The organism is Acidimicrobiales bacterium (assembly GCA_041394265.1).
GTDB lineage: Bacteria > Actinomycetota > Acidimicrobiia > Acidimicrobiales > SZUA-35 > JBBQUN01.
This window is the reverse complement of the sequence record JAWKIO010000005.1, coordinates 2,753,572-2,811,242: the sequence shown is the minus strand read 5'-3', so window position 1 is coordinate 2,811,242 and position 57,671 is coordinate 2,753,572. Positions and strand designations below refer to the sequence as shown.

General features: G+C 67.1%; 54 protein-coding genes and 1 pseudogene (2 of these 55 only partly in view). 28 read left to right on the top strand and 27 right to left on the bottom strand.

The genetic code is table 11. The features are described 5' to 3' along the window. On the bottom strand, positions 1-528 hold the start of the coding sequence (locus R2733_13740; GenBank protein ID MEZ5377563.1) for a hypothetical protein. It extends 627 nt beyond the left edge of the window; the window shows 528 of its 1,155 coding nt (coding positions 1-528); it begins with the start codon at positions 526-528; its stop codon lies off the left edge, out of view. Positions 529-649: 121 nt separating this feature from the next. Here R2733_13740 and R2733_13735 point away from each other — a divergent pair, with 121 nt between their 5' ends. Beyond that, on the top strand, positions 650-2,104 hold the full coding sequence (locus R2733_13735) for a PspC domain-containing protein (GenBank protein MEZ5377562.1): 1,455 nt from the start codon (positions 650-652) through the stop codon (positions 2,102-2,104). Then, positions 2,097-2,321: a hypothetical protein gene (locus R2733_13730; GenBank protein MEZ5377561.1), complete on the top strand. Its 225-nt coding sequence runs from the start codon at positions 2,097-2,099 to the stop codon at positions 2,319-2,321. Before R2733_13735 ends, R2733_13730 begins: the two co-directional genes overlap by 8 nt. A gap of 9 nt (positions 2,322-2,330) precedes the next feature. Here the strand turns inward: R2733_13730 and R2733_13725 are convergent, their stop codons facing one another. Together R2733_13725 and R2733_13720 are read right to left on the bottom strand one after the other, a co-directional pair. Next, positions 2,331-3,113 (bottom strand): enoyl-CoA hydratase/isomerase family protein, encoded by a 783-nt coding sequence (locus tag R2733_13725; GenBank protein MEZ5377560.1) that lies wholly within the window; start codon positions 3,111-3,113, stop codon positions 2,331-2,333. A gap of 13 nt (positions 3,114-3,126) precedes the next feature. Beyond that, the gene (locus tag R2733_13720; GenBank protein MEZ5377559.1) at positions 3,127-3,588 is read right to left on the bottom strand and encodes a hypothetical protein; all 462 of its coding nucleotides are present in this window, start codon (positions 3,586-3,588) and stop codon (positions 3,127-3,129) included. A gap of 23 nt (positions 3,589-3,611) precedes the next feature. Here R2733_13720 and R2733_13715 point away from each other — a divergent pair, with 23 nt between their 5' ends. After that, on the top strand, positions 3,612-4,370 hold the full coding sequence (locus R2733_13715) for an IspD/TarI family cytidylyltransferase (GenBank protein ID MEZ5377558.1): 759 nt from the start codon (positions 3,612-3,614) through the stop codon (positions 4,368-4,370). Between the two features lie 34 nt (positions 4,371-4,404). On the opposite strand, the gene R2733_13710 is transcribed toward R2733_13715, so the two are convergent. Beyond that, positions 4,405-4,983 (bottom strand): hypothetical protein, encoded by a 579-nt coding sequence (locus tag R2733_13710; GenBank protein ID MEZ5377557.1) that lies wholly within the window; start codon positions 4,981-4,983, stop codon positions 4,405-4,407. Positions 4,984-5,056: 73 nt separating this feature from the next. Next, positions 5,057-5,686 carry an HAD family phosphatase gene (locus R2733_13705; protein MEZ5377556.1) on the bottom strand — a complete coding sequence of 210 codons (630 nt, stop codon included), beginning with the start codon at positions 5,684-5,686 and terminating at the stop codon, positions 5,057-5,059. Positions 5,687-5,764: 78 nt separating this feature from the next. Between R2733_13705 and R2733_13700 the strand changes: the two genes are divergently transcribed. After that, on the top strand, positions 5,765-6,604 hold the full coding sequence (locus tag R2733_13700) for a DUF4214 domain-containing protein (protein MEZ5377555.1): 840 nt from the start codon (positions 5,765-5,767) through the stop codon (positions 6,602-6,604). 117 nt (positions 6,605-6,721) lie between these two features. On the opposite strand, the gene ilvC is transcribed toward R2733_13700, so the two are convergent. The 3 genes from ilvC to ilvB form a co-directional block, all read right to left on the bottom strand. Beyond that, the gene (gene ilvC, locus R2733_13695; GenBank protein MEZ5377554.1) at positions 6,722-7,753 is read right to left on the bottom strand and encodes a ketol-acid reductoisomerase; all 1,032 of its coding nucleotides are present in this window, start codon (positions 7,751-7,753) and stop codon (positions 6,722-6,724) included. Between the two features lie 78 nt (positions 7,754-7,831). Continuing rightward, complete coding sequence (ilvN, locus tag R2733_13690; GenBank protein ID MEZ5377553.1) at positions 7,832-8,371, bottom strand: acetolactate synthase small subunit; 540 nt, start codon at positions 8,369-8,371, stop codon at positions 7,832-7,834. Continuing rightward, entirely contained in the window at positions 8,368-10,161 is a 1,794-nt protein-coding gene (ilvB, locus tag R2733_13685) for a biosynthetic-type acetolactate synthase large subunit (protein ID MEZ5377552.1), read from the bottom strand. The genes ilvN and ilvB overlap by 4 nt, the downstream gene beginning before the upstream one ends. Before the next feature lie 454 nt (positions 10,162-10,615). Here ilvB and R2733_13680 point away from each other — a divergent pair, with 454 nt between their 5' ends. The 4 genes from R2733_13680 (at position 10,616) to R2733_13665 (ending at position 14,251) form a co-directional block, all read left to right on the top strand. Continuing rightward, a complete protein-coding gene (locus R2733_13680) occupies positions 10,616-11,554 on the top strand; it encodes a cyclase family protein (GenBank protein MEZ5377551.1) in 939 nt (312 codons plus the stop codon). Between the two features lie 144 nt (positions 11,555-11,698). Next, positions 11,699-12,283 carry a MarR family transcriptional regulator gene (locus R2733_13675; protein ID MEZ5377550.1) on the top strand — a complete coding sequence of 195 codons (585 nt, stop codon included), beginning with the start codon at positions 11,699-11,701 and terminating at the stop codon, positions 12,281-12,283. Positions 12,284-12,299: 16 nt separating this feature from the next. After that, entirely contained in the window at positions 12,300-13,472 is a 1,173-nt protein-coding gene (locus R2733_13670) for a thiolase family protein (GenBank protein ID MEZ5377549.1), read from the top strand. After that, entirely contained in the window at positions 13,472-14,251 is a 780-nt protein-coding gene (locus R2733_13665) for an SDR family NAD(P)-dependent oxidoreductase (GenBank protein MEZ5377548.1), read from the top strand. Before R2733_13670 ends, R2733_13665 begins: the two co-directional genes overlap by 1 nt. Positions 14,252-14,482: 231 nt before the next feature. Here R2733_13665 and R2733_13660 read toward each other — a convergent pair whose 3' ends face one another. Then, the gene (locus tag R2733_13660; protein ID MEZ5377547.1) at positions 14,483-15,271 is read right to left on the bottom strand and encodes an alpha/beta hydrolase; all 789 of its coding nucleotides are present in this window, start codon (positions 15,269-15,271) and stop codon (positions 14,483-14,485) included. Between the two features lie 28 nt (positions 15,272-15,299). Between R2733_13660 and R2733_13655 the strand changes: the two genes are divergently transcribed. Then, positions 15,300-16,019: an HAD-IA family hydrolase gene (locus R2733_13655; protein ID MEZ5377546.1), complete on the top strand. Its 720-nt coding sequence runs from the start codon at positions 15,300-15,302 to the stop codon at positions 16,017-16,019. 8 nt (positions 16,020-16,027) lie between these two features. On the opposite strand, the gene R2733_13650 is transcribed toward R2733_13655, so the two are convergent. Next, a complete protein-coding gene (locus R2733_13650) occupies positions 16,028-17,524 on the bottom strand; it encodes a fused MFS/spermidine synthase (GenBank protein MEZ5377545.1) in 1,497 nt (498 codons plus the stop codon). Positions 17,525-17,616: 92 nt separating this feature from the next. On the opposite strand from R2733_13650, the gene R2733_13645 reads away from it, so the two are divergent. From R2733_13645 to R2733_13630, 4 genes are all read left to right on the top strand, one after another. After that, on the top strand, positions 17,617-18,702 hold the full coding sequence (locus R2733_13645) for an S-(hydroxymethyl)mycothiol dehydrogenase (protein MEZ5377544.1): 1,086 nt from the start codon (positions 17,617-17,619) through the stop codon (positions 18,700-18,702). 187 nt (positions 18,703-18,889) lie between these two features. Then, positions 18,890-20,572 carry an amidohydrolase family protein gene (locus tag R2733_13640; GenBank protein MEZ5377543.1) on the top strand — a complete coding sequence of 561 codons (1,683 nt, stop codon included), beginning with the start codon at positions 18,890-18,892 and terminating at the stop codon, positions 20,570-20,572. Positions 20,573-20,806: 234 nt separating this feature from the next. Beyond that, positions 20,807-22,024, top strand: coding sequence for an IS110 family transposase (locus R2733_13635; protein ID MEZ5377542.1), 1,218 nt, complete (start codon positions 20,807-20,809; stop codon positions 22,022-22,024). A gap of 34 nt (positions 22,025-22,058) precedes the next feature. After that, the gene (locus R2733_13630) at positions 22,059-22,685 is read left to right on the top strand and encodes an MBL fold metallo-hydrolase (GenBank protein ID MEZ5377541.1); all 627 of its coding nucleotides are present in this window, start codon (positions 22,059-22,061) and stop codon (positions 22,683-22,685) included. Between the two features lie 22 nt (positions 22,686-22,707). Here R2733_13630 and R2733_13625 read toward each other — a convergent pair whose 3' ends face one another. Beyond that, the gene (locus R2733_13625) at positions 22,708-23,589 is read right to left on the bottom strand and encodes a sulfotransferase (protein MEZ5377540.1); all 882 of its coding nucleotides are present in this window, start codon (positions 23,587-23,589) and stop codon (positions 22,708-22,710) included. Positions 23,590-23,710: 121 nt separating this feature from the next. Here R2733_13625 and R2733_13620 point away from each other — a divergent pair, with 121 nt between their 5' ends. Continuing rightward, on the top strand, positions 23,711-24,541 hold the full coding sequence (locus R2733_13620) for an SH3 domain-containing protein (GenBank protein MEZ5377539.1): 831 nt from the start codon (positions 23,711-23,713) through the stop codon (positions 24,539-24,541). Between the two features lie 26 nt (positions 24,542-24,567). On the opposite strand, the gene R2733_13615 is transcribed toward R2733_13620, so the two are convergent. Both R2733_13615 and ilvD read right to left on the bottom strand, forming a co-directional pair. Further along, the gene (locus R2733_13615) at positions 24,568-25,185 is read right to left on the bottom strand and encodes a hypothetical protein (protein MEZ5377538.1); all 618 of its coding nucleotides are present in this window, start codon (positions 25,183-25,185) and stop codon (positions 24,568-24,570) included. A gap of 110 nt (positions 25,186-25,295) precedes the next feature. Then, complete coding sequence (gene ilvD, locus R2733_13610; GenBank protein ID MEZ5377537.1) at positions 25,296-27,146, bottom strand: dihydroxy-acid dehydratase; 1,851 nt, start codon at positions 27,144-27,146, stop codon at positions 25,296-25,298. 73 nt (positions 27,147-27,219) lie between these two features. On the opposite strand from ilvD, the gene R2733_13605 reads away from it, so the two are divergent. Continuing rightward, positions 27,220-27,783, top strand: coding sequence for a hypothetical protein (locus R2733_13605; protein MEZ5377536.1), 564 nt, complete (start codon positions 27,220-27,222; stop codon positions 27,781-27,783). Then, on the top strand, positions 27,780-29,492 hold the full coding sequence (locus R2733_13600) for a DUF885 domain-containing protein (protein MEZ5377535.1): 1,713 nt from the start codon (positions 27,780-27,782) through the stop codon (positions 29,490-29,492). Before R2733_13605 ends, R2733_13600 begins: the two co-directional genes overlap by 4 nt. 7 nt (positions 29,493-29,499) lie before the next feature. On the opposite strand, the gene R2733_13595 is transcribed toward R2733_13600, so the two are convergent. Continuing rightward, entirely contained in the window at positions 29,500-29,925 is a 426-nt protein-coding gene (locus tag R2733_13595) for a PaaI family thioesterase (GenBank protein MEZ5377534.1), read from the bottom strand. A gap of 78 nt (positions 29,926-30,003) precedes the next feature. Between R2733_13595 and R2733_13590 the strand changes: the two genes are divergently transcribed. The 3 genes from R2733_13590 to R2733_13580 are packed head-to-tail and all read left to right on the top strand — an operon-like array spanning position 30,004 to position 33,338. Continuing rightward, a complete protein-coding gene (locus R2733_13590; GenBank protein ID MEZ5377533.1) occupies positions 30,004-31,194 on the top strand; it encodes an MFS transporter in 1,191 nt (396 codons plus the stop codon). Positions 31,195-31,198: 4 nt separating this feature from the next. Next, positions 31,199-32,740 carry a M1 family metallopeptidase gene (locus R2733_13585; GenBank protein ID MEZ5377532.1) on the top strand — a complete coding sequence of 514 codons (1,542 nt, stop codon included), beginning with the start codon at positions 31,199-31,201 and terminating at the stop codon, positions 32,738-32,740. 28 nt (positions 32,741-32,768) lie between these two features. Then, the gene (locus tag R2733_13580; GenBank protein MEZ5377531.1) at positions 32,769-33,338 is read left to right on the top strand and encodes a hypothetical protein; all 570 of its coding nucleotides are present in this window, start codon (positions 32,769-32,771) and stop codon (positions 33,336-33,338) included. Positions 33,339-33,452: 114 nt separating this feature from the next. On the opposite strand, the gene R2733_13575 is transcribed toward R2733_13580, so the two are convergent. The 3 genes from R2733_13575 to R2733_13565 form a co-directional block, all read right to left on the bottom strand. Beyond that, complete coding sequence (locus tag R2733_13575; GenBank protein ID MEZ5377530.1) at positions 33,453-34,058, bottom strand: TIGR03086 family metal-binding protein; 606 nt, start codon at positions 34,056-34,058, stop codon at positions 33,453-33,455. Beyond that, positions 34,055-34,741 carry a hypothetical protein gene (locus R2733_13570; GenBank protein ID MEZ5377529.1) on the bottom strand — a complete coding sequence of 229 codons (687 nt, stop codon included), beginning with the start codon at positions 34,739-34,741 and terminating at the stop codon, positions 34,055-34,057. Before R2733_13570 ends, R2733_13575 begins: the two co-directional genes overlap by 4 nt. Before the next feature lie 166 nt (positions 34,742-34,907). Next, a complete protein-coding gene (locus R2733_13565; protein ID MEZ5377528.1) occupies positions 34,908-35,429 on the bottom strand; it encodes a hypothetical protein in 522 nt (173 codons plus the stop codon). Positions 35,430-35,636: 207 nt separating this feature from the next. Between R2733_13565 and lon the strand changes: the two genes are divergently transcribed. After that, positions 35,637-38,153, top strand: a complete 2,517-nt coding sequence (gene lon, locus R2733_13560; protein ID MEZ5377527.1) for an endopeptidase La — start codon at positions 35,637-35,639, stop codon at positions 38,151-38,153. A 191-nt stretch (positions 38,154-38,344) separates the two neighbouring features. Here the strand turns inward: lon and R2733_13555 are convergent. After that, positions 38,345-39,360: pseudogene (locus R2733_13555) on the bottom strand (YihY/virulence factor BrkB family protein). Positions 39,361-39,533: 173 nt separating this feature from the next. Between R2733_13555 and R2733_13550 the strand changes: the two are divergent. Continuing rightward, on the top strand, positions 39,534-39,944 hold the full coding sequence (locus tag R2733_13550) for a dienelactone hydrolase family protein (GenBank protein ID MEZ5377526.1): 411 nt from the start codon (positions 39,534-39,536) through the stop codon (positions 39,942-39,944). Here R2733_13550 and R2733_13545 read toward each other — a convergent pair. After that, positions 39,917-40,831, bottom strand: coding sequence for an MBL fold metallo-hydrolase (locus R2733_13545; GenBank protein ID MEZ5377525.1), 915 nt, complete (start codon positions 40,829-40,831; stop codon positions 39,917-39,919). The genes R2733_13550 and R2733_13545 overlap by 28 nt on opposite strands. A gap of 161 nt (positions 40,832-40,992) precedes the next feature. Beyond that, positions 40,993-41,883, bottom strand: coding sequence for an alpha/beta hydrolase (locus R2733_13540; protein ID MEZ5377524.1), 891 nt, complete (start codon positions 41,881-41,883; stop codon positions 40,993-40,995). Between the two features lie 98 nt (positions 41,884-41,981). Here R2733_13540 and R2733_13535 point away from each other — a divergent pair, with 98 nt between their 5' ends. Continuing rightward, positions 41,982-42,647 (top strand): class I SAM-dependent methyltransferase, encoded by a 666-nt coding sequence (locus R2733_13535; GenBank protein ID MEZ5377523.1) that lies wholly within the window; start codon positions 41,982-41,984, stop codon positions 42,645-42,647. 10 nt (positions 42,648-42,657) lie between these two features. Here the strand turns inward: R2733_13535 and R2733_13530 are convergent, their stop codons facing one another. Beyond that, the gene (locus R2733_13530) at positions 42,658-43,350 is read right to left on the bottom strand and encodes an HTH domain-containing protein (GenBank protein MEZ5377522.1); all 693 of its coding nucleotides are present in this window, start codon (positions 43,348-43,350) and stop codon (positions 42,658-42,660) included. 118 nt (positions 43,351-43,468) lie between these two features. Between R2733_13530 and R2733_13525 the strand changes: the two genes are divergently transcribed. Continuing rightward, entirely contained in the window at positions 43,469-43,879 is a 411-nt protein-coding gene (locus tag R2733_13525) for a VOC family protein (GenBank protein ID MEZ5377521.1), read from the top strand. Positions 43,880-44,011: 132 nt separating this feature from the next. On the opposite strand, the gene R2733_13520 is transcribed toward R2733_13525, so the two are convergent. Together R2733_13520 and R2733_13515 are read right to left on the bottom strand one after the other, a co-directional pair. After that, on the bottom strand, positions 44,012-44,299 hold the full coding sequence (locus R2733_13520) for a DUF1905 domain-containing protein (GenBank protein MEZ5377520.1): 288 nt from the start codon (positions 44,297-44,299) through the stop codon (positions 44,012-44,014). A gap of 36 nt (positions 44,300-44,335) precedes the next feature. Beyond that, a complete protein-coding gene (locus tag R2733_13515; GenBank protein ID MEZ5377519.1) occupies positions 44,336-46,000 on the bottom strand; it encodes a DEAD/DEAH box helicase in 1,665 nt (554 codons plus the stop codon). Positions 46,001-46,189: 189 nt separating this feature from the next. Between R2733_13515 and R2733_13510 the strand changes: the two genes are divergently transcribed. From R2733_13510 to R2733_13490, 5 genes are all read left to right on the top strand, one after another. Next, a complete protein-coding gene (locus R2733_13510) occupies positions 46,190-47,167 on the top strand; it encodes an ABC transporter ATP-binding protein (protein ID MEZ5377518.1) in 978 nt (325 codons plus the stop codon). Further along, a complete protein-coding gene (locus R2733_13505) occupies positions 47,164-48,048 on the top strand; it encodes an ABC transporter permease subunit (protein MEZ5377517.1) in 885 nt (294 codons plus the stop codon). The genes R2733_13510 and R2733_13505 overlap by 4 nt, the downstream gene beginning before the upstream one ends. Before the next feature lie 107 nt (positions 48,049-48,155). Next, the gene (locus R2733_13500; GenBank protein MEZ5377516.1) at positions 48,156-49,052 is read left to right on the top strand and encodes an ABC transporter ATP-binding protein; all 897 of its coding nucleotides are present in this window, start codon (positions 48,156-48,158) and stop codon (positions 49,050-49,052) included. Beyond that, positions 49,049-49,765 carry a hypothetical protein gene (locus R2733_13495; GenBank protein MEZ5377515.1) on the top strand — a complete coding sequence of 239 codons (717 nt, stop codon included), beginning with the start codon at positions 49,049-49,051 and terminating at the stop codon, positions 49,763-49,765. Before R2733_13500 ends, R2733_13495 begins: the two co-directional genes overlap by 4 nt. A gap of 17 nt (positions 49,766-49,782) precedes the next feature. After that, entirely contained in the window at positions 49,783-51,093 is a 1,311-nt protein-coding gene (locus R2733_13490) for an MATE family efflux transporter (GenBank protein MEZ5377514.1), read from the top strand. Between the two features lie 12 nt (positions 51,094-51,105). Here the strand turns inward: R2733_13490 and R2733_13485 are convergent, their stop codons facing one another. The 4 genes from R2733_13485 to gatA all read right to left on the bottom strand — a co-directional run. Next, positions 51,106-51,570 (bottom strand): hypothetical protein, encoded by a 465-nt coding sequence (locus tag R2733_13485; protein ID MEZ5377513.1) that lies wholly within the window; start codon positions 51,568-51,570, stop codon positions 51,106-51,108. 285 nt (positions 51,571-51,855) lie between these two features. Continuing rightward, on the bottom strand, positions 51,856-55,380 hold the full coding sequence (locus tag R2733_13480) for an AAA family ATPase (GenBank protein MEZ5377512.1): 3,525 nt from the start codon (positions 55,378-55,380) through the stop codon (positions 51,856-51,858). 136 nt (positions 55,381-55,516) lie between these two features. Next, positions 55,517-57,019, bottom strand: coding sequence for an Asp-tRNA(Asn)/Glu-tRNA(Gln) amidotransferase subunit GatB (gatB, locus tag R2733_13475; protein MEZ5377511.1), 1,503 nt, complete (start codon positions 57,017-57,019; stop codon positions 55,517-55,519). Then, positions 57,016-57,671, bottom strand: partial view of an Asp-tRNA(Asn)/Glu-tRNA(Gln) amidotransferase subunit GatA gene (gene gatA, locus R2733_13470; GenBank protein ID MEZ5377510.1) — the 3' end only. 829 nt of this gene lie beyond the right edge of the window; only the last 656 of its 1,485 coding nucleotides appear in the window; its start codon lies off the right edge, out of view — the gene reads right to left on this strand; its stop codon occupies positions 57,016-57,018. The genes gatB and gatA overlap by 4 nt, the downstream gene beginning before the upstream one ends.

The following is a 57,671-nucleotide window of genomic DNA, read 5'->3' as shown; positions in this document are numbered from 1 at the left end:
GAGCACCAGCGCGACGCCGCCCACGAGCACCAGCGAGGCCACTCCTGCTCGCCACAGCGATCCCAGGTCCTGCGCACCCGCCAGCGCGGTGACAAGCCCGGCGATCATCAACACCACACCGGCGACGATGCGACCGATCGCTCCCTGTCGGGTCGACGAATCGTCGCTGAGATTGGGGTCGGCCAGCACGATCGCGAACAGGACCAGACCGACTGGCCAGAGCAGCATCGTCGGCAGTGGTGCGACGAGGTCCTCCGCGATGAGGAGCTGACTGGCCGTTCCAAGCACCACCCCGAGGTTGCGGGAGAGCGCTACGGGCCGAGGCGTTGGCTCGGTCCTTCCGGCGAGGAGCCCCGCAAGTCCGACATACAAAACCGCTCCCCAGCCAGCCGCCAGCGTCAACAACACGAAGGCCACACGGACCACGGCGACCGATGCCCCGAGCCGGGCCGCCACTCGACCGGCGACGCCGAGTGCAAGTGGTTCGCCGCTCGACAAGCGTGCGTTGGCGGAGGGTGGTTCGGTCATGACCCCGACATTCTCGCAGGACCGTTGACCGATGAGCATCCGGGATGACCCGGATTCGGCGACCACGGAATCCGTGTTCACACGACTATCGCTCGCAACCCCGAGCCTGCACGATGGAGCCATGTCCATCGACGACTCGTCCAGTGCCGACGATCTCCTCACGACCCCGGCCCCTCCCGGACCCGACGACGCCGTGTCGCCGCCCACCCGTCGCCGACGGCGTCGTTGGCCATTTCGACGGAGCACCGCCGACCGCTATCTCGCAGGCGTGGCCGGTGGCGAAGGCCGACGACTTGGCGTCGATCCCTTCTACCTCCGGGTCGCCCTCGTGGGGATCACGCTGCTCTTCGCCCGGGAAGATGGCGGCGGGTTCCTCGTGCCGATCTTCACCTACCTTGCCGCCTGGCTGTTCTGGCCGACCGACGACAGTCCGGCACTGATCCGACAGCTCGGACATCGTGCCGGCCAGCAGGAGATCGCTGGCGCGCTGGCCGTCTTTGCGCTGGCGACGCTCGTCATCGGCCGGCCAAGCCTGCTCTGGGCCGGTCTCCTTCTTGGTGCTGCGATTGCGCTGCTCGGCAATCGGCCCGAACCCGGCACGGTTCCGCCAGCCACCGAGGTCGTCCCCCCACCGCCGACACCGCAAGACCGGGCGGTGTCCTGGGGCCGATCGCTGCGAGGGGCGGTCGGGCCGCGAGAACTCAATCGCCCGGTTCGAGCTCCACGACGACCACGACGAACGCCCGCACTCTGGCCCCTCACGTTCTCGCTGCTCGTTGCCTACGGCTTCGCCTGTGTGCTGATCGACCGACTCGTCGAGCCGGGTCTCGATCCGGGCATTGCGGTGAACGGCGCCATTCTCATCATCGGCGGCGTGATCCTGCTGTCGGGGTGGCGCGGCCGTGCATTGGCCACGTCACTCCTCCTCATCCCGCTGGTGCCAGCCTGGGTCGCCTTCTCGGTCGCCGACACTCCTCGCTTCGCAGACGTCTCGCCCACACCGACGCCCGGCGAGGGCTACGTCGCCGGAGCGCAGATCAACGCCTCGAAGGGATACGGCGAGCTCTCGCTCACCCTCGACGCGCACGACCTGCCGACCTCGGGCGAGGTCACGGCGACGCTCAGCGTCACCGCCGGACAGATCGACGTGTGGGTGCCCAAGGAGGCACGACTGCACATCGTCGGCCACCTCGGGCTGGGCGAACTCGCCGTCTACCGGGAGCCGTACTGGTACAGCGCCGGTGATCTGCTCGTCGACTACGGCCTCGATCGCACGTACCGGGCGCTGGGAACCGAGTGCTACGAGACCATGGACTCCGAGGAGGGGCTTCGGGGTGTCGCCGACTGGTCGGGCGTGGCGATCCCTGCTGGCGCCACCGGTGACGACATCGCCGACGCCATCGAAGCGGCCGGCTATCCGCGGCCCAACAGAGTGGCCGACGATTACCCCGATTGGACGTATCAGACCAACGAGAACGGCGGCCTGTGCCTCCCCGTCGCTGCGCCGACGGATCCCGTGCTCATCACGATCGACGCCACGGTCGGTCTCGGCAACCTGAAGGTGCACCGTGTTTGACGAAACCGCCCATGATGAGGACGAGCGCCTGGCTGGCTGGTCACCTGCTGCGCTCGTGATCGGCTCCGGCGTGGTGGCCATCGCCGTCTCCGGATTGATCGACGACGCAGGTCTGCTCCGGCACCCCTACTGGGTGGTTCCCGCCGCCTGCGTCTTCGCTGCCTGCGCCGCTGTCGCCGCTCGAACCGTGCGACGTGTCGTCGTCACCGACCAGTGAGCGGACCGGCTACTTGCCGGTGAACTGGGCCTTGCCCGGGCCGTTCTCGAGGAAGCTGTTGATACCGATCACGGCGTCGTCGGTCTGGAAGGAGGCGACGAACTCTCGCTTCTCGATCGCCATGCCCTCCTCGATCGACACGTGCAGTCCGTCCATGATCGCCCGCTTGCAGTTGGCGATGGCAGCGGGTCCGTCGGCATAGGTGCCGGCAAGAGCGACGGCTGCGTCGAGAACCTCGTCGTCGGGGTGGACGGAGGACACGAGTCCGATGGCGAGCGCCTCCGCAGCGTCGACCATGCGACCCGAGTAGTTCAGCTCCTTCGACTTCGTCACCCCGACCAGCCGAGTGAGACGCTGGGTGCCGCCGGCGCCGGGGATGATGCCGAGCAGGATCTCCGGCTGGCCGAACTTGGCGCCGTCACCACACACCCGGAAGTCGGCCGCCATGGACAGCTCACAACCACCCCCGAGGGCGAACCCGTTGACGGCCGAGACCGAGATGGCGCTCAGGTTCTCGATCTTGAACAGCGCCTCGACGAGACCATCGACGTTCGCCGATGGATCGCGATCGCCCGTGGTCGGGAACTCGGCGATGTCGGCACCGGCGGCGAAGATCTTCGGCCCACCCCAGATGACCACGCCGCGGATCTCGGGCCGGGACTCGATCTCGGTTGCTGCCGCCAGGAGCTCCTCGCCCACCTGCTTGTTGAGGGCGTTGACCTTCGGACGATCGAGGCGGATGATCGCCACCTTGTCGTGGCTCGACGGTTCGACGTTGACGAATTCACCCATGGGATGGCTCCTGCTACGAGATGTGAGCGAGCGGGACGACCCGGAGGTCGGGCTCGACGAGGACGAGTTGCGACAGTAGCGCCTCGAGCATCGAGCGTCGCCCTGGCTCGGAGGGGCTCGGAGCGGACTCGAGGTCGGGCCGGGCCTTCGCCCAGCGACGGCAGAGGTCGGCCGCCAGCACCAGCGGAGGGCCGACGACGCGCAGTTGGTTCCGGTCCACGGTTTCGACGACCGTGCATTCATGCACCCGCTTGATCGCATCGGTCATCGGAGTGAGAGCTGCAACCACCGTGCGACCATCAGGCGGCGACTCGAGGCCGAGCGGAGCCCGGTCGCCGATGACCACGTGCGTGATGACCGGGTCGGCAATGGACTCGACGATGTCGGACGCCATGCGAGTGAACGAATCGACCAGCGGCACGACCACGACCTCGCCGTGCGGGACAAATCGCGTCGGTCGGTTCTCAACGGGCACGGCGCGAGCCTACGTTGTCGACGATGCCCTCACCGCCTCCGGCCCCCGCTGGGCCTCGATCCCACCACGCCCCGCCGAACATCGCGATCGTGCTCGCCGGCGGCTCAGGACTCCGCTTCGGCGGCGACGTCAACAAGGTCCTTGTCTCGATCGGCGGTCGTCCTGTGATCGCCTACTCCCTGGCGACCTTCGACCGATGCGAGCGGATCGACGCCATCGTGATCGTGATTCGCTCTGGCGACGAGCAGCTGATCCACGAGGCCGTCGAGGCGTCGGGGATCACCAAGCTGGCGGCTGTGGTGCCCGGCGGCGCGACGCGCCAGGGCTCGGAGTGGGCCGGAATCCAGGCGGCGGCCTCGCTCGGCCACGACGGCGCAAGCGTCCTGCTCCACGATGCAGCTCGCCCGTTCCTCACGAACGCGCTCCTCGACCGCATCATCGATGATGCCGGTGCAGGAGGAACCATTCCGACCACTCCGATCGGTGCACCGCTCATCGACCCGACGGGTCAGATCGTGGTGGCCGGCGACCTCATGCGCGTGCAGACCCCGCAGGCCTTCCCCCTCGCATTGCTGCTCGACGTCTATCCCCGAGCCGAGGCCGACGGGTTCGCAGGTGTCGACACCGCCGAGACCATGCAGCACTACGGCGCTGCTGCCGCCCGATGGGTGGCGGGCGACGAGCGCAACATCAAGGTCACCCATCCCGACGATCGCGACGTCGCCGAGGAGCTGGCTCGCCGGTTCGTCGATGGTGTGTGGTCCGACCTGACTGACGACTGAACCGGAACCAGGTGCGCTCAGTTCGACGGAGCGATCAGTCGAGCGCTTCGACGGTGGCGCCGTCGCCGCCCGGCGCCTCGCTCGACGATGCATCAGCCGAGTCGTCGCTGGTCGCCGCATCGGCAGCAGCGCCACCCATCAACGGTGTGCCGTCGGGCCCCGTGGCGGTGGCGAGTGCGCTCAGGGTGCCGAGGAGTTCGGGCGGGAGCGTCTCGAGCATGAAAGAGATCACGGTCCCCTGGTCGATTCCCGCTGCCGGGTCGAACAGCGCACCGCACGAGGCCATGGCGTCGGACGCCGGGTCCATGAGCAGCGCCGTGACCTCCTCGCTGTAGGTGGGCGACTCGGCGTCGACGCTCGACGCGGCGGCGTTGAGCGCGTCGGCACAGGCGTCGAGCATGCCCTGCTGCTCAGCCGAGAGTTCGGAGAGCGCGCCATCGATCCCGGGCTCGACACGGTCGGCGGCGGTGGTGGTGGTCGTCTCGGCGGTCGTGACCGGCGCATCTTCGACCATGGGCAGGGTGTCGGGCGCTTCGTTCGACGAGCAGCTCGCAGCGAGGAGCGCCGACGAGGCAAGGAGTCCAACGAGAACGCGACGGGGAGTCTGAGCCATGGTGGGACTATCGGCACCGAGGCCGTTCCTTATGAGCAGAGCGGCGATGCTCCGGGCGTGGCGTTCGGCACGATCAAGCAAGCAGGCCGTGCCGCCGAAGCACTCGGCGCACACCGTCCACCGACGTCACGTGATGCGCCCGCCAGCCGAATCCCTGGGCGGCAGTGACGTTCGCGAGGGTGTCATCGAAGAACGTGACCTCATTGGGCGCGATGTCGACCGTGTCGGTCACGTACTGGAACACCCGGGGATCGGGTTTCGCCACCCCGAGGTGCCAGGAGTTGAACACCGGGTCGAACAGGTGGTCGACCCGGTGATGCACCAGCTCGGCGTCGGTGGTGTCGGTGCCGTTGGTCAGGAGTGCCACCCGATGACCGGCGTCGCGCAGCGTCTGAACGACCGCCAACATCTCGGGATCGACCCATCCCCAATCGGCCAACCACCGGGCAACCACGTCGACCGCCGCCTCGCGATCGAGCACTCCGTCGACCGCACCGACCTGCTGGCCGACCTCTCGGATCCAGTCCTCTCGCCGGAGTCCGCCCTCGACCATCTGACTCAAGAGGTCCCGCTGGAACGCGATCGATGCCAGCTGTCCGGGTGCCAGCTGCACGGCCCGAGCGGCCTCGGCCTCGTGGATCGAATCGTGATGACGGACCACCCCGTCGAAGTCGAACACGACGAGACGGACCGGCGAACGCATGTGTCCATCATGCAACAGCTCGGTCAACGATTGTCGTTCGACCGGCACCGATCGCAGGCCGCGAACTAGTCTCGCTCTATGAAGCGCTTCGCCACTGGATTCCTCGCCGCCCTGTTCCTCCTGCCCGTCTCGGCCGCTGCCGCCGATGACTCGGCCGTCGGGTTGACGGGCGAGACGCCGGTCGGGGCCGCCGTGAGTGATTACGCGAGCGCGTGTCCCGAGATGATGGATTCGATCTACCGGCTCTACACCGCCTACTTCCTACGTGAGCCGGATCAGGTCGGATGGGACTACTGGTTCGATACCTACGGGTCGGGGCCGAACACCAACCTCGAGGTGGTCTCCGAGGCGTTCGCCGCATCCGACGAGTTCCGCAACACCTACGGCTCGTTGTCCAATGCCGAGTTCGTCACCCTCATCTACAACAACGTGATGGGCCGGGCTCCAGATACGGCTGGGTTCAACCACTGGAAGGGCGCGCTCGACAACGGCTACCTCCGCGGCTCGGTGATGATCGCCTTCTCCGAGTCCGCCGAGTACGTCGGACGCACGGGCACGACCAGGCCGATGGCTGGCGATCTCGTGTGGTATGACCGAGGACTCACCCTCTACTGCGAGGTCCTCGAGGGCGGTGGTCTCGAGATCCCGATCCCCACGGATATCACCACGCCGTACTTCGACATCCTCCTCGAGAACGGGGCCGGCACTGCGATCAACGCCTCGTTCGCGGTGTACGACGGGAACATTCGGAAGTACCTCGAGGAGGTAACGATCGAGCCGGGCTTCTACAACTACTTCTGGAACATCCCGCTCGAGCCGGGAGAGGACACCATCGTCGTCCAGGCCAACGGCCTCTACGCCTACACGATCGTGTTCTACGACACACCGCACAGCGAGAACCGGGTCGGCTGGGAGTAGTCGGCTCGCCCGAGCTGTCGTTCCATCATCCAAAAGGGAAGAAACCGACCGCAAACGGTCGGTTTCGTCCCATTTGGTGCCTGGGTCGGTGCGACCCGGGCGAGTGATCGAGCTGGATCAGCCCTGGCCGCCGGAGGTCTCGCGGACCGAGGTCTTGCCCGAGGAGATCCACGGCATCATCGAGCGGAGCTTGGCGCCGACCTTCTCGATCGGGTGCTCGTGACCGGCCTCCTCGAGGGCGAGGAACTTGGCCCGACCGCTGCGGCTCTCCTCGACCCAGTTGTTGGCGAAGGTGCCGTCCTGGATCTCGGTGAGCACCTTCTTCATCTCGGCCTTCACATCGTCGTTGATGATGCGCGGACCCGAGGTGAGGTCGCCCCACTCGGCAGTGTCCGACACCGAGTAACGCATGCCGGCGATGCCCTCTTCGTACATGAGGTCGACGATGAGCTTGAGCTCGTGGAGGCACTCGAAGTAGGCGACCTCAGGCTGGTAGCCAGCCTCGATGAGGGTCTCGAACCCGGCCTGTACGAGGCGACTGGTGCCACCGCAGAGCACGGCCTGCTCACCGAACAGGTCGGTCTCGGTTTCCTCGGTGAAGGTGGTCTCGATCACACCGGCCCGGCTCCCGCCGATGGCGTCGGCGTAGGCCAGCGCGAGCTCCTTGGCCGAACCCGACGCGTCGTTCTCGACGGCGATGAGGCACGGCACACCGCCGCCCTCGGTGTAGGTGCGGCGGACCAGGTGGCCCGGGCCCTTCGGCGCCACCATGCAGACGTCGACGTTCTGCGGCGGGGCGATGAGGCCGAAGCGGATGTTGAACCCGTGGGCGAAGAACAGCGCGTCGCCGTCGTTGAGGTTGGGCGCCACCGACTCCTCGTAGATGGCGGCCATCTCGGTGTCGGGCATGAGCATCATGATGAGGTCGGCTTCGGCGACGGCATCGGCGATCGAGCGGACCTCGAGGCCGGCCTCCTTCGCCTTGTCGACCGACGACGAGCCCTCACGAAGACCGACACGCACGTCGATCCCGGACTCCTTGAGGTTGAGCGCATGGGCATGGCCCTGCGACCCGTAGCCGAGAACCGCCACCTTGCGGTCGGCAATCTTGGAACGGTCGGCGTCGGCTTCGTAGTAGATGTTGACCACGGGTCAGGTTCTCCTTGGGACTTGAATCGTTGTTGAGGATAGGGACTGCGCCCTCAGGGCGGCGCAGGAAGTGAGCGACTACGCCCGAAGACGGGGCGCGTCGACCCCGAGCTTGGTGAGGGCAATTCGACCAGATCGCTGGATCTCGAGGATCCCGAAGTCCGAGATGAGCTTCTCGAAGTCGTCGACCTTTTCGGGCGTGCCTTCGAGCGAGACGGTGAGCGCCTCGGTGCCGACGGCCAGGATGCGGCCTTTGAAGATGTCGACCAACTCCATCACCTCACTGCGGCGGCTGCGGCCGCCTTCGGTGACGGGTGAGGTGTCGACCGTGACCATGATGAGTTCGCGTTCGACGGCAGCTTCTGGTGCGAGTTCGAGGATCTCGACCACGTTGACCAGCTTGAAGAGCTGCTTCACGATCTGTTCGAGCGGGGCCGATTCGACGTCGACGACGATGGTGATCCGGCTGAACTGGTCGTTGCCGGTGGGGGCCACGGCGAGCGACACGATGTTGTAGCCGCGTCGGGCGAACAGGTCGGCGACGCGAGCGAGCACGCCGGCCTTGTCCTCGACGAGCACGGCGAGGGTGCGGTGCTGGAGATCTCCGGGGCGGGTCATCGTGCGGCCTCCTGGACGCGATCGGTGCGGGTGGCGCGGGCGGCGCGGTCACGCTCGAGTTGGTCGGCTTGTGACGGGTCGACGATCACGTCGTCGTTCGATCCGCCGGCGGTGACCATTGGGAACACGTTCTCGTTGTCGACACAACGGAACTCAACCACGACGGGGCGATCGTTGATGGCGTTGGCCTTGGCGATGGCTTCCTCGACCTCTGACGGATCCTCGACCCGGAACGCCACACATCCCATGGCCTCGGCCCACTTCACGTAGTCCGGCATGTCGTGGCTGAGGTACACCTCGGAGTAGCGGTTGTCGTAGAACATCTCCTGCCACTGCCGCACCATGCCGAGATAGGCGTTGTTGAGCAGCGCGATCTTCACCGGGATCTTCGAGACCGACGCAGTCACGAGTTCCTGGGCGGTCATCTGGAAGCAGCCATCGCCGTCGACCGCCCAGACCGTGCGATCAGGGAAGGCCGCCTTGGCGCCGATGGCCGCGGGGATCGAGAAGCCCATCGTGCCCAGACCACCCGAGTTGATCCAGGTGTAGGGGTGATCGAAGGTCCAATACTGGCTGGTGAACATCTGATGCTGACCGACACCGGAGGCGACGATCGTGTCGTCGGGTGAACCGTCGCGCAGCTTCTCGAGCACGAACTGCGGCTTGAGGAGTTCACCCGGCGCTGACTCGTTGTAGGTGAGCGGATACTTCTCTTGCCATCCCGACAGGGTCGAGCGCCAGGCATCGTGGTTGGCAATGGCCGTGGCCCCGCCGGCTGCCTCGATCTGGGCGACCATCTCCTCCATCACGACCCGGGCGTCGCCAACGATGGCGACGTCAGGGCGGCGGACCTTGCCGTGTTCGGCCGGATCGATGTCGACGTGGATCACCTTGGCGAAGGGAGCGAACGATGCGACCCTGCCGGTGACGCGATCGTCGAAGCGACTGCCCATGGCGATCAGCAGGTCGGACTCCTGGATCGCCGTGATGGCGGTGTAGTTGCCGTGCATCCCCGGCATGCCGAGGTTGAGCTCGTGGCTGTCGGGGAAGGCGCCCCGAGCCATGAGCGTGGTGACGACCGGCGTGTTCGTCATTTCGGCGAGCCGCAGCAGGGCGTCGGCACCGCGGGCCTTGAGCACGCCACCGCCGACGTAGAGCACCGGGCGCTCGGCCGTCAGCATCATGGCCACGGCCTCGGCGACAAGCTCGTTGTCGACCACGATGTCGGGGTCGTAGCCGGGCAGCTCGACGGTCTCGGGCCAGTACCAATCGAACCAGGCGTCGGGGTTGTTGGCGTCGGTGATGTTCTTCGGCACATCGATGAGGACCGGCCCCGGTCTCCCCGTGGTGGCGATGTAGAACGCTTCCTTGACGATCCGTGGGATGTCCTCGGCCCGGGTCACCAGATAGTTGTGCTTGGTGATCGACCGCGTGATGCCGGTGGTGTCGACCTCTTGGAAGGCGTCGGTGCCGATGGCTGCCAGCCCCACCTGACCAGTGATGCACACCATCGGGATCGAGTCGAGCATGGCATCGGCGAGCGGGGTGACCACGTTCGTGGCCGCCGGACCGGAGGTGACCATGCACACGCCGGGTCGGCCAGTCGCATGCGCGTAGCCCTCGGCCATGTGGCCGGCCCCCTGCTCGTGGCGAGCGAGTACGTGGCGGATCTCCGAATCGAGCACGGGGTCGTAGACCGGAAGGATCGCCCCACCGGGGTAGCCGAACACGGTGTCGACACCCTCCATCTCCAGACTCTTGATCAGAGCCTGTGCTCCATTGATTCGCATCCGAGTGCCTTTCCTGAGGTGCTGCCTGCACGGCCGGGTCGAGACCCGTGCCGGACGAGCCAGCAGAGAACGCTAACGAAAACCGAAGAAGCCTCCCCCCGGAGGAGAAGGCTTCAGCGCACGCAACAAGATTCGCAGCGTGCGCTACGTGAGTACTACGACGAGGTCGGCAAAGCCGACGACGCGGATGACGTGCGAGATGGAGTTGTTGCGTTCGAACGTCATCGCCGGTCAGTCAAGCACCGCCGGCGAGGATCTGCAACCGAATCATGGCCGTGGGCGATCTCCCCCATTCGGGTGACATCCGCTCAAGGCACCCCGCGACTTCAACCGATGAAGCACAGAGGACCGAACGTGCACCACCCCTGGCGCCCGTCCGTGAGGGTGCACTACGGTCCGTGATCGGCCCGCCCCCGTGCGCGCTCAGCCTCTCAACCCAAACAGCGGAGATCTCATGACTGACGAAACCACGATCGGCGCAACCCCGACCGTCAGACCCAAGAAGCGGGGCCGCAAGGTCGTCGCCTCCACCCTCGCCCTCGCCATCGTCGGCACTGCCGGCGCGGTCGGCGCCAGCCAGGCCTTCCGGGTGAAAGCCGACAGGAGCGGGGCCCAATTGACCTGCCCTGGCGGCATCGAGTCGCTCGGCCATGTCCACGATGAATCGGCGTCGATCTTCCCCGGCGACCCCGAGACCGAGATCGAACGGCTCGACTTCTACTACGAAGACGGCGGCGAGGAGTTCTTCTCCTACCGCATCGAGGCGCTGCACACAGCGACGCACACCGGCACACACCTTGACGCACCGTCGCACTTCATCGAAGCCGGCGCCCGCTCCGTCGACGACCTCGACGCCAGCGAATTCGTGTGGCCGTCGTACATCATCGATGTTCGTGATTGGGAGGCCGACAGCTACGACTTCCAGATCACCGTCGATCAGATCAAGGCCTACGAGAAGAAGAACGGCAAGATCCAACGGGGTTCATTGGTCATCGTCCAGACCGGACTCGCCGAGTTCTTCGGCACCGGCGACCCCGATGCCTACACCGGCTACTTCGCCGACGCCCCCGGCTTCTCGGGCGAAGCTGTGCAGTGGATGATCGACGAGCGCGGTGTGAAGGCGATCGGCTCCGACTCGTTCGGCCCTGACGCCACCTCCGACGAACTCTTCGACGCCACCTACACCATCCTTGCCAACGACGGCGTGGCCATCCCCGGCCTCACGAATCTTGATTCGATGAGCGTCAAGGGCGACATCGTGATGGCGGCGCCGGTGAAGTTGCTCGACGGTTCGGCCTTCCAGGTCAATCCGCTGGCCTGTCTCGGCTCGTCGAGTGGCCACCACTCAAATGGCAACGGCAACGGTCACGGCAAGGACCGCGATCGCGACTGAGGTTCTCCCGCTCGCCGATCCGGTGAGCTGAATCACGACAGGCGGGCCCCGGCACCTGGGTGCCGGGGCCCGCTCGCGTCCCCACTGCGGCGCTGCGACCCGATTGGACACGAGACTGTATGGCGCCATACAGTCTCCTTCCGGATGAACCCGCCCGACCGCAGCACCTCGCACGCCGAGGTCGACCTCACCGGCTACGACGCCGTCACCGACGCCTGGCCCGGTGTTGCCGCGTTGTCACCGGTCGAACCACCACCATGGCTGCGGGTCGAGACCACGCTCATGGCCACCGCTCGTGCCATCCGCCAGGCGTTCGACCACCGACTCGGCGCACTCGACCTGAACCTCACCCAGGCCACGATGCTCGCCTACGTCGCCGAGTACGGACCGGTCACCCAAACCCAGATCGCGGACCGCAACGGTGTCGGCAGAGCCGCCACCGGGTCCACCATCGATCGGCTCGAGGCTCGCCACCTCGTCGAGCGTCAGCCCGATCCGGCCGATCGGCGGGTTTGGCTCGTCGCCATCACCGCACAGGGCCAGGCGCTGGTCGACGAGATCACCACCATCGACCGCACGCTGCGCACCCAACTCCGTGCCGGCATCTCCAAGGATGAGCGCTCGGCGCTCGCCAGTGTCATGAACCGGCTCCAGGTCAACGTCGCCGCCGTGCTGACCGAGTCGGCTGACGCCGACCCGTCCCTGTCCCCAACCAGTACCTCCAACTAGAGAAGGAACACCAAACATGCAAGAAGCAGTCATCGTCGACGCCATCCGCACCCCGGGTGGCAAGCGCAACGGCAAGCTCGCCGATTGGCATCCGGTCGACCTTGCCGCCCACGTACTCAAGGCGCTCCAGGAGCGCAACAACCTCGACCCCGAGATGGTCGACGACGTGATCATGGGCTGTGTGTCGCAGGTCGGCGAGCAGTCGCTCAACATCGGCCGCAACGCCGTCCTCGCCGCCGGTTGGCCCGAATCGGTGCCGTCCACCACGGTCGACCGCCAGTGCGGTTCCAGCCAGCAGGCCATGCACTTCGCCGCACAGGGCGTGATGGCCGGCGCGTACGACGTCGTCATCGCCGCCGGCGTCGAGGTCATGTCCCGCACCCCCATGGGCGCCTCGGTGGTCGAGGGCAAGCTCGGCATGCCGTTCCCCGACTCGATGCAGGCTCGCTACGCCGAGACCGGCCTCCCGCCGCAAGGCATCGGTGCCGACATGATCGCGGATGAGTACGGCATCACCCGTGAAGACCTCGACGCCTTCGGCGCCCAGAGCCAGCAGCGGGCCGAGCGGGCCACCGCCGAGGGTCGCTTCGAGAACGAGATCATCCCGGTTCCGGTCGTGGTCGGCGACGCCGAAGAACTCATGACCACCGACGAAGGCATCCGCCCCGGCACCACCGCCGAAGGCCTCGCCAAGCTCAAGCCCGCCTTCAAGGAAGACGGCAAGATCACCGCAGGCAACTCGTCGCAGATCTCCGATGGCGCCTCCGCCGTGCTCATCATGAGCGCCGAGAAGGCCAAGGAGCTCGGCCTCAAGCCCCGGGCCCGCTTCCACAGCTTCGCGCTGGCGGGTACCGACCCGGTCACCATGCTCAAGGGCCCGATCCCGGCCACCAAGAAGATCCTCGAGAAGACCGGTCTCTCGATCGACGACATCGATGCGTTCGAGGTCAACGAAGCCTTCGCTTCCGTCGTGCTCGCATGGCAGAAGGAAACCGGCGCCGACATGGAGAAGGTCAACCCCTCCGGCGGCGCCATCGCACTCGGGCATCCGCTCGGGTGTTCGGGCACCAAGCTCATGGCCACCCTCGTCAATGAACTCGAGCGCACGGGCGGCAAGCTCGGCCTCCAGGTCATGTGCGAAGGTGGCGGCATGGCCAACGCCACCATCATCGAAAGGATTGAAGACTGATGCCACGCATGGATCTGAACGGCGCTTCCGCCGTCATCACCGGAGGTGCCTCCGGCATCGGTGAGGCTTGCGCCCGCCAGCTGGCCGCCCTCGGCGCCCACGTCGTGATCGCCGACCTCAACGAGGAGAAGGGTGCCGCGGTCGCCTCCGAGCTCGGCGGCATCTTCGTCAAGTGCGACGTCACCTCCGAAGAAGACGGCGCCGCTGCCGTTGCCGCCGCCTCCGAGATGGGCCCGCTCCGCGTGCTCATCAACTCGGCCGGCCTCGGCATGGCTGCTCGCACCGTCGACCGAAACAACGACCCGATGCCGCAGAAGACCTTCGACTTCGTCATCAAGGTCAACCTGCTCGGCTCGTTCAACATGCTCCGCCTCTGCGCTGCCGCCATGGCCAAGACCGACCCGGTCGACGAGGACGGCGCTCGCGGCGCCATCGTCAACATGGCGTCGGCCGCTGCCTTCGACGGTCAGATCGGCCAGGCCGCCTACTCGGCGTCCAAGGGCGGCATCGTAGGCATGACCCTGCCGATCGCTCGTGACCTCTCGGCCATGGGCATCCGCGTCAACACCATCGCTCCGGGCCTGATCGACACTCCGATCTACGGCACCGGCGAGCAGTCCGACGCGTTCAAGGCCCACCTGGGCCAGTCGGTCCTGTTCCCGAAGCGTCTCGGCTCCGGTGAAGAGCTCGCCTTCATGGCGATCGACACCGTCACCAACCCGTACATGAACGGTGAGACCATCCGGGTCGACGGCGGCATCCGGATGCCGCCGAAGTAACACCCACCCGAGGCCCAGCACGGGTGTCCCCTCGGGGACGATCGGAGGTTCACCAACCTCCGGGCCACCGTGCAATCTCAGCCAAGCTCCGGGGTTGCGTACGCTCAGCCGTACGCAACCCCGGAGCTTGTTGGGTTTTGGACGCAGCCCCGGAGGTTCGTGAGGGAGGTCGCTGCGCGAAGGTCGTCCTGGCGAGGTCGTCAGGAGTCGGGGTGTCAGTCGTCGAGGGTGTCAGGAGTCGAGGGTGGCGATGAAGTCGAGCAGGGCGACGGTGAAGGCTTTGGGCTGGGACTCATAGGCAGCGTGGCCGGCGTCGCCCATGACGAGCACCTCGGCGTCGAGGAAGCCATCGGCCAACCGCTCGGCCGCCGCCTGAGGATCGACGCCGTCGCGATCACCCCACACCACCAGTGCCGGCACATCGACCGGAGCACCGCGCGAGGCGAACTCGCTCGATCCGACCGGTGCGACCGGCACGTAGCCGGCGAGGTCGGCGAAGAATGGGTGCCGCAGCGCAAGGAGGCTATATGTGCCCGACATCGAGGGCGACACGATGACGGTCGCCACCGGGTCCAGCCCGAGCGCAGCGAAGAGCTCGACGAGGAACTCGTCGTTCGCAAGCTCGACTGGATCAGACGCCCCGGTGCCGGGCAGGTCGATCGCGACTGCCCGATGGCCATCAGCGACCACGCTCGCCAGGATGCCGTTGTCGACCCAGGTCTGTGACGAATAGGCCGCTCCGTGGAGGAACAACACGGCGACCCCGGCGAGTGCGCTGCCCGATACCGAGGGCGGCATGTCGACGAGGGCGATGGGGGCGCCGGCCACCGTCACCGAACCCGCCACCGAGTCGGCGAGATCGGACTCGACGGCCGTTGCCGGCCCCTCCGAGGCGGCGAGATCGCTCGTCGAGGTGGTGCAGCTCACGGTCAGCAGCGCCGCCACCAACACCACGACAAGCGCCGCATCACCACGGCCCCGGCACCGGGTGTCACGTTTGCCGCAGCTGTCGAGTGTCATGGTCGCGGATCGCCTAGCGTGTCGGTTCATGGAGGGAATACATCTCGTCGAGGCACTCAGTTTCGACGTCTACGGTACGTTGATCGACTGGGAGACCGGGATCGCCAGCGCGCTCCGTCCCTGGGCCAATCGACATGGCCTGCTCATCAGCGATGATGCGTTGGTGTCGGCCTTCGCTCGACACGAGACCCGGATCCAGACCGAACATCCGACCTGGCGCTATCCCGAGATCTTGTCCGAACTGATGTGGCGTATCGGCAACGACCTCGATGCGCCGGTCACCGAGCTCGAGGCAGCGGCCTTCGGGCGGAGCGTCGGTCAATGGCCCGCCTTCGCCGACTCGGCCGAGTCGTTGCGCCGCCTGAAGCAGCGGTTCAAGCTCATCGTCTTGAGCAACGTCGACAACGTGTCGCTACGCCTCAGCAACGACCGCCTGGGCGTGGAGTTCGACGCCATCGTGACGGCCGAAGAGGTCGGGGCCTACAAGCCGTCGCCGTCGATGTTCGACTCGCTCGACGACACCGTCGAGGCCCTCGGCTACGACACGAACCAGGTGCTCCATGTCGCCGAGTCGCTCTACCACGACCATGAGCCGGCCAAGGCTCGCGGCATGCAGACCGCCTGGATTCATCGACGGCATGCCAAGGATGGTTACGGGGCAACGGCGGCGCCAGGCTCCCACGTCGTTCCCGATCACCGCTTCGAGAGTCTTGCGTTGTTCACCGACGCCATTCTCGCCGCCCGCTGATCGAGCGATCAGGGAGTGGTGAGCAACTGATCGACAGGGGCGAACTCGTCGGTCAGGATCTGGGCATCGCCGATCCACTCGTCGAGCGCAGCGTCGACATGGGCAACATCGTCGTCATTGCGGGACCGGGCGAGCACGTCGATCGCCGCAGCGTCGATCGGTTGATGCGAGGCGACCAGGACCAGGTTCCCCCCGGCATCGGCGTCGAACTTGGTCGGTGAGGAGACGACAGCCACGTGCTCGAACACGGCACGGAGGGTGGCCACCTCGGCTCGAGCGAACGACAGCGGCGGATAGTCGATCAGGTTGATGAGATAGATGCCGTTGTCGGTCATGACTCGGTCGACCTCGCGGGTGAACTCGACGGTCGTGAGATGCCACGGAACGGCCAGACCGCCGAAGGCATCACCGAGCACGACGTCATACCGGTCGTCGGGTTGATCGAGCAACCCCGTACGGGCATCGCCAGTTCGAACACGCAGGTCGTCGCTCAACACGAGTCCCATCTCGTTCTGGACGAGTTCGACGAGCGTCGCATCGAGTTCGAGCACGAGGGACTCTGACCCGGGATACTCGGCGGCGATCCAGCGAGGAAACGTGAAACCGCCACCGCCAATGTGAAGCGCCGTCACCGGCCGTTGCTCCGGAAACGACACCTGGATCACGTCGGCGAACGACAACGAGTAGTCGAACTCCAGATGTGTCGGGTCCTCGAGGTCGACGAACGAGTGCCGCAGGGTGTCGAGAATGAGGAACCGGCCGCTCCCACCTTCCTCGTCGGCCACGACGCGAGCACAGAAGTAGTGGCTCTCGACCTGGCACGGACCCGTGAGTGAGTAGTTGAACACGGTCGCCAATGCCAGCGCAGCGACTGTCGTTCCGGCCAACGACCGTTGTGAGCGTCCCAGCATCGTCCAGACGACCAGACCCAGCAACGTGATCAAGATGCCGACACCGACGACGATCGTGGTCGACGACACCCGGGCGACGAATACGAACCCGGTCATGAAGGAACCGAATAGTGCGCCGGCCGTGCCGAGCGCAGAGAAGCGACCGACCGTGGCGCCGGTGGATTCGAGATCGAGGAGTTGGAGCTTGACCACGGTCGGCGAGACAGCCGACAGCATGGCGGCGGGCACGAAGAGCCCGAGGAACGTGAGCATCATGAGCCCGACGATCGAGTTCGGACCGACCGCCGGTCCGACCACCCGTATCACGGGGATGACGAGGAACGTCAGCATTCCGCCCCCTACCAACATCGGGCCGAGCAGTCGACGCGGCGGCGTGCGATCGGCCAGTGTGCCTCCGCCCCAGGTGCCCACGGCAATGCCCGCCAGCACGACGCCGATGATCGTGGTGAAGGTCTCGAGGGTGACGCCGACATACGGCGCCAGGAGCCGACCGGCGACGATCTCGAGCACGAGTACGACGAAGGACGTGATGAACACCAGCCCGTCGGCGAGCGGGCCCGGCAACGTTCGATCAGGGCTCGCTTCGGTCTTCATGGTCGCCGAGTATGCCCGGCCCCGACGAGTGATCACCGCACCGAGCAGCGACTACGGTGTGCGACGGAAACGATCGACAGGAAAGAGGGCACATGCCTCAGGAAGTACGTGGCGTCATCGCTCGAGCGAAGGGCGAGCCGGTCTCCGTCGAGACCATCATCATCCCCGACCCCGGTCCGGGTGAAGCCGTGGTCGCCATCCAGGCCTGCGGGGTGTGCCACACCGACCTCCACTACCGCGAGGGCGGGATCAACGATGAGTTCCCCTTCTTGCTCGGTCACGAGGCGGCCGGCATCGTCGAGTCGGTGGGTGACGGGGTCACCGACGTGGCGCCGGGCGACTTCGTCATCCTCAACTGGCGAGCGGTGTGCGGCCAGTGCCGCTCCTGCCTCAAGGGCAAGCCGCAGTACTGCTTCAGCACCCACAACGCCACGCAGAAGATGACCCTCGCCGATGGCACCGAACTGTCACCGGCGCTCGGTATCGGGGCGTTCTGCGAGAAGACCCTCGTTGCTGCCGGCCAGTGCACCAAGGTGAACCCCGAGGCCAAGCCCGAGGTCGCCGGTCTGCTCGGCTGCGGCGTGATGGCCGGCATCGGTGCCGCCATCAACACCGGCGGAGTCAGCCGTGGCGACTCGGTCGCCGTGTTCGGTTGCGGTGGTGTCGGCAACGCAGCGCTCGAAGGCGCCCGCCTGGCCGGCGCCAGCACCATCATCGCCGTCGACATCGACGACACCAAGCTCGAATGGGCCAAGGACTTCGGCGCCACCCACACCATCAACTCCTCGCAGGTCGATCCCGTCGAGGCCATCCGTGCGCTCACCGACGGCAACGGCGTCGACGTCGCCATCGAGGCCATCGGTCTCCCCCAGACCTACGAGCAGGCGTTCTACGCCCGCGATCTCGCCGGCACCGTCGTGCTGGTCGGCGTGCCCAATCCGACCATGAAAGTCGAGCTGCCGTTCATCGAGATCTTCGGTCGAGGCGGCGCGCTCAAGTCCTCGTGGTACGGCGATTGCCTGCCCGCCCGCGACTTCCCCATGCTGATCGACCTCTACCTCCAGGGCCGACTCAACCTCGAGGGCTTCGTGTCCGAGACCATCGACCTCGACGCCGTCGAAGAGGCCTTCCACAAGATGGAGCGAGGCGAAGTCCTCCGCTCCGTCGTCGTGCTGTAACACTGCACCTGCTCCGCAGGTGGGGCGCCGCCCATCCGAGCTTCTCGCTCGTCGCGTGCTCCGTCCCTCCGCACGTCGGACACGTCTGAGACGGCACCCGCTAAGCAGGTCGGACAGGAGTGACACTGCTCGATCTGACGGCGGGCGCGCACCTCGGTAAGTTCGCGGGCGAACGAGGAGGACGCACATGTCGGACAGGTTGGTCATTCACGGTGGGACCGTCGTCGACGGCACGGGAAGCCCGGGGTTCCGGGCCGACGTCGCCGTCGAGGACGGTCGCATCATCGAGATCGGTGCCGACCTGGCGTCCGGCGTCGACGAGGCGCACCGGATCGACGCCACCGGATGCGTCGTCGCCCCCGGCTTCATCGACATCCACACGCACTACGACGCCCAGGTCTTCTGGGACCCGGCCCTGACCCCCTCCTGCTTCCACGGCGTCACATCGGTGGTGGCCGGCAACTGCGGGTTCTCGATCGCCCCCACCCGAGCCGCCGACCGAGACACGGTCCTGCGCACCCTCGAAAAGGTCGAGGACATGGACCCCACCTCGCTGGCTGCGGGGATCGACTGGGACTTCGAGACGTTCCCGGAGTACCTGGCGTCGATCGCGCGGCGGGGCACGGTGCTCAACTATGGCGCGTACATCGGCCACACCCCACTGCGTCTGTTCGTGATGGGCGACGAAGCGTCCAGCCGTGCTGCCGAACCCGGCGAGATCGCCGAGATGTCGCAGCTGGTCAGTGACGCCATGGCGGCCGGCGCCATCGGGTTTGCCACCAGTTTCGCCGTCACCCACCTCGGCGCCGACGGGCAACCGATCCCCAGTCGCTGGGCCGATCGAGACGAGATCGAGGCGCTGTGCCGGGCGGCTGCGGCCGAGGGTCGTGGTGTCATCGGTATCAACGGCGTGAACGAGCAACTCCACTTCGACCAGATCTACGACCTCCAGCTCGAGCTCGACGTTCCCATCACCTGGACCGCCCTCCTCACCACTTCGGCCGGATCGCACGTGCGAGCCCTCGATCTGCATCGCGCCGGTATGGCCAAGGGAGCGGCGGTGTGGCCGCAGGTCTCGCCACGACCGCTCACCTTCTCGATGAATCTCGTGGAACCGTTCACCCTCAACACCAGCCCGGTGTTCGCCGAGCTGATGTCAGGCGACGAGCAGGCTCGTGCCGCGGCCTACGCCGACCCGGCGTGGCGTCAGCGAGTCCGAGACGCCTGGGCGTCCGGCCCCAAGGGTGGCATCCCGCCTCGGTGGGAGACCTACGAGATCATGGAGTCGGCCAACCACGCCGACCTCATCGGTCGCCGCCTGGTCGACATCGCCGACGAGCGAGGAGTGGAGCCGTTCGACGCTCTCCTCGACCTGGCCCTCGCCGAACCCACCCTCCGGTCGATCCGGGTTCGAGCGGTGCTGGCCAACGACGACGAAGAAGCCGTCGCCGGCTTGCTCAATGAGCCGGGCTGCACCCTCGGGTTGTCCGATGCCGGCGCCCACGTCACTCAGCTGTGCGACGCACCGCTGGCCACCGATCTCCTCGGCCGCTGGGTTCGGGAGAAGGGTGCGCTCAGCCTCGAAGCAGCGGTCAACAAGCTCACCAAGGTCCAGGCCGACCTGTTCGGCTTGAGCGATCGGGGCGTGGTCGCCGAAGGCAAGGCTGCCGATCTCGTCGTGTTCGATCCCGAGACCGTCGCCCCCGGCCCGCTGCGTCGGGTCAATGACTTCCCGGCCGGTGCCGAGCGACTCACGGCCGACCAGCCGACGGGCATGCGCCACCTGCTCGTCAATGGTGTGCAGGTCGTTGACGACGGTGTGCTCCGTGACGACGCAGTTGCTGCCCGACCTGGTCAGATGCTCCGGTGAGTCGGTCCTAATGGGGGCCGAACCGGTGCTCCCATTCTGGGAGGCTGGTTGTGAGCCGCTGACCGGTCAGCACTCGTCGGTCCTGGGTGTTGAACCCTAGGTCTAGATCGTGCGCCGGGCAGTCGGAGGAGAGGCCTTGATGGCTGGTGGGATGACGTGCTTCGAGCACTGAACCATTAGGGAGTCGCTGGCCGCTTCGGGCTCTTCATCGTTCCCTGATCTGAGGTGATGCCGATGGCGCCACTGTTCGTAGGCCACGACTGGGCCGAAGCCCATCACGACCTGTTGTTCGAGGACGACACCGGCCGCCGTGTCGAGGGCGGCCGTGTCCCTGACAGCGTGGAGGGTGTCGCCCGGTTCCACGCGATGGTCGGCGACCGGGTCGATGACCCCGCTGATGTGATCATCGCGACCGAAACCGACCGGGGCCTGTTCATCGGTTCGTTGATCGCTGCGGGCTACACCGTGCTGGCGGTGAACCCGATGTCGACTTCGCGGTATCGGGAACGCCATTCGACCTCGGGCGCGAAGTCTGACCCCGGCGACGCCAAAGTCCTCGCCGATCTGGCCCGCACCGACGCCCACAATCATCGACGGGTCGCCGGCGACAGCGACCTGGTCAACTCGATCAAAGTGTTGACTCGAGCCCATCAATCGATGATCTGGACCCGGCAACGCCAAACCAACCAGCTCCGCTCCACCCTGCGCGAGTTCTATCCCTCCGCCCTGGAAGCCTTCGGTGATCTGGCCCACAGCGACGCGCTCGCCGTGCTCGCGATCGCGTCGACACCAGCCCTGGGTCGCCAGTTGTCGATCTCCAAGATCCGATCCGCCCTGCGTCGAGGCGGCCGGCAACGACGCCTCGACCAACGAGCCGGAGAGATCCAAACCGCGTTGCGGAGCGAACAACTCGCCGCACCCGATCAGATCGCCGCGGCGATGGGCAGCGTCGTTGCCGCGTTGGTCGGCGTGATCGGCGAGCTCAACACCCAGATCGCCGGTCTCGAAACCCAGCTGGCTGACCGTTTTGAGCAGCACCCGGACACCAAGATCATCCGTTCCCTGCCAGGACTGGGGATGACGCTCGGCGCCCGGGTGCTCGCAGAGTTCGGGGACGACCCGAACCGCTATCACGATGCCAAGTCTCGCAAGAACTACGCCGGAACCTCGCCCATCACCCGCGCGTCGGGCAAACACCATGTCGTGTTGGCCCGCTACGCCCGGAACCGGCACCTCGCCGATGCCTGCTACCTGTGGGCGTTCGCCGCGCTCACCGCCAGCCCCGGCGCCCGAGCGTTCTACGACCAACGACGAGAACGAGGCGACACCCACAACCAAGCCCTGCGAGCACTTGGGAACCGGCTCGTCGGGATCCTGCACGGCTGCCTCCGCCACCACACCCCCTACGACGAGCACACCGCCTGGTCCCACCGCCAAGCCCTCGCCGCTTGACACCAACCAACCGTGGGATGTCTAGACTCTCCGGATGGCTCGCATCGATCGCATCATCACCTCCGGCATCTTCTCGCTCGACGGTCAGGACTTCGACGTCGACAACAACGTCTGGATCATCGGCGACGACGCCGAAGCGATCGTGATCGACGCTGCTCATGACCACCGGGCGATCCTCGAGGGTCTCGGCGGGCGCAAGCTGAAGGCCATCGTGTGCACGCACGGTCACAACGACCACATCAACGCCGCCGCGGAACTGGCCGACGAGACCGGCGCCCCCATCCTCATGCACCCGGACGACACGATGCTGTGGGAGGTGGTGTATCCCGACCGGCGCGTCGACGATGCACTGGCCGACTTCGCCAAGATCGACGTGGGTGGCAGCCAGCTGACGGTCCTCCACACCCCCGGGCACTCCCCCGGTGGTTGCTGCCTCCACCTTCCCGAGGACGGCATCGTCTTCAGTGGCGACACGCTCTTCAACGGCGGCCCGGGCGCCACCGGGCGCAGCTTCTCGAGCTACGACCTGATCCTCGACTCGATCGAAGGACGGCTCTTCACCCTGCCCGAGCACACCACGGTCCACACCGGCCATGGCGACTCCACCTCGATCGCCGCCGAGGCGCCGAGCTTGGCCGAATGGCGCTCGAAGCAGTCGTGACCGCCAGTCGGCCGACGAGCGATCAGAAGTCGTCGTCGATCGAGTAGCCCCACTGCGCGAAGAACGGTGCCAGCTCGGCAAGCCAGGTGTCGCTGGCGCGTCGACCGATCGGGCTGGAGAGCCAACGGCGCCACTGGTGCCGGTAGGTCGGGTCGAGTGCAGCCGGCGGCCGCTCGCCATTCGTTCGAGGCGACAAGCCGAGGTGAGCGAGGAGGTTCTCGGACACGATCGAGGGATCGGCAACCACGTCTTCGAACCGCACCACGGTCACGTTCTGGAGGAATGGACGATCGGCGGCGAACCGCTCGTGAGCGACGATCCAGTGCTCGATCAGCGTGTGCAGGGTCCGCTTCGGCATGAATCGGCGAGCGCCGGACGGCCCCATCCCCGTCCACTTGCGGGTGGCGAGGGCAACGGCCGCCGGGTGGCGGATCACCATCACGAAGGCAGCGTCAGGGAAGACCGCCTGCAGGAAGCGCGACTGGAGGAGGTTCTGCGGCGACTTCTCGACTCGCACCCCGGCGTCGACGTCGCCCCAATACGGACGCCACGCCGCGATCAGTTGTGCGCGCGTCTCATCGACGTCGGTCACTGGAGCGGTGAGATGTGACCGATCATCGAACGCAAACCTTCCTGGGCCGCCGAACTCGCGAACCGATGGCACGACCTCGTGGAGGTAGTGCCCCTCGTCCTCCATGAAGCCGGTGCCGACCAGACCCGTCGCGCCGTCGGCAGACGCCAACATGCGCGTCACCATCGAGGTTCCCGAGCGGTGCAGGCCACCGACGAAGACATGACGCGGCTCGCCTACTCGACCGCTTCCTCGGTCATCGACACGTGCCGGACCAGGCGCTTCGAGATCCACACCACCGTGCGAGTGCGAGACGATGTCCGGGCTGCCCATGGACACATCGTCGCAAACCGAAGTGAAGCGCAGCTGAACGAAATGCGGCCGACCGACGAAGTTCCGGTGCTGCTCGATGGCAAGCTGGAACCGATTGCCCCGCTCGATCGTCTGAGGCCACATGACCCGTTCGCACCCACATGTTCCCGCACGCAGCCTGGTCTCGAACCGCGGCCTGGCCGCCGCCACTGTTGTGCTTGCGCTGGTCGCGAGCGCCTGCGGTGGTTCTGACACCGACGCGTCGGAGACGACATCGACCTCGGTGACCCAGACCACCGCGTCGACGACCACGACCACCGCACCCGAGTCGACGACGACCACCTCCACCACCGCTGCGCCGACCGCAACGAGCGTCGCCGAGTCGGAGCTGCCGGGGGTGTCGTTCGACTTCGGACCGGCCGAAGGTTCCTCCGTGGCGGTGGTCGGCGTCGCCGCCGACGACGTGCTCAACGTGCGGCAGCTACCCGACCCGTCATCAGCGATCGTCACCGAACTCGATCCCACCGGCGATGCGACCCTCACCAACCGGAAGCGGGATCTGGGCACCTCGATCTGGTACGAGGTCGAAACCGCCGCCGGCATCGGGTGGGCCAACGCATCGTTCCTTGCTCCGACCGGCGGCACCCGCGATGCCACCAACGAGTTCACCGATCTGCTGGGCGAGTTGCCAACCGGTGCGTCGAGTGACGAGGTGATCGCTGAGCTCCAGCAGGTGCTGGTTGCCTACGGTGCCGAGCAGGAGGGCCCACCGATGACCGTCACCATCGTCGATGGTCCCCACACGGGTGATCTCGACGAGGTGACGATCGACGTCCTCGGCTATGCCGACGATGCCGTCCGTGGTGACCGCCTCCACGTGTTCATCATGAACGAAGGCGACACCTCGGCGATCAAGACCATCGAGGCCACCTCACTCTGCCAGCGAGGCTCCGACGGCGCATTCTGCCTGTAGGCGGCAGACTCGCGACGTGACCGACGTCAGCGGGGCGGGAGGTTCTCGCCGACTCGGTTGACCCGGGCGAGCACACCGGTCAGGTCGAGCACAGAGCGACCGGCCACGATCATGGTCAAGCCGATGAGGGCGAAGAGGACCGCTTCGCTCGGACCGGTGTACGGAAGTTCTTCGAGTTCGTCGCCTTCGGGTGCCGCTGTCGTCGGGGCTGCCGTCGTCGGCGCGACGGTCGTCGGGGTGACGGTCGTGGGTGGCACGGTGGTCGGCGCCGCAGTCGTCGGAGCGGCCGTGGTCGGGGCAGCCGTCGTCGGAGCCACCGTGGTCGGGGCAGCGGTGGTGGGCGGCTCAGTGGTTGGCGGCTGGGTGGTCGCCGGCGCCTCCGTCGTCGTCGGTGCCAGGGTCGTATCTGGCACCGTCGTCTTGGCCGAATCCAGCGCTGTCGTCGTCGGTGCGGTCGTCCGTGGTGCCGAGGTCGGGGGTGTCGTCACATAGGTGGTGGTCACACCGCCGTCGGCCGCCACCTCGTTGGTCGGCAGCCGCGAGCACGAGGCGGCGCCGAGCAAGAACAGCGTTGCGGCGAGACCGCGACGCGCCGTCGCCCGGCATCGTCGGGGCATCGCAGCGGAGGGAGACGGGAAGCTCACGTCTCCACAGATACGCCGGGTGCCGATCCTCGGCATCAGCGACTTCACCCAGTCGGGAGGAATTACCCCTGTTCAGGCACTTTCGGCCAGAGGACCGGCTGGGCCGAGCGTCAGCGAAGCTGTGAGAGGTCGCGCACTGCGCCTCGGTCGGCCGACGTGGTCATGGCGGCGTACGCCCGCAGCGCCTGGCTGACGACCCGGTCGCGGTTGCGAGGCGTCCACGCCTCGGCGCCCCGTGACTCCTCGGCCACTCGCCGACGAGCGAGCTCGGCGTCGTCGACCCGCAGATTGATCGAGCGGTTCGGAATGTCGATGTCGATGATGTCGCCGTTCTCGACCAGACCGATCGCCCCACCGGCGGCGGCCTCGGGTGAAGCGTGCCCGATGGACAATCCCGACGTACCACCCGAGAACCGGCCGTCGGTCAGCAACGCACACTGGGTGCCGAGGCCGCGACTCTTGATGTAGGTGGTCGGGTACAGCATCTCCTGCATGCCCGGGCCACCCTTCGGACCCTCGTAGCGGACGATCACACATTCGCCGGCCACGACCTCTTCGCCGAGGATTCCCTCGACCGCGTCGTCCTGGCTCTCATAGACCCGTGCCGGGCCGGAGAAGACGAAGTTCTCCTCGGCGACACCGGCGGTCTTCACGATGCAGCCGTCGACGGCGATGTTGCCGTAGAGGACGGCCAGCCCACCCTCGGACGTGTAGGCGTGTTCGACGGAGCGGATGCAGCCCCCTGCTCGATCGGTGTCGAGCGACGGCCAGCGGGTTGCCTGGCTGAACGCAACCTGGGTGGGGATGCCGGCGGGGCCGGCGCTGAACAGCCGCTTGGCTTCGGCGGTCGCCGAGTCTCGCATGATGTCCCACTCGTCGAGGGCGGCGCCCATCGACTCGGAGTGCACCGTCGGCACGGAAGCATCGATCAGTCCAGCACGGTCGAGCTCACCGAGAATGCCAGGGATGCCGCCCGCTCGGTGGACGTCTTCCATGTGGTAGGTGTCGACCGAGGGTGCCACCTTGCAGATGTTCGGCACCCGGCGGCTGATGGCGTCGATGTGCGCCATCGTGAAGTCGTGGCCAGCCTCCTGCGCGGCGGCGAGGATGTGCAGCACGGTGTTGGTGGAGCCGCCCATCGCGATGTCGAGGACCATGGCGTTCTCGAACGCGGTCGGCGATGCGACATTGCGAGGCAGGACCGAATCGTCGTCCTTCTCGTAGTGCCGACGGGCGAGATCGACGATCCGGCGCCCGGCCTCGAGGAACAGCTGCTCGCGATCGGCGTGGGTGGCAAGCGTGGAGCCGTTGCCTGGGAGCGACAGGCCGAGCGCCTCGGTGAGACAGTTCATCGAGTTGGCGGTGAACATGCCCGAACACGAGCCACACGTTGGACAAGCCGAGCGCTCGACCGCTTCGACATCGGCCATGTCGGCCTGCTGGTTGCCGGCGATGGTCATGGCCGAGATCAGGTCGACGCGCACTTCGTTGCCGGCCAACCGGGTCTTGCCTGCCTCCATGGGACCGCCAGAGACGAAGATCACCGGGATGTTCAGGCGCAATGCGGCGTTGAGCATGCCGGGGGTGATCTTGTCGCAGTTCGAGATGCACACCAGCGCGTCGGCGCAGTGGGCGTTCACCATGTACTCGACCGAGTCGGCAATGAGATCACGGCTCGGGAGGCTGTAGAGCATGCCGCCGTGTCCCATCGCGATGCCGTCGTCGACCGCGATGGTGTTGAACTCCTTGGCCACACCGCCGGCTCGCTCGACTTCCCTCGCCACCAGTTGCCCGAGGTCCTTCAGGTGCACGTGGCCCGGAACGAACTGGGTGAACGAGTTGGCGATCGCGATGATCGGTTTGTCGAAGTCCTCGTCGGTCATTCCCGTTGCCCGCCACAGGGCTCGGGCTCCAGCCATGTTGCGGCCGTGGGTGGTGGTTCGCGAGCGATACTCAGGCATGTCCCCAATCTAGGCCATCGGGTGCGCGAAGCTCCCAGTTGAAAGCGTGGGGAGACCGGCCGACAGGAACCGAATGGAACGCATCATCCTCTGGGCCGTCCGCGTCGGACTGGTCCTCGCTATCGCCATCAGCGTGTCGTTTCCCGATTGGGAGCAGTTCGCCGGCAAGGGCATGGCGTTCCGTGCGCCGTTCTACCTCCTCCCGCTCATCGTCGTCCCGCTCGTCTGGAAGCTGCGGGGTTCGAACCCGCCCTACCCGTACCTCGTGGACGCACTCGTCGTTGCGCCGTTCCTCATGGACACCCTCGGCAACGTGCTCAACTTCTACAACAACTACGACGTCACCGACGACGTGCTCCACTTCTGCAACTGGGTGCTGCTGATGGGAGGCGTCACGCTCGCGATTGCCCGTACCGGCGTCGGCAGATTGAACGCCTGGTCACTCGGTTGGGGATTCGGTGGTCTGGCGATCATCTGGTGGGAAGCGGCCGAGTGGCTCGTCCAGAAGATGGGGACGGCCGGCCTCGGTTTGACCTACGGCGACACGATCGGCGATCTGGTGCTGTCATCGACCGGCGGTGCACTCGGGTCGGCGTTGGCGATCGCCTTCGCCTGGCCCGATACTGCTGAACGATGAGCGACGCACCTGCCAACGACATCTTCCGCCTCTCGAGCGACGCCGTCGAACTCCTGGCCGATCACGATCCGATGCTGGCGACCCACGTCGGCCTGCCAGGACGAGACCACCGTTGGTCCGACTTCTCACCGGCGGGCGTGGCGGCACGTCGTCTGCTGCTTGAGGAGATCCTTGCCGCTGCGGAGTCCGCTCCGGTCGACGACCACCGAAGCGTCGTTGCCCAACGGGTGCTGGCGACCGAGATGCGCAACGAGATCGCTGCGATCGATTCCGAACTGTGGCGACGCGATCTCAACAACATCGACTCGCCGTGGCAGAACATCCGCGAGATCTTCGAGTTGATGCCGGTCGACTCCCTCGACGAGTGGACGAGCGTGGTCGCTCGGCTCGAGACGATCGAGCATCCGCTGGCCGGCTACCGAGCCTCACTGACCGTCGGACTCGAGGCGGGCGACGTCGTTGCACGCCGCCAGGTGCTCACTGCGATCGAACAGGGCAGGGTCACCGAAGGCGAGACGTCGTCGTTCTTCCTGCTGCAGGCCGCGTTCGACGATGCCGAACTCGATCGCGACGATCCAGCGGTCGACGCGCTCGCTCGACGCCTCGCCGCCGGGATCGACTCGGCCCGCCGTGCCTACGGCGCCATGACAGACTGGTTCGAATCCACCTACCTGCCCGCCGCTCGCGACATCGACGGCGTTGGGCGCGAGGCCTGGCTCGCCTCTGCCACCCCGAAGCTCGGCACCGTGGTCGATCCGATCGCCACCTACGAGTGGGGCTGGGACGAACTCGCTCGCCTCATCGCACGCCGGGCCGAGGTGGCTCGGCAGATCGACCCGACGGCGACCGTCGACGACGTCCTGGCTCGAGTCATCGAGGACCCGGAGCTGGTCGCCCCCGACGCCGACGCCTTCGTTGCCATCATGCAGGAACGCCAGGACGCTGCCGTTGCTGCGCTCGACGGCAGCCACTTCGACGTCCCTGCCGAAATCAAGACGGTCGAGGTCCGGATGGCACCGCCCGGCGGTGCGACCGCCGCCCACTACCTCGCCCCGTCGGAGGACTTCAGCCGCGCCGGTCGCGTCATGTATCCCCCGGCCGGACGCACGGTCTTCCCGCTCTACGAAGAGGTGACCACGGCCTACCACGAGGGGTTTCCGGGCCATCACCTCCAGGTCGGCTGGCAGATGGCGATGGGCGATGCGCTCAGCCGCCTGCACCGGCTCCTCGTCTGGTATCCGGGTTCCGGCGAGGGATGGGCGCTCTACGCCGAGCACCTGATGGGCGAACTCGGTTTCCTCGAGCGCCCCGAGTACGAGCTCGGTCTCCTCACGTCGCAGATCTTCCGCTCGGCCCGCATTGTGATCGACATCGGCTGCCACCTCGGCCTCACGATCCCCGACAGCTCCGTCACCACCGGCGCCGCGGCCGTCTTCGACCACGCCGGCGAAACCTGGGACTTCGACCTCGGTCTCGAGATGCTCACCGATGTCGTCCACCTCGAACCCACCAACGCCGAGTCCGAGATGGTCCGCTACCTTGGCTGGCCGGGGCAGGCCATCTCCTACAAGCTCGGCGAACGCTTCTTGCTCGACCTTCGCGAGGAGATGTCGGCAGCGCCCGACTTCGATCTCAAGGCGTGGCACGCCAAGGTGCTGTCGCTCGGCTCGCTCGGCATCGACCTGCTCGATGAACTGATGCGAGCCTGACCTCGCCTCAGTCGGGCAGGGTGACGAACAGCGCCTTCGCCTCGACCAGTGGCGTTCCGTCGCTGCGGCGGAGGGCGCCGGCCACCCTGACGGTCCGGCGCCGTGACGGCTCGGCCGTCGCCTCGAGCACGTACGGCCCGCCGGCCAACGGAACGGGTTGGCGGTAGCGGAGGTCGAGCGTGCCGGTCACCACCCGGGTGCCGAGCGCGTTGGCAGCGGCGCGAGCACAGATGTGGTCGAGGAGCGTCGCCGCATTGCCGCCGTGGAGCCAGCCCGGATTGCCACGGTGTTCCGGCTCGGGTTCATACATCGCACGAGCGGTGAGACCGTCGATCTCGAACGGCGGATGCAGGGCACCGAGGACTCGGCTCAACGCTGCCTCCACGGCCTGTTCGACGGCGTCTCCGGGCTCGTTGGCGTCGCTGCTCGTCATAGGTCGGCGACAACCTACCGGCCGTCCGCCGGGACACGATGCGCCGTCGTGGTCGATCCGGGATAGAACGGCAGGCTCATGGCCAGACTCGATCCACTCGGCGACTTCCGAGCCGAACTGCGTGCACCGATGCGCTGGCTGCTGCTGTTCCGGTTCATCTCCAACACCGGCGTGCGATTCGCCTACAGCTTCCTCGATGCCATCGCCCGCGGCACGGGGCTGTCGAACGGTCAGCTCGGAGCGGTGCTCGCACTCCGTGACCTGAGCGGGGCCGCGGCACCGGCCGTCGGGTCGTTCGCCCAGCGGTCCGGCACCGTGCGAGTCATGGGGATCGGGGCGACGCTCGCAACCCTCAGCTACTTCGTCGCAACCGCTGGAGCGACGGGGTTCATCATCGGCATGATCGTGTCGGGCATCGGCAAGATCGCCTTCGACGTCGGCATGAACACCTGGGTCGGAGACGTCGTTGCCTACGAACGGCGGGCCCGCGCCAGTGGACTGGTCGAGCTGGCATGGGCGGCCGCAGCACTCGTCGGGCTCCCGTTGTGCGGTGTCCTCATCGACCAGTTCGGATGGCAGGCGGCGCCGGCGCTGCTCGGCCTCGCCGGGCTGGCGCCGATGCTGGCGATCAATCGACTGCACGGCACCTCGGTCGCTCACGTGCCGGTCGAGAACGTGAGACTGGCCTTCGATCGCACGGCGATCGGCGCGCTGATCGGGTTCAACGCCATGACGCTGGCGTCGCAGTTCCTTATCGTGGGGCACGGCCTGTGGCTCGACGACGCCTACGGACTGGACGCCACCCAGATCGGGCTCGCCGTCATCTCGATCGGCGTCATCGAGGCCATCGCCTCCACCGCCACTGCGACGTTCACCGACGCGCTGGGCAAGCGCCGTGCGGTGCTCGGCGGGCTCACGCTGATGCTGTTGGCCTGCGTGCTGTTCGTTGCGAATCCCTCGCCGCCACTCGCGCTCGGCCTGGCCAACCTCGCGGTCGCCTTCCTCGGCTTCGAGTTCGCGTTCGTCTCGACGCTGCCGCTCCTGGCCGAGCTCGACCCGGTGTCGCGGGCCAAGATGCTGGGCTTGGCGCTCGGCAGCTCGACCGTCATGCGAGCGGCCGGTAGCCCGATCGGTATTGCGCTGTTCGACAATGCTGGCTGGGGCGCACTGATGCTCGCTGCAGCCGTGGCGGCACTGGTGGCGATCGCTGCCATCGGTGCGCTCGTGGTGGAGCCGGCCACCGATGCGTCGATCGATGTGCTGAACTGATTCGATGTCGACCCGGCGGCAGGTGACTGCGCTCCCGTTCCTCACCTCGCTGACGGTTGCGGCGCTCGTCGCTGCGGGCTGCAGCTCAACCTCGTCGACCTCGGGCACCGGGGATCTGTCGAGCGAGGCCGTCACGACATCGACGTCGTCAGATCCGACGACCACCGAGACCGCGACGCCCGACGACACCACGCCTGAGGACACCGGCGCCGCCACCGATGGCGACGGCAGCGGTCAGGGCAGTGGCGTCAGCGGCGCCGACAGTGCGGGCGATCCGCTGTTCCCTGGCGTCGGCAATGGCGGGTACGACGTGCTCGACTATCAGCTCGACCTCCGGGTCGAGCGGCCGACTGTGAGCGGCGTCGCCTCCCTCACGATCGTCCCGACACAGCCACTCGATACGTTCAACCTCGACCTGATCGGGCTCGATGTCGACACCGTGACCGTCGCCGGTGAGCCGACGAACTTCGAACACAGCGGCCGCGAGCTCAGCATCGATCCCGCTGCCGACCTCGCCCCCGCGACCGAGGTGATCGTGGTCGTCGAGTACCACGGCAACCCGGTCCCCATCGACGACCCCGCCGGTCCGGCGGCACTCGGCTGGTACACCGAGCCCGCAGGAACGTTCGTGGTGGCCGAACCGACCGGTGCCGCCACCTGGTTCCCGTGCAACGATCACCCGACCGACAAGGCGACGTTCGAGTTCCGCGTCACCGTCCCGTCCGACGAAGTCGCCGTCGCGTCAGGAGTGCTGGCCGACACCGTCGACAACGGCGACGGCACCTCGACCTGGGTGTGGCAGATGGCCGACCCGATGGCGACCTACCTCGCGTCGGTCGTCACCGGCGAGTTCGAGCTGATCGAGGAACCTCCCATCGGTGAGACCCAGGTCCGCCACGTGGTCCCCGCTGGACAGGGCGACCGGCTCGGTCCGATTCTGGCGCGCCAGCGGCCGATGCTCGAACTCTTTGCGCAGCGCTTCGGTCCCTACCCGTTCGACAGCCACGGCTCGGCTGTCGTCGAGTCCAACCTCGGGTTCGCTGCGCTCGAGAACCAGACGCTCAGCATCTACGACGCCCAGTTCATGGGCGTCTTCGTTCCCGACGAGTTCACCGATCGGGTGATGGCCCACGAACTCAGCCACCAGTGGTTCGGCGACGCGGTGTCGGTCGCGACGTGGGGCGACATCTGGCTGAACGAGGGCTTTGCGACCTGGTCCGAGTACTACTGGGTCGAGCAGTCGGGCGTCGATCCTTGGGTTGGACCGAGCCCGAATCTCGGCCCCCTCGTTGATCTCGCTGCGCCGAATCTCTTCGACGAGAACGTGTACGTCCGGGGCGGATTCACGCTCGAGGCGCTGCGACGAACCGTCGGCGACGACGTCTTCTTCGAGATCCTGCAGACCTGGGTCGAGCGCCACAGCGGCAGCGTCGCCTCGACGTCGGACTTCCTCGATCTGGTGCAGGAACTCGCCGGTGACACGCCGACCCAACTCGTCGAGGAATGGCTCAACGCACCCCAGATGCCGGCGCTGCCGCCTCGATGAGGCAAAGTTGAACGATGGGCAACGACCGATGAGCACACGCCGGACCGGGGTCTACCCGGGATCGTTCAACCCACCGACCGTGGCGCATCTTGCGATCGCCGAGGCCGCCCGCCGGCAGCGAAACCTCGATCACGTGCTGCTCGTGCTCAGTCAGCGAGCGCTGGCGAAGGAACACGTCGAGCATCCTCGCTTCGAGCACCGCCTGGCCATCGTCGCCGAGTCCGTCGCCGACATCGACTGGCTCGACGTCGCCGTCACCGATCGACAGCTCTTGGTCGACATCGCCGAGGGTCACGACGTGTTGATCCTCGGGGCCGACAAGTGGGAGCAGATCAACGACCCCGTGTGGTACTCGGACTCGACGATCGAGCGTGATGCCGCCATCGCTCGACTACCGGAGCTCGCCATCGCCCCGAGACCACCGATCGTGGTGCCTGAGCAGCACCTCCTCGTGGTACACGAGGACTTCCACGATGTGTCGTCGACCAAGGCCCGAGACGGCGCCACCAATCTCATGACCGATGCTGCCCGGGCGTTCGCCCTCGACACCGGCGCCTGGATCGACGTCCCCCGCTACGACCGTCTCCACGCATCCTGAGTTCGGGCCGGAACTCCATCACGACGACGCCGTGAACGGCGCTCACGTATCGGAGATGCCCCCGGCCCACACCTGCACTGTCCGACTCCTCTACGACGGTGCCGCAAACGGGCTTCACGTACCGGAGTCGTCGACCCGGCCGAGCAGGAGAAGGTACTCGATGGCGGCCGTGGACGACGCCGAGTTCGTGGCACCGCGCAGGATCGAGTCGAGCGCCGGCGGGGCGAAGAAGCGGGCCGTCAGTGAGTCCGGCCGTGCCAGTTCGTCGAGTCCCCAGCGGACCAGTGGCGCCGGAATGCCGGCATCGCGACCCAGTGCCGTCTCGAGATCCCAGGTGTGGGCGATGAGGTCGTGCAACCGCAACCTGATGATCTGGCGCCCGGTGAGTTCGCCTGCGACGTGGTGCCACGTCTGCTCGAATGCGTGAGGTTGCCCGAAGGCCGACCGCTGCTCGACCGTCGACTCGACGGCTTGGCCGACATCGGCGCTGCCATCGCCGAAACGGGCCATCGTCTGCTGCATCGCCTCATCCGCCGCGTGGCCTCCGAGGATCAATGTGGTGAACCAGTTGCCGCCGACCACGTGATCGACCAGCGCCTGCACGTCCCACTCCTCACACGGCGTGGGACGTTGCCAGTCGCCGAGATCGATCGTGCGAACGGCGTCGGCGAAGCGCTCGCTCGCATGTTCGAGCGCAGCGAGATCGGGATCGAGAGTCATGCCGACGGGTCGAAGCCGAGGGATTCGATCAACGCCGAACGTTCTGCTTCGAGATCCTGCCGTGCCAGGCGGGTGCGGCGGCTCAGCCTGGCGTCGAGTACCACGTCGGCGCCGACCTCGCTGCACCCGATCTCGTCGATGAGTCGCTGTCGAGCCTCGCTCCGGTCCTCGCACGCAGCAACAAGGTCGCTGATCTCGTTCCAGCGGTCGTGGGCCAACAACTGCGCATCGACGAGCTCGAGACGTTGGAGACCGGCGTTGCGGAGGTGACGGCGGGCGACCACGACGATGTCGACGCCCGAGACGAAGACCAGGCCGGCGCCTTCGACGATGGCTCGATGGGTGTTGTCGTGGTCGGCGAACGGCGACCAGACGACCGCAGCCCCGATCTGGCGAGCGACCTTGACCACCCGCACGAACTTGGCGACCTCCTCGGCCACATAGACGAGGTCGGCGTGTTCGACGGCGTGGTCGTCGAGCTCGATCGTGACGCCGCGCTCGTCGCTGCGCCACACGATCTCGAGTGTCTCATCGGGTGCCAGCTGGGCCAGGCGGACGTCGTAGCCGAGCTTGGCCAGCGACGTCGCCGAGGCCATCCCGGCGTCACCGACGACGAGGACCGAGTCGGCCAGGTAGGCCTCCGGGCCTGCCGCCGGCTCGTCGTCTCGCTCGTCGGACCCCATCGTCCCAGTCTGCACCACCAGGACGGCCCGATGCGGCCATTCTGTGCGTCAGACTCCTCGCGAATTCCGAACTGTGCGTCACACTTCCCGCAGCCGACGCGAATGACGCACAGAACGGGTGGGGCGGTGAGAATGACGCACAGAACGGGCGGGTTCGGGACGACCCTCAGGTGGGGCCCTGTTGGCGGATGCGTTCGACTTCGGACATGGCCTCGCGGAGGCGGTCGATCCACTCCGACTGATGGGTGGCGACCTGGCTCACGCACCAGGCCAGGGCCTCGGAGCGGCTCCGAGCGACGCCAGAGTCGATGAGCGTGTCGAGCACTTGACGCTCGTCGAAGCGCAACCGAGTCATCACCGGGATCGAGGCGTTGGTGAACAGCGTCTGCACCTCCCCGCAGGCCGCCTCCCACGACACGTGCCGCTGGAAGCGCTGCTGGGCTGCGTCGGCGATCTTCATGCGGTCGAGTCGGGTCTCCTCACGGAAGGCTGCGATGCGAGACTGCGCCGCGATCGCCCCCGCTTCCGCTCCCTCGGGGCTGGCGCTCGGCAGCGGGAGACGACCGGTGACGATGATCTCGTCTCGATCGGCTCGCACGGTGATCGCGCCGTCGAACCAGTCATCGGGCGTGCGACCGGCGAACCACGCCGCCAGGTCGTCGAGGGTGATCGTGGGTCGCTCGGCCATGGGCTTCTCGCTTCGCTTCGGGGGTCGGGGCCGGCCGCCCGTCGAGCGATGCGTGCCGGTGTGTGACATCTGTCGGGGCGACCCGGGAATAGCCCGCCCCGCGCTGGCGTTTCGGAGCTTACATGTAATCATGTAATTCCGCTAGTACGCGCAAGGCAAGTGGCCGGTCGGAAACCGACGGCTGGCGCTCACCGCAAGGAGTCCACCGTGACGACCCGTTCCCCCGAAGATCTCTCCCCCGACGCCGATCTCGACAACACCGAACTCGACCGCCCCGAGCTCGACAGCCCTGAACTCGACCGCCCAGAGGTGTTGACCCTGCCCGTCATGCCGCTACCCGACGGAGTGGTGCTGCCCGACATGGTCGTCACCATCGCTCTCCAGTCCGACGAGGCGCTCGACGCCGCAGCAGCGACGGTCGACGAACGTCTCCTGCTCGTCCCTCGGCTCGACGCACCGAACGGCGGCCACCGCTACGCCCGTATCGGCGTGCTCGCGACCATCGAGGATCGCGGTGCACTCCCGAACGGCGTTCCGGCGCTCACCATCCGCTCGCACCAGCGGGTGCGAATCGGCACCGGCATCATCGGCACGACCGGTGGCCTGTGGGTCGAAGCCGAAACGCTCGACGACACCACCACGGCCGACGCCGAAGTGCTCACCGACCTCGTGACCGAGTATCGAGCGGCCGCCAGCAATCTGCTCGACCGGGTGGGCGGCAAGCGGATGGCCGGAGCACTGCGAGGCATCACCGATCCGGGCACGCTGGCCGACTCGGTCGGCTACTGGCCCGATCTCGCGCTCGACCAACGGGTGCAGCTGCTGGAGACCGTTGATGTGGCTGAGCGTCTTCGCCTCGCCACGAGCATCGTCAAGCAGGCGCTGGCCGAGATCGAGGTTCGCAACCGCATCAACAACGAGGTGTCCGAAGACCTCGACAAGGCCCAGCGCGACGCCATCCTTCGTCGTCAACTAGCCGCGATCCGCAGCGAGCTGGGTGAGACCGACGACAGCTCGGGCACCGACTACCGAGCACAGCTGGAGGAGTTGGTCGCAAACGGCCACGTCGCCGACAAGGTGGCGGAAGCGATCGCGTTCGAAATCGCCAAGCTCGAGCGCAGTGGTGGCGAATCCACCGAAGCCAACTGGATTCGCACCTGGCTCGACACCGTGTTCGATCTGCCGTGGGCCTCACGCAGCGTCGAACACCTCGACCTGGGCGCAGCGCGATCGATCCTCGACGCCGACCACACCGGACTCGACGACGTGAAGGACCGACTCATCGAATACCTCGCCGTCCGCAAGCTGCGCGCCGATCGGGCCGACGCCCGTGCCGCAGCGGCTGAAGGAGCGGCAAGCAACGACGACGAATCCGCCGCCGCACGCCCGGATCCGCGACGCCCGGGTGGCGTCATCCTCAGCCTTGTCGGCCCCCCGGGTGTCGGCAAGACCTCGCTCGGATCCTCGATCGCTCGCGCTCTCGACCGTGAGTTCGTGCGCCTCGCCCTCGGCGGTGTGCACGACGAAGCAGAGATTCGGGGCCACCGCCGAACCTACGTCGGAGCACGGCCCGGACGCCTCGTCAGGGCACTCACCGAGGCCGGCACCATGAACCCCGTGGTGCTCCTCGATGAGGTCGACAAGGTCGGTTCCGACCACCGCGGCGACCCGTCGGCAGCCCTGCTCGAGGTGCTCGACCCGGCTCAGAATCACTCCTTCCGCGATCACTACCTCGAGTTCGAGCTCGACCTCTCCGACGTCGTGTTCATTGCGACAGCCAACGTGCTCGACACCATCCCCGGCCCGCTGTTGGACCGCATGGAGATCATCTCGATCGAGGGCTACACCGAGTCCGAGAAGGCCGCCATCGCCAGCGACCACCTGATCCCTCGCCTGGTCGAGTCGAACGGGCTCGATGCGGGCGAAGTCACGTTCACCGAGGCAGCGATTCGGCAAATCGCCGGTGACTACACGCGAGAAGCCGGCGTTCGTCAGCTCGAACGCCTGCTCGACAAGGCACTCCGCAAGTCGGCGACCACCATCGCGACACGCGATGCCGACGAGGTGGGACATGAGCCGGCTGACGGCTCCGGTCCGATCACGGTTGATGTCGACGACCTCCACGATCTCCTCGGCCGGCCGCCGATCCAGGAGAAGGCCGTCGACCGCATCGATCGGCCCGGGATCGCCACCGGGCTTGCCGTGACCGGAGCGGGCGGCGACGTGCTCTTCGTCGAGGCGGCGCTGGTCCCGGGCAACGGCGAGCCGGTCCTGACCGGTCAGCTCGGCGATGTCATGAAGGAGTCGGCGTCGCTCGCTCGCTCCCTGGCGTCGGTCCGGGCACCGGCGTTCGGGGCCGAGTTCCCCGACGATCGGCGCCTGCACGTCCACTTCCCGGCCGGTGCCGTGCCCAAGGACGGACCGTCGGCGGGCATCACGATGACCACGGCACTCATGAGCCTGTTGCTCGACCGCCCGGTCCGGGGGGATGTCGCCATGACCGGCGAGGTCACCCTGCAAGGGCGGGTGCTGCCGATCGGCGGCGTCAAGCAGAAGGTGCTGGCTGCTCACCGGGCCGGCATCCGAACGGTGATCCTGCCGGTCGCCAACGGCCCCGACCTCGATGAGGTGCCGAGTGAGGTGCGCGAAGCCCTCGACATCCATCTCGCCACGACCATCGACGACGTGCTCGAGGTGGCGCTCACACCAGTGGCGGTGGCCTGAACTGTCGACCGTTCGAGCCCAGACCGGTGAACTGTTGGGACTGAAGCCCGATTCCGGGCTTGAGTCTCGACAGTTGCTGGGTTTGGGCTCGAGTGTCGACAGTTTCCGGCGCTTCGGTCAGTCGGTGTCGGACCAGGGGCCGAGGATCGTGTCGGGTGGTGGCGTCGGGTTCGCCTCGATGTCGACTCGCTTCATCTCGCCGGTACGGAAGATGCGCTCATTGATCCGCCAGTCTCGCTTGGCTCGGTTGATCCCGAGGCGGCTCCCGAGGAGGAGTTCACGGCGGCACCGATGAGCAGCACCTGGGCGGCCAGCCACACCCAGGTCAGGGCCAGGATGAAGGCACCGATGGCCGCCGCCGCCTCGTTGCCTCCCGAGGTGACATCGACGTAGATGCCGAAGCCGATGGTCAGCATCCACCACATCGAGCCGGCGACGAGCGCCCCGGGAGGTCCCAATGCCATTTGGTTCGTACCGACGGGCCGAAGTGGTAGATCAACACGGCCCAGAGCAACAAGATGAAGACCGAGACCGACGCCCGGATGGTGGCCTCCATCGGGAACTCATAGCGCGACCACACGAAGACTTCGAGCAGAGCGATCGCGGCGATGATCACCAACGTGCCGAGCCCCAGCACGAGGGCCACCACGCGGGTGTAATACCAGGCCCGTCCGTCCTCGACGTCGTAGACGCCGTCGAGCGCTCGGAGCAGACCGGCGAAGCCCCGGCTGATGGTCCACAACGCCAACAGCAGCGAGATGGTGAGCAGGCCCGAGTTCTGTTCGACGAACAGGTCACGAATCGCCGACTCGACCGACGACACGTTGGAGCCCAGGAGGCGAGCAGCGAAGTCGACCGCACCGGTCTCGACGTCGTCCTTGAGGCCGGTGCCGAGGATCGAACCGATCCAACCGAGACCAGAGACCAGGGCGAGGACGGCAGCGGGGAGGGTGAGCAGAATCCAGAACGTGACCCCGGCCGCAAGGTCGCCAAGACCGCCGTAGTACCACTGCTTGGCGACGTCGACGACGAAGTCCCAGGTGGTGCGCAGCAGGTGCAGCGGTCCTCTCACGCGCACCAGGGTACGAACTGCGGAGGCGGTCGGCGTGCACCGATAGGGTCGGTGCGTATGGCGCAACCCGCAGGAGAGGCATTTTTCGTCGGGCCCGTTGGTGGCCAGCCCGGTCCGGGAATTCTGGTACTGCATTCGTGGTGGGGGCTCAACAACTGGGTGCGGGACTTCTGTCGACGCTTGGCCGACGAGGGGTACACGGTACTGGCTCCCGACCTGCTGGGCGGCGAGACTCCTGCCACCGCGACCGAGGGTGAGGCCGTCCTCGCCACGGTCGAGCCGAACAACCTGTCCGGCCTGGTCCTCGCATCGACGGGAGTCCTCCAGCGCGCTGCTGCCGGCGAAGACCAGCCCATCGCCGTCGTCGGTTTCTCGATGGGTGCGTCGATGGCGTTCTGGCTGGCGGCGCGGGCACCCGACGTGGTCAAGACCGTCGTCACGTTCTACGGGCCCAGTCGATCGACTTCGATCAGGCCGACGCGACGTTCCAGGGCCACTTCGCCGACGACGACCACCTGGTGTCAGAAGAGGACCGAGTCACCACCGAGGCGTTCATCCGACTCGGCGACAACGACACCGACTTCCACCTCTACCCCGATACCCAGCACTGGTTCTTCGAGTCGGGCGACACCTTCGATCCCGCTGCGGCCGAGCTGGCCTGGGATCGGATGATGGCCTTCCTCGCCGAGCATCACCCGGTGAACGGCTCCGGTCGGTAGGTCAGCGCGTCGGCGTCGTCGACGAAGAGTCGGTTGGCGCACGGCTCCCAGTGGGTGCCGAGGACGAGGACATCACGGTCGGCGTTGTCGGCGAAGAACGCTCGCCGCGTGGCCTCGGACTGGACCCGGTCGACATCAGCACTGCTGCTCCAGTCCGGGTGCGCCAGCTGGCACGGATGATGCGACAAGTCACCGGTGATGACGGCCTCGGCACCGGCCGATCGCAGGCGCACACTCACGTGGCCAGGCGTGTGACCCGGTGTCGGTTCGAGCGTCACTTCGGGCATCAGCACGTGGTCGGTCGCCACGAGATCGACCAGGCCGGCGTCGAAGATCGGCCGCACGGAATCGCCCATCAGCACGACGTCGTCGCTGTCCTCACTTGCCGACCAGTGCGCCCATTCGATCTCACCGAACAGGTAGCGGGCGTTGGGGAAGGTCGGCACGAACTCGCCGTCGACCAGCCGGGTGTTCCAGCCGACGTGGTCGACGTGGAGGTGGGTGCACAGCACGTAGTCGATCGAGTCGGGCGGGAAGCCGGCCGCCGCGAGATCCTCGAGGAACGGCCCAGAGCGCATCGACCAGACCGGCACGCTGCGTTCCTTGTCGTTGCCCAGGCAGGTATCGACGAGGATCTTCGTGTCGCCGTTCTCGATGATCAGCGCACGGATCGTCATGCGAGCCCGACCCTCCTCGTTGACATAGTGCGGCTGGGCCCAGGGGATGGTCAGTAGGTTGTCGGCGGTGGCCTCGGGGATGATGAAGTGGATCGCCGACGTGCTCGCCAGCTCGACGACCTCGGTCACCCGCAGATCGCCGATGGTCCACGAGCGGAAGGGCTGGCCGGTGCTGCTGACGCCGGAGGTGTCGGTCGAGATGTTCGTCATGGCGAGAGCCTGTCACGGGGCACCGAGCGATGCGAGCCAGGTGACCGAGCGATGCGAGCCAAGTGACCGAGCGATGCGAGCCAAGTGACCGAGCGATGCGAGCCAGGTGACCGAGCGACGCGAGCCAAGTGGCACCGAGCGATGCGAGCCGGCGGGCTGCGTCAGTAGCCCAGGCGTTGCCGCAGGAAGTCGGCGATCGCGCCGATGGCGGCGTCGGACTCGGGCACGTAGCCGGCCGAGGCGTGCCAGACGTGCACCATCTCGGGCCAAACCTCGAGGGTGACATCGACGCCCGCCGCTTCGGCCTTGGCGGCCAGACGGGTCGAGTCATCGAGCAACACCTCGGCGTCGCCCACGTGGATCAGTGTGGGCGGCAGGCCGGCAAGGTCGGCGTGCAGCGGTGCCGCCAGCGGATCGTGCGGATCGCCGTGCTCACCGAGGAACATGCCCGCCATCGGCGCAATGGAACCGGGACTCACCATCGGGTCCGCGTCGGCTCGAGTGGTCATGGACTCGCCGGTGAACTCCATGTCGACCCAGGGTGAGATGCAGACGATCGCGCCCGGCAGGTCGTCACCGGCATCGCGCAGAGCCAACGCGGTCGCAGCGGTGAGGCCACCACCGGCCGAGTCACCGGCGATGGCGACGTTGTCGGCTGCCAAGCCCTGGCCAACCATCCACCGGAAGGCGGCAACGGCGTCGTCGACCTGCGCCGGATGGGGATGCTCGGGAGCGAGGCGGTAGTCGAGGGCAAGCACACGACAACCGGCGGCCTGCGCCAGATGGCCCGTGAGATTGCGATGCGAGTCGATCGAGCCGGCCACGTAGCCACCGCCATGCAGATAGAGGACAGCTCGACTCGTGTCGGCATCGGCGGTCTCGATCCATTCGGCCGGTCGGCCGCCCGCATCGACGGGCGTACCGGTCACGCCGTCAGGGAACTTCCCACCGACCGAATCCTGGAACGCTCGCATCGCCGCGACGTCGACCTCGGTGGTGTGCGGACGCTTCCGAAGCAGACCCAGGAACTTGTCGAACTGTGGACTGGCCATATTTCCCCCAGGGCATCGAGTCGCCCCGCAACCTAAACGCGGGCGACGATCGGCGTAAAGCGCCGCAGCACCGCCAGCGCATGGCCCATACTCGGGCGATGGCCGAACCCGACCACATCACGTCGACTCGACGGGCCTACGACCACTCGGCGTCGCTCTACGTCGAACACCTCGGCACCGAACTCTCGTCGCGCTTCGAGACCGCGTTCGACCAGTCGATGCTCGACTCGTTCGCAAGCGACGTCCGAGCGAGCGGTGGAGGCGCAGTGCTCGACGTGGGCTGCGGACCCGGCCGGATCACGGCCTATCTGGCCCGTCGGGGGCTCGACATGGCCGGGGTCGATCTGTCCTCGGCGATGATCGACGCCGCCCGCTCCGCCCATCCAGGCCTGAGCTTCGATATCGGCACCCTGGACAACCTCGGCGTCGAGGACCGCTCGCTGGCCGCCGCCGTCTACTGGTACTCGATCATCCACACGCCGCCCGACCAGCTCAGCCATGCGTGGATCGAACTCCGTCGAGTGCTGCAGCCAGGTGGTCACGCGCTGATCGCCTTCCAGTCAGGGCCCGACGAGCAGGTGGCGCGCCCCGACGCCTACGGGTCCGGGGCAACACTCGTGCGGTATCACCACGCGATCGACAGCGTTGCCGACACACTCGAAGCGGCCGGTCTCGACGTGGGCAGCCAGCGGGAGCGAGCCCCCGAACTCGATCATGAGACGACACCGCAGGCGTTCATTCGATGCCGCCGTCCTCAGGACTGAGCGGGCGCAATCAGGGCGGTGCGACGGCGAACGGCACCCAGCCCAGGGTGTCATCGAGGTCGTGCTCGATGGCCGCTCGCTTGGTGAGGCGGGCCGAGGTGATCCGGTCAAGACGGAACATGCGTCCGGCTTGTCGGAGGTGGCACCAGCCGACCAGATACCAGCCATCGGGGGCGTGCAGGAACCCGGCACCGTCGACCGACCGAGTCGTGGTCTCGCCGTTACGGTCGCAGTAGTCGAGGTTGACGACCAACGAGCGCCTCACCCCTTGCTCGAGCGTTCGCCGAACTCGGACCCTGGGCCGGGCGTCGGGATCCGGTCGGGTGCGCACCCTCGATCGGAGGTGCTCGACCCCGACCCGGGTGGCGTCGGGGAGGCCGTCGAGCAACCGGGCCGTGGCGGTCCGACCGGCGTCGCTGAAGGGGAGGTCGGGACCACCGGCGGCGAGCGCTATCAACAACGACGACACCTCTGCCACCGACAAGGTGACCACCACACGATCGGGTGCCGCGACCGATCGTTGACCACCATTGCGGCCGTGCTCGGCGTAGAGCGGCACCCCGGCCGAGCGCAGCGCCCCGAGATCGCGCTCGATCGTGCGGCGAGACACCCCGAACTCCTCGGCAAGTCGTGCTGCGCTGACCGGTGGTGGCGAGCGACGAACGGCCTCGTTGATGGCGTACAGCCGTTCCAACCGATGCATGGCCAACACCTCAGCCGTGTCGCCAACCCTCGTCAAGATTTTCGGCGAATATCCGACATACCGATGTCGCAGCGACCTCGTAGGTTGACGCTGACACCACCGATCGGAGACCACGACCATGACTGCCCAGTTCGGCTACACGATCTTCTACGTCGACGACGTTGCCGCGACGCTCGACTTCTTCACCGCCGCGTTCGACATCCCGCAACGCTTCGTCTCGCCCGACGGCGACTACGGCGAGCTCATCACCGGCGAGACGACCCTGTCCTTCGCCGCCAACGAATTGGCGGGCACCAACCTCGACAAGGCGGGCGGCTTCACCCCACTTCGACCGAGCGATCCTCCCGTCGGTGCCTCGATCACGCTCATCACCGACGAGGTCGACGCCACCGTCGAGCGAGCCCTCGCCCACGGCGCCACTCGCTACACCGCAACCGCCGACAAGCCGTGGGGGCAGACCGTCGCCTACGTCCGCGACGCCAACGGCATCCTCCTCGAAATCGCCACCCCGGTCGCCGCACCCGATTGATCTCGCTCGCGAAATCGCCTCAACTCTCGGCTCCCAAGCCCACCGTTCTACAACTCTCGGCTCCCGAGCCCAGAAGTGGGTCGGACAGCCGAGCGTTGGGTTTCGCCGGGTTGGCGAGCCGGGAGTTCGTGCTCAGGCGTCGAGGTGCATCACGACCTCGACCGAGTCGCCGAGGTCGACGCCCTCGGCGCGGCGCACCGCCACCTTGATCGGGAGGAAGTAGGCGTCGCCGCGAGGAAAGAGGGAAGTCGTGAAGTCGGTCGACCCGATCCGCGCCTTCACGGGAATCGCTCCCCAGCCATAGGTGACGAGCGCCGACACCGACTCGACAACGGCGCTCTGCTCCTCCGGTAGCACCACGAAGTGATGGGGTGCCGGTCCCCGCCATTCGATGATCTCGCCACTGAACCGAAGCTCCACAGCGCGCGATGCTAGGCCCGGCGTCGGCGGTTGGTCCTACACGAAGCGGGACATGCGCTGGCGCTTGTGCTCCTTGGCCAGCAGTTCCTGGCCGGCCTTTGCCCGCTTGGAGAGCTGGATGGCCGTCGCCGATGACACCCGTTCGACGCCCGACAGCCGGTTGAGTTCGGCGTTGACGATGGCGTGCGTCTTGCCGGTGAGCGCCACGAGTTCCTTCACGATGTCGACGTTTTGCTCGCGCAAACGCTCACGATCCTTCCGTGACACCAGCACCATCGGGCCAGGTCCGGGCGGCGGGAGTCGCTGGAGATCGATGAACAGTTCCGGCTGGTCCGGCTCGCCCTCGTGGTCGTCGTGGTCATGATCATCTTCACCGTCGTCGGCGCTGTCGTCGAAGATGTCCTCGCCGTGACCGACATCACCGACGGTCGATGAGAGGACGGCGAAGAGCGAGAGCTGCTCCTCGGCCGGCTCCTCGGACACCTCGTCGAGTTCGGCGTTCTCGAACTCGCTCGCGTCGTCGTCTTCCTTCTTGCGAAGCAGGTGGCGACGGGCCTCGGCGATCGACTGGCCGTAGTGACGCAGACGGGGATCGTCGGGCATGAAGAGGTAGGCCCGTTGGCGGCCGGCGCCTCGCGTCCAGCGCACGATGCGGCCGACGGCCTGACGGAAGAACAGTTCGGTCGTGGTCGTCGTTGCGAAGACGGCGACTCGCAGCCGTGGGATGTCGACACCCTCGGACACCATCCGCACGGCAACGATCCACTCGCTGGTGCTGTTGGAGAACTGGGTGATCTTGGCCGATGCCTGCGGGTCGTCGGAGACGGCGACGATGGGCTGGACGCCATAGCGACGGCGGAGCAACGACGCGATGGCATGGGCGTGCTCCTGGTCCATCGCGATCACGAGACCACCGGCGTTCTCGTGCGAGTTGCGGATCTTGGTCAGCTGCTCGTGCGCATGACCGATCACCGCGGGCAGCCACTCTCCCTGGAGGGACAGCGCCGCCCGGAGTCGTTGGTTCGCCAGGGTGCGCGCCAGTTCGTCGTCGAAGCTCGCCGACAGCTCGGCACCGTCGGGAGCGACCCACTCCATGTGCCCACCGAACCGCGGGAAGAAGACGGGCCGCACGACCCGGCCGTCTTCGAGCGCGTCGCCATAGCCGTACTCGATGTCGGGAACGACTTGATCCCACTCGTAGCGGACGAACGGGATCGACCGAGTGTCGCTGCGAAACGGTGTGCCGGACAGTGCCATCCGCTTCGCTGCGCCGCTGAACGCCACCCGCACGCCGTCGCCCCAGGCCCGTTCGTCGCCGGCGTGGTGGATCTCGTCGAGGATCACGAACCCACCGTCGGCGAGCGTACGGAACGCCATGGCCGCGCTTCCCACCTGTTGGTAGGTGGTGACGACACCGTGCACGTCCGACGGCAAACCGCCCGATGGATTCCACTCGGTGTCGAGCATCAGTCCGAACCGCTCGGCGGCGTCGGCCCACTGTTCCTTGAGGTGCCGGGTCGGTGCCACGATCACCAGCCGCCCCTCCAACGACGGCAGCGTCATCCGGGCCGCCGTGAGCGCAAACGTGGTCTTGCCTGCGCCCGGAGTGGCGACAGCCAGAAAGTCCGGCTCCTCGGAGTCGAGGTACCGGTCCAGCGCACGTCGCTGCCAGGGGCGCAATCGAAGCTTGGAGGCTGCCATGGGGACCTCCAGTCTGGCTGGCAATCATCGAAATCGAACGGTGGGAATCGCGCCGGCGGCCGCTAACGCGGCAGCGGCTGGAGCAGTCCCCACCAGCTGAAACACCTGCACCGAATCCGCACCTCGGGGCGACGAGACCTTCACGCGCCCTGGCGCAGTTCTGCGGCTGCGAGCTGCCACAATGCTGGAGTGCTCCCCGACCGCGACACCAGCAACGATCGCCCCCTCGTTGTCGCCGAACACGTCGCCAAGTCGTACCGGGGCCATGCGGCGCTGGTCGACACCACCTTCACGATCGAGTCCGGGGTGACCGGTCTGCTCGGAGCCAACGGCGCAGGCAAGACCACCCTGCTCGGCATGATCATCGGCCTGCATCCCGTCACCAGCGGCACGCTCCGGGTGCTCGGTCACGATCCGTGGAGTGACGGATCGGCCGTTCGCGAGCGGCTTGGCTACGCCCCCGAGCACCACACCCTGCCGCCCGACGTGAAGGCAGCCGATTTCGTACGTCACGTCGCCGAACTCCACGGGCTGCCCGACGACGAGGCCCAGACCCGGGCCAGCGACGCCCTGTGGCTGGTCGGCCTGGGCGAGGAGCGCTTCCGCCCGATGGGCACGATGTCGACCGGACAGCGGCAGAGGGTCAAGCTGGCCCAGGCGATCGCCCACGACCCCGAACTGGTGCTCCTCGACGAGCCGACCGATGGCCTCGACCCCATCCAGCGCGACTCGATGCTCGACCTCATCAAGAGCATCGCCCGCGATTTCGGGATCAACGTGATCCTGTCGTCCCACCTGCTCGACGAGGTGGAGCGAATCTGCGATGCCGCCGTGATCATCGGCGACGGCCACACCCTGGCGTCCGGTTCCCTGGCTTCGCTCATGGGTTCGAGTAGCGGCGTGCACGTCGAGTTCGACGGGCCGCCGGAACAGCTGGCCGCCGCATTCGACGCGCTTCGCAACGGTGGATTCGCCGTCACCGGTGAAGGGCGCCGTGCCGTCGTCGAAGCCCCGAGCGCCGACCATGACGCCGACCTCGTGTTCGCCGCCGTCCGCGACGCCGCCGTCGATCACGGTTGTGGCATCGCGCGCTTGTCGCGCAAGGGCCGATCACTCGAGGACATCTTCCTCGAGGAGACCCTCGACGCCTCCGGAGTTCCCCAGTGACCGCCGACGACACCGGCGCGGCGCAGATCTACGACCAGGGTTATCGCCGCTACGACGGGCCGCGCTCCGGTGTTGGCGGCGCCATCCGTTCGCTGGTCGAGCACAGCGTCCGCGACGCGCTGGGGGTCCGGCGCCTCGCCCGCCACAAGGTCTTCCCGGCCTTCAGCGTGCTGGCCGCCTACATCCCCGCCATCGCCTTCGTCGGGATGGCGGCGCTGCTCCCTCCCGACTTCCACGACTTCCTCCCCACCTACGCCGAGTACTACGGCTTCGTGATCGCCGCGATCTTCCTGTTCGCAGGATTCGTCACACCCGAACTGCTGTGCAAGGACCGCCGCACCGGCATGCTCGGCGTCTACCTGGCCTCGCCACTCAACCGCCCGCTCTACCTGCTGGGCAAGGCGATCGCCGTCCTGCTGCTGATGCTGCTCGTCACCCTTGGCCCGCCGCTGTTGATGCTCATCGCCTACTCCCTCGAGTCCCGGGGACCGGCTGGCTTCACTGAGTGGATCACCACGCTCGTCCATGTGGTGGTGTCGTCGCTGACGATGGGTTCTCTCTTCGCCGCGGTTGCCCTCGCCGTTGCGTCGGTCACCGATCGCACCGCCGTCGCCACCTCGACGGCGCTTGCGCTGTTCCCCGGCTCGGCGATCGTGTCCGACATCCTCGTCCAAGAGGCCGACCTGAGCGGCTGGTTCCGGCTGTTCAACCTGCCAGGACTCGCCCGCGAACTCGTGTTCCGCATCCACGACGAGTACGGACTGTGGAACGCGAGCGACGACCCGACCACCCTGGCGCTCGTTGCCGCCTGGGCGTTCTGGACCTTCGGATCGCTCGGGTTCGTCTGGTGGCGCTACCGCTCACTGCTGGTGCGTCGATGACCGACTCGCCCCCGCCGCCTCAACCGCAATCTCCTGAGCCACCGTCTGCGCAGCCACCGCCGCCTGCAGCGTGGCCGCCGCCCGACGCCACGATCGTCGCTTACGACGTGTCCAAGTCATTCAGCGGGCTTGTCGCCGTCAGCAACGTCTCGCTGGCCATCGGACCGGGTGTCACGGCGCTGCTCGGCCCCAACGGCGCCGGCAAGTCGACCCTGCTACGGCTGCTCTCGGGACAGGCCAACCCGACCAGTGGGAAGGTGTGGGTCGCCGGTGGCAATCCCCGGAGCGACCCCGAAGCCCGGGCCCGTATCGGCCTCGTCCCGCAGCAAGACGGCGTGTTCGAACGCGAGACGGCACTCGATGTCGTCAAGCTGGCCGCCATTCTGAGCGGCCTCGACCATCCGACCGAACGCGCCCGCCAAGCGCTCGCCACCACCGAGATGGACCCCGACCTCCAGCGCGGGGTCGGCACCTTCTCGAAGGGCATGCGCCAACGGGTGAAGATCGCTCAGGCACTCGTCCACGATCCGCTGGTGTTGATGATGGACGAGCCGCTCAACGGTCTCGACCCTCGCCAACGTCGCAACATGACCAATCTGGTCCACCAGCTCGGCGACCAGGGCAAGACCATCCTGATCTCCTCCCACGTGCTCGAAGAGGTCGAGCGCTTCGGGTCACATGTCGTCGTCATCGCTCACGGCCGCCTCGCGGCGCAGGGTGACTTCCGACGCATCCGCAGTCTCATGGAAGATCAGCCGGCGCGGATCCGCGTGTCGTGCGACGACGTGCGCCCCCTGACCGCCGCGCTGTTGCAGAGCGGGGTCATCACCGGGTGCACACTGCAGAGCCCGACCCAGGTCGAGGTCACCACCACCTCGGTGGTCGAACTCCGCCGTTACCTCCCTCACTTCGCCCGTGAGCTCGGTCAGCAACTGCGCGAGGTGACGCCCCTCGACGACGATCTCGAGAGTGTCTTCCGCTACCTGGTCGGAGGCCCCCAGTGAACGCACTCCTCCCCCTCTACCGGCTGTTCCTCCGCCATCAGCTGACGGCCGGCCGGCTCGTGTTGATCGGTGTGATGTCCGGCGTGTCGATCCTGATCGGCTTCGTCACCGGAGCCAATGTGCCCCAGCCCAACGTGATCGAGTCGGCCGTTGCCATCTCGTGGATCTTCGGCCTCGGCCTCATGGTGCCGATCGTCTCGCTCGTGCTCGCCAGCTCATCGCTCGGTGACCTCGTCGCCGACGAGACCTTGGTCTACCTCTGGCAGCGGCCCTCACCGAGGTGGGCGATCGCCGCCGGTGCATGGCTGAGTTCGCTCACGGTTGCCGTTCCCGCCACCGTCATCCCGCTGACGATCAGCGCCCTCCTCACCAGCAAGGACACCACGACGGCGCTCTCGATCGGCCTCGCCCAGGGGTTGGCGGCGATTGCCTACACCGGCATCTTCGTCCTCCTCGGCCTGACCATCCGCCGCTCGCTGATCACCGGTCTCGCCTATCTGTTCATCTGGGAGCTCTTCGTCGCTCGGGTCGGGGCGGGCGCAGCGAAGCTCTCGATCAACACCTACCCGGCGTCGGTGATGGCCAGGCTGACCGACATCGAGCTCCCGCTGGCCGAGCGATCCATGGCCGTTGGCGTCATCGTCCCGCTCGTCGTGCCCATCGTCGCCGTCGCCCTGACCCGGTGGCGGCTCGACCGAATGGACGTGGCCTGAGCCGCGCACGAGGTTGGTTGCCGTCGCTCCGCACCGACCACGACGCCGCCATCGCCAAGCTCGCCATCCCTGCCCTCGGCACGTTGGTGGCCGAACCGCTCTACGTCCTGGCCGACACCGCAATCATCGGCCATGTCGGCACCAACGAGCTGGCGGGGCTCGCGCTCGCCTCGACGGTGCTGCTGACCATCCATGCCGTCCTGATCTTCCTGGCCTACGGAACGACGGGTCCGGTGGCCCGCCTCATCAGCAGCGGGCGTGAAGCCGAAGCGGCCGACCGATCGCTCCAGGGTTTGTGGCTTGCCGCGGCGCTCGGCATCGTCGGCTCGGCGCTCATCTTTGCACTGCGTCGCCCGCTGCTCGACCTGTTCGGTGCCGACCCCGACGTCATCACACACGCCGAGCGCTACCTCACCATCTCGCTGCTCGGCTTCCCCGCCATGTTGCTCATGTTGGCGGCCGGTGGGGCCTTCCACGGTCGGCAGGACACGTCCACCCCGCTCGCACTTGCCGTCGGTGGAGCGGTCGTGAACCTCGTGCTCGAGTCGATCCTGATCTTCGGCTTCGGGTACGGCGTCGGCGCGTCGGCACTCTCGACCGTCATCGCCCAGCTGCTCTCGGCAGGCGTCGGCGTCACCATGCTGATGCGCTGGATCCGTCGGCACACCGTCCACCGGCGACCTCAGCTGCGTCCGATGCTCACGCTCTTGAAGGCAGGCCAGGCGTTGGTCCTCCGCACGGCAGCGCTGCGCGGGAGTTTCACGCTTTCGGTCGCCTTGGCCGCCAGGATGGGCGCCGCCGAGGTCGCGGCCCACCAGGTGGCGCTCCAGATCTGGGGCACCCTCGCACTGGCCCTCGACGCGGTGGCCATCGCCGGCCAGGCGCTCACCGGCAAGTGGCTCGGCACTGGCAACCTCGCCGAAGCGCGAGCTGCCGCACGGCGCATGATCGAGATCGACATCGCCGTTGGTGTGCTGGCCGGCGCGCTCGTGATCGCGTTCCGCTCGCCGGTGAGCGCGATCTTCTCCGACGATCCGGCCGTCACCAGCCTCGTTGCCGGGGTCCTCGTCATCGTCGGTCTCCAACAACCGCTCAATGGCCACGTGTTCGCTCTCGATGGCATCCTGATCGGTGCCGGTGACCTGGGCTACCTGGCCCGATCGATGGTGATTGCCGCCGCCATCTTCCTCGGCTTCGCGCTGGTGATCAGCGGCGCCGGGCTGGGACTGTTGTCGCTCTGGGCCGCACTCTGCGCCTTCATGGCCGCTCGTGCGGTGGCGCTGCAGTTGCGGTGGCGCAGCGAGCACTGGCTCCACACGACGATCTGAGGCCGTCTCGCCTCAACAGCGGGCCTCGAGTGGAACGAGGAGGTGCAACAGTGCAGGGTCGGCGCGAGCGATCAGCGCCTCGGCCCACCGGTCTTCGCCCCAGCGACCGGGCCCGGTTCCGTCCTCGTCGACGAAGATCGCCGCCATCACCGCCAGGGCATCGGCCGCCGGACCGGGCTCGACCAGTTCGGCCGCAGCGAGCAACGCGTCTCGCTGGATGGCAGCCACCGCGTCGATGTCGGCCGGCGACCGACCGGCGGCGTACTGCAACGCCGGATCGGCGGACGCCGCAAACGCCAGCAGGTCACACGCACCGACCACTTCCTGAACCACCTGGTCATCCGCAATCGGTCGCGGCGAAGCATCGGACGCTTCGGCGGACGGAGGCGGATGCTCGACCTGCGCCGACACCACCGCCACGGTCGCGGCCGTCACACCAAGAGCGGCCACCACCATCCGCCACTGCGTCGACACCATGTCACATCCCGAACCGTCGCCATCGTGTTCGGGGGAAGACGTCCGCTGCGCCGGCCGGGAGCAGCGAGGCCAAGACTAGGGGTGGAACCGCAGCGTTCACCCTCCAAGAACCAGATTCGAGGACCTCCCTCACTTCACATGATCGTCGAATCTGGTTCTCGGGGTGTTCTCGCAGCACCGGGAGCGCCCCCTCAAGCGCTTCGATGCTGCAACGACACTATGGCTGCCAGGTGTTGAGAAATCGTTGAACCGTCGATTTCGAACGAACGAGCGCACCCGATGGCGTCAGAACCACCCGGGATTGGCGCCGAGCCAGCGATCGATGAGCCATCGCTGCCCCGACCGCCGGGTCCACGTCTCGGCGTCATCGATCGCTTGCTCGACCGCGGGACGATCATTGCGAAGGACGGCGAGATCGGCACGTGCCAGCGAGAGACGAACCTGACACGGGTGGGCGTCGAGTGCACGATGGTGCTGGTCAGCGTCTTCGAACAGCCGCTCCGCCTCGTCGAGGTGGCCGAGCACGAGCTGCAACCGACCGGCGAACATCGAGCCCGACCCGAGGAGCAGGATGCCGTCGTACACGGAGATGATCCGGCCCTGTGCTGCGGTCATGCTCGGCAACATTCGTTGGGCGAGCTGGGCATCAGCGAGATTGGCCGCGGCCTCGGCGAAGAAGCTCTGGGTCAGGTACTGCAGGATCGGTTCACCGCCGGTCGTCTGGTCGGCAACACTGAAGCTGTTCACGATCTGGGCCGCCTCGTCGAAGCGCTGCATCTCGCTCAGGATGACCGCCTTCGGCGCCGCGAACGCAGGTCCGGGGTAGCCGTTGATCTTGTAGTCCAGCAGTTCCAGGATCTGGTCGTGCAAGTGTCGCTCTCGCCACAGAGCGGCAAGCTGCAGCCCGAACTGATCGAGCATCACGTCACCGAACCGTTCGAACCGAACGAACGCCGCGTTGATTCGTTCCTCGACCTCATCGAGATGCCCCTGCAACAGCAGCACCGCCACCTCGCCGACCTCGGCGTTCATGATCGCTGCCGCTCGGTCGACGTCGGTGGCCAGCTGCCGGGCCGTCGACAATTCGGTCATCGCTGCTTGCAGATTGCGACCATCGAGCTCGAGTACCGCTCGCGCCCGATGCGCCGCAACGGTCTGCAACGGGTGACGCTTCCCATCGGCGAGCAGGATCGCCTCATCGAGGAGCGCTCGTCGCTCATCGAACCCGAGGACGCGTTGCAGCGCGCTGTGACGCTGATGCAACGTGAAGGAGATCTTTGCCGGATTCCGCTCGCGACGCGCCGCCTCGACCGCGGCGGCGAACGCCCGATCGACGGCCTCGGTGTCGTCGAACTCACCGAAGTACTGAAAGCCCAGACACGTCCAGAGCAACGGGATCAGGGAGTCGTCCGCAGGAAGCTTCTCGAGGCACTCCTCGATCATCGGGATGATCACCCCGGGAGGGCACCAATAACCCAGCCAGGTGGGGTCGTTGTCATCCGCCATGGGACCGGTCGACCCCTCGAACGCCACGGTCACCCTGGCCATCCGATGCGGATTCCCGGCTCGCCGGGCGGCCTCGAAGGCCCGGTAGGCGACCTCGTGGACCGCAGGCGGTTGTGCCGTGTGCTTCTTGACCGTGATCAGCTCGAGGAGCAGATCGGCGAGCAGCGCGTCGTCGTCGTGGCCATCCAGCGCAGCGAGGCCGGCCTCGATCAGTCGCAGCGCTCCGTCGTAGTCGAAGAGTCGGAGCGAGGCCACTGCTGCTCGATGCGCGTACTCGGCACCCTTCACCGCTGCCTCGTCGCCAGCCCCGTGCAAGAAGTGATGGGCCAACGCTCCGACGGTCGCGCCGCTCCGTTCGAGTGACACACCGATGCTGGTGTGCAAGCGCTTCTGGCGGGCAGCAGACACACCGTCGACCAGTGTCTCGGCGAACAGATCGTGACTGAATCGGAACCCGCTGACGTGGTCAGGATCCTCCTCGATCATGCGCGCGGCCAACGCGGCCTCGAGCTGGTCGAGCACCTCGTCGGGATCCAGGTCGAGGACGTCGGCCAGCAACTGCTCGCTGAACCCGTTCGGGCACAACGCCCCCACCGCCAACGACGCAGCCGTCCCCTCGGGAAGCAACCGGAGCCTGCTGTTGATGGCCGCCCGAACCGTGTCCGACGGCGCCAATTGGCCAATCAGCTGTTGCGAGTGCAGCAGCTCGTTGATGAAGAGCGGATTGCCGCCTGTTCGCGCCGCCAGCTGTGCGACGTCGAGCGAAGCATCGTCGGCCAGCCTGGCGACGAGCTCCGAGATCGCGTCGGGATCGAGGCCCCCGAGCTGGACCAGGCGTAGGGACTTGGCGAGGAGGCCCTCGAGCAGTGCACCGACGTCGGGCGATACAACCTCGGTGTCTCGCCAGCTGGCCAAGATCACGACCGGGCTGTCGACGAGCTCCTCCGCCATGACGGCGAGCAGCCGGATCGAGTTCTCGTCGGCCCAGTGGAGGTCTTCGAGGACGATGCAGATCGGCTCGAGCTGGGCTCCCTTGCGCAGCGTCCGCACGATGGCATCGAACAGTGAGAACAGGTCCGTCGACGTGGAAGGCTCGACACCGAGACGCTCACCGATCTCGGGCAAGATCTGGGCGAGCCAACGAGCACGTTGACCAGCGATCTGCTCGAGTTCGGCGTCGGAAAGCTGTTCGATCAGCGGCCGCCACGCGGCGATCCACGGGAAGAGCGTGCTGTCACTCGAACCGTCGTGACAGCGCCCGACCGAGGTGATGAACCCCCGCGCCGATGCGAGATCGCGGCCGTGGCGCAGAACGGTCGACTTGCCGATGCCCGGCTCGCCCGTCACGATCACCAGGCCACCGCTCCGGCGAGCCAGCGTCTGATCCATGAGCGTGACCAACTGGTCGATTTCGCGTTCCCGGCCGGGCGGAGCGGGAGCGTCGACGCCGCGAGGTGCACTCGGGCTACCCGGCTCGGCTTCCCGGGTCGGCGTCGGCCCGTCGGACCCTCCGACCGGAACGACGATCGGCCGCCAATCCAGATCCGGGTCGTTGCGCAGGATGCGGTGCTCGAGTTCGCGCAGGTCAGGCGACGCGTCGAGTCCGAGCTCTTCGAGCAGCAGGGTACGGCCCTCGGTGAAACATGCGAGGGCGTCGGCCTGGCGGCCGGAGCGGTACAACGCCACCATCAGCTGCGCCCGGACACCCTCGTCGAACCGATCGTGGCGAAGCGCCGCTTCGAGCGACGGCAGTGCCTCATCGTGCCGCCCAAGTGCCAACAGGGATTCATGGGCGACTCGGCGTCCGAGTCGGCGGAGGTCTTCGAGTCCGCTGACCTCGACGTCGAAGGGCTCGAGCACACCCCCTTGGGCATCATCGACGGACCACCGGTCCAGCGCCCGCTCGGCCGAAGCCAACGCCGCCACGTGGTCGCCGGCTGCGAGTGCCGCCTTGGCTGCTGCGATCTCGACCTCGAACTGCCAGGCGTCGAGCTCGTGCGGCTCGACGACGATCGCATAGCCCGGTGCCCGAGTGACGATGCGGCGGGCTCGTTCGCCTGCGTCACGGTCGGGCTCGAGCACCCGGCGGAGGTGGCTCACATAGGAGCGGAGAGTGACATTGGGCTTGGCCGGCGGACGGTCGCCCCACACGGCGTCGATCAGACGATCGTTGGAAACGACGTTGCCCTTCGCCAGCAGCAGTGCCGCGAGCACTCGCTGCTGTTTGACACCGCCGAGGTCGAGCAAGGGTGATCCTTCGCCGGTGCGCGCTTCGATCGTGAGACCGAGCACACGGAAGTCCACCGACGCCTCCTTCTTCGCAACCCCCTCGGCCCGCGTGTCGGGCCGATTCGAGCGGTCTCCGAGCGTACCTGTTCCCTTCACGCCGAGCCGAACGCAGCGACTCGGTTCACTTTGCGTTCATGCCGGTGGGGCGAGGTCAGCCGGCCGCTGCCTTCTGACCCAGGAGCTGATTGACCACCTTGCCGTCGGCCTGACCCTTCGTGGCCTTCATCACCTGCCCGACGAAGAAGCCTTGGAGCTTGCCGCGCCCGGCAGCATCCGCCTCGATGAAGCGCTGCCACTCGGTGGGGCTGTTGGCGATGATGCCGTCGAGGATCGACTCGAGCTCGCTCGTGGCCATGGCCTCGAAGCCCTTTTCGGCTGCGATCTCGGCGGGATGGCGTCCGGACTCGACCATGTCGGCAAGCACCTGCTTGGCCTGTGTGGCGGTGAGCGCACCACCCAACTCCATCGTGACGAGCTCGGCGAGGTTGGCCGGGTTCAGCTCGGTTGCACCGTCGACCGCCAGGTTGTTCTGGACGTGGGTCATGATCCGGCCGATGTCACCACCGGCGTCGTTGGCTGCCAAAGCGAGCGTGTCGAGGTCTCGCCCGACGGCGATGGCCGCGGCTTCGGGGTCGGCACCGCGTTCGGTAAGACGGAGGCGCCGCTCACGGGGCAGCGCCGGCAGCGTTGCTCGCAACTCCTCGATGTATTCGGGCGAGGGGTCGACGACGACCAGATCGGGGTCGGCGAAGTAGCGGTAGTCCTCGGAGTCCTCCTTGGCCCGCCCGGCAACCGTGCGCCCGCCCTCTTCGTCCCAGTGACGGGTCTCCTGACGAGGCGCTTCGCCCGATTCGTACAGGCTCACGTGCCGCTGGGCCTCGTAGGCGATGGCCCGACCGAGCGACCGCAGCGAGTTCACGTTCTTGATCTCGCAGCGGGTTCGCAGCTCATCGGAGCCCGCCGGCCGCACCGATACGTTGGCATCGACCCGCAGCGAGCCCTCTTCCATCTTGCCGTCGGACGCGCCGACGGCAACGATGATCGACCGCAGCTCGTCGACAAAGGCCTTGGCCTCCTCAGGCCCGCGGATGTCGGGGCGAGACACGATCTCGAGCAGCGGGACCCCGGCCCGGTTGTAGTCGACGAGGCTGTAGCCCGCATCGTGGATGCGACCGGAGGTGCCGACGTGGGTGGACTTGCCGGTGTCCTCCTCCATGTGCGCCCGCTCGATCCCGACTCGGTGACCGCTCGGAAGCTCGAGCCATCCCTCGGCATTGAGGGGCTGGTCGTACTGAGAGATCTGGTAGTCCTTCGGCATGTCCGGGTAGAAGTAATTCTTCCGGGCGAACACGCAGCGCTGCACGGTGCAGTTCAGAGCCAGACCGAGCTTGATCGACAGTTCGACGGCCTTGGCGTTGACCACTGGCAGGGTGCCAGGGAGACCGAGGCAGACCGGGTGGATGTTGGTGTTCGGTTCGGCGCCGAAGTGGTTGCGTGCCGGAGAGAACATCTTGGTGACCGTGGCGAGTTCGACGTGGACCTCGAGCCCGATCACCATCTCCCAGGCGTCGCCGAGCGCGGTGGTCTCACGGGGCACGGCACTGTCGACCGAGTAGGCCGACAGCGTGGTGGCGGAGACTGGGTTGATGCTCATGACCGTGCCTCCCGGGCAGCAGGCGAAGTTGCGGTCGAGGGTGTGGCAACCGACGCAGGCGCTGCTGCCTCGACGACGGCAGCGGCGGCGAACAGGGTCGGTTCGCTGAGCAGCGGACCGAGGAGTTGTACCCCAACCGGCAGGTCGGACTGGCCGGTGCCGAACGGCACCGAGATGGCCGGATGGCCGGCGAGGTTCGACGGGATCGTGCACACGTCGTTGAGGTACATCGTGAGCGGATCGGCGACCTCGCCGATCGGGAAGGCCACACACGGCGAGGTGGGCGACAGCAGGAGGTCGACCTTCTCGTACGCCCGGTTGAAGTCATCGATGATGAGGGTGCGGACACGCATCGCCTTGCCGTAGAAGGCGTCGTAGTAGCCGGCCGACAGGGCGTAGGTACCGAGCATGATCCGCCGCTTCACTTCGGCACCGAAGCCGGCGGTACGGCTGGCGGTGTGCATGGCCGCCGTGCTCGGCCCGTCGACCCGATGGCCGTAGCGAACGCCGTCGTAGCGGGCGAGGTTCGACGACGCCTCGGCCGGTGCGATCAGGTAGTAGGCCGAGAGGCCGTAGACCACCGATGGGACCGACACTTCTTCGATGACCGCGCCGGCGGCCTCGAGTGCTGCTGCCGCCGCCCGGGTCTGGG

Coding starts and splice junctions, on each gene's coding strand:
- R2733_13590 (MEZ5377533.1), top strand. CDS start 30,004: ATGGCCAGACTCGATCCACTCGGCGACTTCCGAGCCGAACTGCGTGCA.
- R2733_13600 (MEZ5377535.1), top strand. CDS start 27,780: ATGAGCGACGCACCTGCCAACGACATCTTCCGCCTCTCGAGCGACGCC.
- R2733_13630 (MEZ5377541.1), top strand. CDS start 22,059: ATGGCTCGCATCGATCGCATCATCACCTCCGGCATCTTCTCGCTCGAC.
- R2733_13545 (MEZ5377525.1), bottom strand. CDS start 40,831: ATGACGAACATCTCGACCGACACCTCCGGCGTCAGCAGCACCGGCCAG.
- R2733_13650 (MEZ5377545.1), bottom strand. CDS start 17,524: ATGAAGACCGAAGCGAGCCCTGATCGAACGTTGCCGGGCCCGCTCGCC.
- R2733_13645 (MEZ5377544.1), top strand. CDS start 17,617: ATGCCTCAGGAAGTACGTGGCGTCATCGCTCGAGCGAAGGGCGAGCCG.
- R2733_13485 (MEZ5377513.1), bottom strand. CDS start 51,570: ATGGTGTCGACGCAGTGGCGGATGGTGGTGGCCGCTCTTGGTGTGACG.
- R2733_13670 (MEZ5377549.1), top strand. CDS start 12,300: ATGCAAGAAGCAGTCATCGTCGACGCCATCCGCACCCCGGGTGGCAAG.
- R2733_13530 (MEZ5377522.1), bottom strand. CDS start 43,350: ATGCATCGGTTGGAACGGCTGTACGCCATCAACGAGGCCGTTCGTCGC.
- R2733_13525 (MEZ5377521.1), top strand. CDS start 43,469: ATGACTGCCCAGTTCGGCTACACGATCTTCTACGTCGACGACGTTGCC.
- R2733_13620 (MEZ5377539.1), top strand. CDS start 23,711: ATGACCCGTTCGCACCCACATGTTCCCGCACGCAGCCTGGTCTCGAAC.
- R2733_13655 (MEZ5377546.1), top strand. CDS start 15,300: ATGGAGGGAATACATCTCGTCGAGGCACTCAGTTTCGACGTCTACGGT.
- R2733_13660 (MEZ5377547.1), bottom strand. CDS start 15,271: ATGACACTCGACAGCTGCGGCAAACGTGACACCCGGTGCCGGGGCCGT.
- R2733_13640 (MEZ5377543.1), top strand. CDS start 18,890: ATGTCGGACAGGTTGGTCATTCACGGTGGGACCGTCGTCGACGGCACG.
- ilvB (MEZ5377552.1), bottom strand. CDS start 10,161: ATGCGAATCAATGGAGCACAGGCTCTGATCAAGAGTCTGGAGATGGAG.
- R2733_13535 (MEZ5377523.1), top strand. CDS start 41,982: ATGGCCGAACCCGACCACATCACGTCGACTCGACGGGCCTACGACCAC.
- gatB (MEZ5377511.1), bottom strand. CDS start 57,019: ATGAGCATCAACCCAGTCTCCGCCACCACGCTGTCGGCCTACTCGGTC.
- R2733_13665 (MEZ5377548.1), top strand. CDS start 13,472: ATGCCACGCATGGATCTGAACGGCGCTTCCGCCGTCATCACCGGAGGT.
- R2733_13625 (MEZ5377540.1), bottom strand. CDS start 23,589: ATGGGCAGCCCGGACATCGTCTCGCACTCGCACGGTGGTGTGGATCTC.
- R2733_13580 (MEZ5377531.1), top strand. CDS start 32,769: ATGAGCACACGCCGGACCGGGGTCTACCCGGGATCGTTCAACCCACCG.
- R2733_13675 (MEZ5377550.1), top strand. CDS start 11,699: ATGAACCCGCCCGACCGCAGCACCTCGCACGCCGAGGTCGACCTCACC.
- R2733_13565 (MEZ5377528.1), bottom strand. CDS start 35,429: ATGGCCGAGCGACCCACGATCACCCTCGACGACCTGGCGGCGTGGTTC.
- R2733_13680 (MEZ5377551.1), top strand. CDS start 10,616: ATGACTGACGAAACCACGATCGGCGCAACCCCGACCGTCAGACCCAAG.
- R2733_13705 (MEZ5377556.1), bottom strand. CDS start 5,686: ATGCGTTCGCCGGTCCGTCTCGTCGTGTTCGACTTCGACGGGGTGGTC.
- R2733_13725 (MEZ5377560.1), bottom strand. CDS start 3,113: ATGGGTGAATTCGTCAACGTCGAACCGTCGAGCCACGACAAGGTGGCG.
- R2733_13515 (MEZ5377519.1), bottom strand. CDS start 46,000: ATGGCAGCCTCCAAGCTTCGATTGCGCCCCTGGCAGCGACGTGCGCTG.
- R2733_13595 (MEZ5377534.1), bottom strand. CDS start 29,925: ATGACGAGCAGCGACGCCAACGAGCCCGGAGACGCCGTCGAACAGGCC.
- R2733_13570 (MEZ5377529.1), bottom strand. CDS start 34,741: ATGGGGTCCGACGAGCGAGACGACGAGCCGGCGGCAGGCCCGGAGGCC.
- R2733_13585 (MEZ5377532.1), top strand. CDS start 31,199: ATGTCGACCCGGCGGCAGGTGACTGCGCTCCCGTTCCTCACCTCGCTG.
- R2733_13700 (MEZ5377555.1), top strand. CDS start 5,765: ATGAAGCGCTTCGCCACTGGATTCCTCGCCGCCCTGTTCCTCCTGCCC.
- R2733_13575 (MEZ5377530.1), bottom strand. CDS start 34,058: ATGACTCTCGATCCCGATCTCGCTGCGCTCGAACATGCGAGCGAGCGC.
- R2733_13635 (MEZ5377542.1), top strand. CDS start 20,807: ATGGCGCCACTGTTCGTAGGCCACGACTGGGCCGAAGCCCATCACGAC.
- ilvD (MEZ5377537.1), bottom strand. CDS start 27,146: ATGCCTGAGTATCGCTCGCGAACCACCACCCACGGCCGCAACATGGCT.
- ilvN (MEZ5377553.1), bottom strand. CDS start 8,371: ATGACCCGCCCCGGAGATCTCCAGCACCGCACCCTCGCCGTGCTCGTC.
- R2733_13715 (MEZ5377558.1), top strand. CDS start 3,612: ATGCCCTCACCGCCTCCGGCCCCCGCTGGGCCTCGATCCCACCACGCC.
- R2733_13605 (MEZ5377536.1), top strand. CDS start 27,220: ATGGAACGCATCATCCTCTGGGCCGTCCGCGTCGGACTGGTCCTCGCT.
- R2733_13735 (MEZ5377562.1), top strand. CDS start 650: ATGTCCATCGACGACTCGTCCAGTGCCGACGATCTCCTCACGACCCCG.
- R2733_13710 (MEZ5377557.1), bottom strand. CDS start 4,983: ATGGCTCAGACTCCCCGTCGCGTTCTCGTTGGACTCCTTGCCTCGTCG.
- R2733_13540 (MEZ5377524.1), bottom strand. CDS start 41,883: ATGGCCAGTCCACAGTTCGACAAGTTCCTGGGTCTGCTTCGGAAGCGT.